This window comes from Microcoleus sp. AT3-D2, assembly GCF_036705715.1.
GTDB lineage: Bacteria > Cyanobacteriota > Cyanobacteriia > Cyanobacteriales > Microcoleaceae > Microcoleus.
The window spans coordinates 1-57,671 of the sequence record NZ_JAUBVE010000008.1 but is presented as its reverse complement, the minus strand read 5'-3'; the positions used below and the strand labels follow the sequence as shown (position 1 = coordinate 57,671).

Genomic DNA, 57,671 nt, shown 5'->3' with positions numbered 1-57,671 from the left:
TACTTCCGAGAGATGGCGAATTGTATGGTTTGTGAGAGCGTGCGATCGCGTAAGTGCGAACCGAAAGCCAAAAAAATTAGAGAAATCCGCAGCCGAGAGTTGCGTGGCTGCTTAACTCTCAGTAGAATTTATCCTGGTGGTTTTTGCCATTGACGCGACAAACTCGTGTCGAACTGCTTAAATAAGAATGTGACGTTAAGAACTTAATGTGATTTAACGTTAAAATTAAACCCAATTTCTGAGATTTGAGCTAACTTAACAATGAAAGCCCCTGTTGCACTACTCAACCCGCAACGCTTCATTGGGGGTCAGAGTCGGTCTCTAATCCAGAGTGGCCGGCTTAAAACTAAAGCTACGAGCTTTATTCAATCGCAGATTGCGTATGATTCAATTCAGGGAAACAGGGTAATGATGGGTGTATCTACACGGATTGTATTGGTTCCAATTTGGGCAACTCAAAAATTGTCTGTTAAGTGTCTGGCCAACTACGCCGCAGCCGTTCACCCAGATATACGCAGAAAACAGCGCCGTTCGATCGTGCCAAAGTTTTTGCGGGCCGTTCTCAGGATTTAGCAGAGCCGGACATGAGTTAGTATTGTCAAGCTAAGCTGACAGAGTTTTCCTAGTTCTTGACAAACAATGGAAAACAACTTCCATTTTTTGTGAGAAAGGCTACAATCGGGAAGGTCTTTGCAAGATCCAATTCTCCCCGTTTGGTGCTTCAACCCTCTGCTGTTGCATTTGAGCCAGCAGACCGATATCCAAGGTGGCGAAAATTTGCCGTGCAACTGTCATGTCTGACAACCGGAGTCAAAGCAAGGCGAATCAAAAGTTCGACACCTCCAATACAAAAGTTAGAGGGTTCCGTGCCGGAAAACTTGTAGGGGTAAAAGCTCGAAGTACCGAGTAAAAAAGCCAGTATTTTTGGAAGTGCGATCGATCGTACTTCATGGTTTGCTTCTCTGGGCAAGGTATTGCAGATGATGTGGTAACTCGCTCCGAAAGAAAAAGCCGCTAGCTCAATTTAAGGTCGCGATGTTAAAATCGGCGATCAATTGAATGCGCTGCCTGCTTCAAACCCGAACTCGAACTTTGAGTCATAAAACTGGTGCAGTTTCGGTAACAGATTCAGCTAGCAGACCGAAAATCCCACTATTTTTTCCTGCGGGAATGTCAATACTGGCTAACTTGTCTAAACTACAAACAGACACTATTCCACTGTTATTTATTCTTTAATTCAGGAGCATGAGGAAGACGGCATGATCCAGGCTAACACCGTACTCGAAACCACAATTACACCGGAAATGGAAACAATCGAGTTGCTTCGGAGCGCCGAAAGCGTTCTACCTGAGAGCGAGTTAGAACTCTTTATCGACGAAGAAGACGATCGAGAAGAATTCTTAGACTCTCAATCTGAGGACGACACTAAATCTGGCAAAGGCGCCAAAGCCCGCCGCCGGGCTCAGGCAAAGAAAAAGCATTATACTGAAGACTCTATTCGTCTTTACCTCCAAGAAATTGGTCGGATTAGATTGCTGCGAGCTGACGAAGAGATTGAACTAGCGCGCAAGATTGCAGATTTGCTGGAATTAGAGCGAGTTCGAGAACAACTGCTCGAAGAGTATAACCGCGAACCCAAAGACAGCGAATGGGCTAATGCTGTAGATATGGCACTTCCTGCCTTCCGTCACCGACTTCACGTCGGCCGTCGGGCCAAGGAAAAAATGGTGCAATCAAACCTGCGTTTGGTGGTATCGATCGCCAAAAAATACATGAATCGCGGTTTGTCTTTCCAAGATTTGATTCAGGAAGGCTCTTTGGGTCTGATCCGAGCCGCTGAAAAATTCGATCACGAAAAAGGCTACAAGTTTTCTACCTACGCAACTTGGTGGATACGTCAAGCCATTACCCGGGCAATCGCCGACCAATCCCGCACTATCCGCCTACCGGTTCACCTTTACGAAACCATTTCGCGGATCAAGAAAACTACCAAACTCCTGTCTCAGGAAATGGGTCGCAAGCCGACGGAAGAAGAAATTGCTACCCGCATGGAGATGACGATCGAGAAGTTGCGGTTCATTGCTAAGTCCGCACAGTTGCCTATATCTCTAGAAACTCCGATCGGCAAAGAGGAAGACTCGCGTCTGGGAGACTTTATTGAATCAGACGGAGAAACACCAGAAGATCAAGTCTCGAAAAACCTGCTCAGGGAAGACTTGGAAAGCGTTTTGGATACTCTCAGCCCCCGAGAACGGGATGTACTGCGGTTGCGTTACGGCTTAGATGACGGACGGATGAAGACCTTGGAGGAAATTGGTCAAATCTTTAACGTCACTCGTGAGCGGATTCGCCAAATCGAGGCTAAAGCCCTGCGGAAGTTGCGCCATCCCAACCGCAACAGCATCTTAAAGGAATATATCCGCTAGAGTAATTTGCTAGCATCACCCAAAAGAGTGATTCGCACTCTTTTTTTTGGGGGGGAGACCCCCCGCCCCGGTTTGAGTTATAGCGGTTAAATTTTGTGCTGCTAACTGCCCGGAGCAAGTGGCTATTTGCTGCCCAAATCGCGCTGTCAAAATTTAGGGAGTCCGTTACGGAACTCCCAAGCTTTGCAGTGTCACAAAATTCTTAACTAGAAAATTACATCACGCCCCAAAAGTGAAGCAGGCCTTGACCGGAAACCAATTCGATGATGACCGCGGCAGAGAAACCAATCATCGCCAAACGACCGTTCCAGTTTTCGGCTCCCTCGCTGAAGCCCCAGTTCCAAGCGTTGCGTTTTTGTTCTTGCATAGTGCGAACTCCTTTCGTTAACTTGTGTAAGGCTTATGTAAATAAATATAACATTCCTTGATAAAAATGCAAGCTTGTGATTAGTGACCTCGGTCACAAGGGTCGTGAAGCGAAGCTATCCCGGAGGGAATCGACCTTGATGATTTTGCCTAACGAGGAAAAATAGCCAACTCGGTATCAGGGTCGAACAAGTGAATCTTGTCATGGGCGATGGCCAACCAAAGCTCCTCGCCAACTCGGATCGATCGCTCAGGAGGAACCCGCACTTGCATCCGCACCGCCGGAGCATCCGTCAAACAAACCCCCAAATAAGTTTCGTGTCCCAAAGCCTCTACAATTTCCACTTGTACCGAAAGATTTTTGGTAGCCGGAGGGTTAATGCTCAGATGTTCCGGCCGAATGCCCAAAATTAGCCCTCGCCCATCATATTGTTGTAGACTTTTTGCCCAAATATCCGGTAAAGTAAAGCGAAATTGCGGGTGAGAAATCAACAGCGGAGCACTAAATTCCACCGACAAAAAATTCATCGGCGGAGAACCGATAAACTCAGCAACAAATAGATTAGCCGGCTTGTTATAAAGCTCTAGAGGTCGAGCTACTTGCTGAATCTGGCCGACCTTCATAATAGCAATCCGATCGCCCATAGTCATCGCCTCAGTTTGGTCGTGAGTCACATAAATAGTTGTAGTTCCCAACTGTCGCTGCAACTGCACAATTTGCGATCGAGTTTCCGCCCTCAATTTTGCATCCAGATTCGATAGCGGTTCGTCCATCAAAAAAACTTCAGGATTCCTAGCCATCGCCCTACCCAAAGCTACCCGCTGCTTTTGCCCTCCCGAAAGTTGTTTCGGCAAGCGATTTAAAAGAGATTCTATTTGCAATAATTCAGCTACCTCTCGGACTCGTTTTCCTACAGCCTTTTCCCGTTCCGACAAATAGCGCAAACCCGGAGGCAACTTGCGAGTCGCTCCTCCTAAAAAGTCCTCAAACAAAGGATAAATTAGATGATTTTTAAAAGAATGAGAAGGTAAATTATTAATAACCTCTTCTACCTTATTCCTGATCTTTTCTATCTTCTGGATGTTTCCTTCTTCTCCTTGTATCTTCCCTCTTCCTTCTTCCTTCTTCCCTTTTCCTTCTTCCTTCTTCCTTCTTCCTTCTTCCTTCTTCCTTCTTCCCTCTTCCTTCTCCCTTTCCGAGCGGCGCAATCCAAAGGCGAGATTATCGTAAACTGTTAAGTGAGGATAGAGAGCATAATTTTGAAATACCATAGCGATATCTCGGTCTTTAGGAGGCAAATCGTTAACCAGCCGATCGCCAACCCAAATATTGCCGGCTGTCAAAACTTCCAAACCGGCGATCGATCGCAGCAAAGTGCTTTTTCCGCAGCCAGAAGGCCCCACCAACACCATGAATTCCCCGTCTTCGACCGTTAGGTTAATGCGCCGCAAAACGCTGTTAGACGCAGGGCGCTCGGCTATAGGCGAGACACTTTCTGCGGCGGTGTTTGCTTCTTTTTCCTGTTCTCCTGGGCGGAGCGGAAAACTTTTGTAGATATTTTCTAATACAACTTGCGCCATTAAACAATTTTAGATTTTAGATTTTAGATTTTAGATTGGGGAATTGGGCATGGGGAATTGGGCATTGGGAATTGGGCATTGGTAATTGAGATATTCAAGGAAGGAGGAAGTTGGGGAACGAGCAGTGTACAGGATTTAAATGATTTAACGGATGGATGTTGAAGTCAGAAGTCAGAGGTCACAAATCTGATTAATGCCCCATGCCCCATGCCCCATGCCCCATGCCCCATGACTATTGACTGCTGATAACTTTGATAATTTTTTCACCCGGATTGAGGTCAAAAACTCGATCGCCCGCAGCATCTTTCCCCCAAAAAGCTATAGCATCAATAGTCGATCGCAGCAGGCGGCCAGAATTAGTAAAAAGTTTGACATCCGTACCCGGAACAGCCTGCAGCAAGCCAACTAAAGCATCTTTAGGTTCGGAGAAACGAAAAGCTTGAGTGCCAATTTCGCCCCGGTTAGTAAGTCTGACAGAACCTGCAGGCATTCGTTTTGCCCACCCCAACTCGGAAAACAGCACCAGACTGTCGTCCGGGTAGAGAGTGATGCAACCCACCAACTGTTCCTGCTTCCGCAACCTGGTTACTTGAGAACCCTGGGCCGCGCGGCCCATTGGCGGCAGTTGTTCATCATCAATCTCAAACCGGAGGACTCGGCCTCCTGAAGTGGCGATTGCCACTTGTTCCCCGACTTTAGCCAGACTCGCACAGCGCAGCCGATCGTCCTCCTTGAGTTTAACAACAGTAACGCCACGATTAGTCAAATCAGCAAATTCCTGCATCGCCAAGCGCTTAATTTTTCCTTGCTGAGTCAGAGTTACTAAATCCGCGGCTTCCGAATTTTCCGGCAAAATAAAGTGTGCAACTGTGATTTCCGACAAAGCGCGATCGGCACTGTCTTTAGTAGCACTCGGCGACAACAAACTAACGATCGGCGTTCCCCGGTCTTTGGCGCTACTACTAGGAATATCGGCCACTTTCAGCGGATAAGCTTTGCCGTTAGGAGTTAAGACGACCAAAGTGCGATCGGTTTTCGTCAGATTTGCCGTCACAATAAAATCTTCATTTTTTTCTAAAGCTGAAACCGATTTTTCGCGACTTTTCGAGCGTGGCTTTTCCCCAGTTGGCAACCGTCGCACGTACTGCTTGTGCGAAAATTCAACAATAGTTTCCTCTGGCTCTAGAACGGGCAATAAGTTCGGCTGAATCGTTGCCGGCGACAACTGCTTGACCCCAGAATTTTTTTTACCAGCAAATTGTGATTCGGCGTTTGCTGCGCGTGCAGTTCCATTAGCGAATTTAGTGCGGCGGGGGTCAGCGTACTTGCGTTTTAGCGAGCGAAATTCCTTCTTTAAAGCCTTCAAAAGTTCCCGTCTGTCGCTCAACAACCGCTGCAATTCTTGAATATTAGCCATCAACTCATCAAACTCAGACTGCAAATTTTGCCTTTCCAAACCAGTCAGCCTACGCATAGGCATCGCCAAAATCGCATCAGCTTGACTTTCGCTCAAATTGAGGCGAACTTGGAAAGTTTGCTTAGCAGTAGAGCCGTCAGGAGAATTTCTGAGAATGTCGATCGCTGTATCGAGATTTGTCAAAGCCAACATTAAGCCTTGGACAATATGACAGCGGCGTTCTGCAGCCTGCAACTCGTAATTGTAGCGGCGGGTAAGAGTCACTTCCCGGAAATCCAGAAATTCCTGCAACAATTGTCGGAGCGTCAACTGTCGCGGTTGACCGTTGACAATTGCCAGCAAAATCGCCCCAAAATTTGTTTGCAGGTCAGTTTGTTGGTAAAGGCGAGCGAGAACCGCTTCAGGGGTAAATTCCCGCTTGAGTTCAATCACCACTCGAATCCCTTCGCGATCGCTCTCGTCACGCAAATCAGAAATACCGTCGAGGCGGCCAGCATTGACCAACTCCGCCACCTTTTCAATCCAAGCCGCCTTATTTACCTGAAACGGAAACTCCGTCACCACGATCGCCGTTTTAGTACGCACCTTGCGATTACCTGGCACCTCTTCCACCCCGGCCACACCCCTGACCGCAATGCTGCCTCGACCCTTAGTGTAGGCGTCAACAATGCCCTCTGTAGCGACAATTTCCCCTCCGGTTGGAAAATCAGGGCCCGGAATCAGTTCTATCAACTTCTCGTCGGATAGTTCCGGGTTTTCAATCAAAGCAATTAAACCGTCTACCACCTCCCCCAAATTGTGCGGCGGGATATTAGTTGCCATCCCGACAGCAATGCCCGTACACCCGTTGAGTAACAAAAACGGCAACTGAGCAGGCAGCGCCGTCGGTTCCTGCTGGGAACTGTCAAAGTTAGCAGTAAAATCAACAGTTGCATCGCCGACTTGGGTTAGCATAGCTTCGTGGGCGATCGGTGCCAGCCTAGTTTCCGTATAGCGCATAGCAGCCGCCGGATCATTGTCCACCGAACCGAAATTGCCGTGACCCGCAAGCAAAGGATAGCGGCTCGAAAACTCCTGAACCATGCGTACCAGAGCGTCGTAAACCGATTGGTCGCCGTGGGGGTGATATTTTCCCAAAACATCTCCAACTACCCGGGCGCACTTACGGTAAGGTCGGTCTGGCGTCAGACCGAGTTCGTGCATCGCATATAAAATTCGACGGTGAACTGGTTTTAAACCGTCGCGGACATCAGGCAAAGCTCGCCCGACGATCACACTCATGGCATATTCGAGGTACGATTGCTGCATCTCGGCGTGCAGAGGCGTAGAAATTACTTGCCCGGAAAGTAGGTTGAGTTGTTTAGCCATGAGTCCTTGTGTCCGTTAATTCCTGAGTGAAAACAGCCTCTGTCAATAATGCCGAGGTTGCCTGTCTCGATTGAAAAGCCTTTGCCGCAGGCGAACCGAAAGTTCGACCCAACCGCCCTGTTGAAGAATAAAAATAAACTTAACTTGTGAAAGCAGAATCAGAGTCCCGAAGACGGGCAGCACTTGCCTCTTACTCTCCACTCTTACCCTAACCTCTATGTTGCCGACCTTTGCGCCTACCTGTCTATTTACCTTCTGCCGTGAGAAGGTTGATTCACAGGAGAACACGGAATGCCAGAAACTCAGAACGTAGTGAGGCTGTAGCTGTTCCTAGGAAAGCGTCACGAGGGACTTGAGTCCCCGTCAATCTATGATAGAATTTAATTGCAATTAGGAATAACCATCTACACGAAGAAATATTTTATTCAGGAGAAACCCCGGATTGATCTCGTCTCGGTACAGCCGTAGCGTGGATCAAGCAGCAATGGTTGACGATGATCGAGCTTATCGTATTTTGGCAAGCGTGATGGACTCCGAAAGTATTAAAAAAGAAAAGTAAGCGGAATTGGAATATCTCTGGTACTGGTACTTGTTCTGATCGTGTAGAGGCGACTGGACTATGACTGAAGTCCCAGTTCGGGGCTTATTCAACAATAGAACGTGGCGGAGACTCGCTGAGAGGGTCAAAAATGCCGATATTAATGAATTCATCAGTCAAAAGCTCTCCGGGCGATATCTCCTAGTCTGACATCCACTAGATGAACGGAAGCGTCGATATTTTAAGCCGTTTTGAGGGGTTAAAACTGAGAATTAAAAATCTCCAACAATCCCCGCTAGATTCGCTACTCCGAATACTGTGGCGACGAGAGTATGTGAATAAACATGGCTTGATTCTAGTGAGGAAGAAGGAAAATAATTATCACACATTCCCGGCTCTAATAGCAGTTCAAAAAATAATGCAACTGTAGACCCGTGATCCAAATTGATATCCAGTCAATCAGTTCCCATCTAAAATCTCAAATCTAAAATCTAAAATGGTAGAAGCCGGAGGCTTGACCGAAAGAGAGGATACTATAAGTCCAGGACGCACGGGTAGTCAGAAACCGGGTATTTTCATAGCAATAGTTCATTATAGCCCGCCGAAACGAGCAAAAACTAGGTTGCGAGGCGTCGTCCATGCGTCCTGGATTGTACTAGAAACCTGCTACCTGAGAATCTTGAGACTCTCACCAGTGCCAGGTCTAGTTATAAAAAACAACTAAACTGTCTGTGTGTAGTAGTCTAAATGATGGTAGTGGATGCTTCTAGGCATCTGTAAACCCTCTCACAGCTAGTGGCTCAAGGATATACATACGGGTTTTGCAGGGTTCCCGGCTGATGGCGCTAAAAACTCTGCATTTTTGACGGGGAATGTAGTCCCCGTCTCGTGTTCCTCTTTGGACTAAAGTCACAAAGTTTCTATACTTCCCATATTTATTTATGAAAACCGTTCTGATTGTAGAGGACGATTTGGTTAATGCTCGGGTTTTTTCCAAAATTCTGACTAAGCGGGGGGGCTTAGCCGTGAAGCACACGGAAAATGTTGAAGAGGTGATGCAGATTGCTGCCAACGGCGAAGCTGATTTGATTTTAATGGATGTGTCTCTTTCGCGCAGCGTGTACCAAGGCAAATCTGTTGACGGCATTAAGATTACTCAACTGCTCAAAGCTGACCCGCAAACGGCCTCGCTGCCGATTATTTTGGTGACTGCTCACGCGATGGCTGGTGATAAAGAAACATTTCTGGATCAAAGCGGTGCCGACGGTTACATCTCTAAACCTGTGGTAGACCATCAAGAGTTTGTTAATCAAATCAAGGCATTGCTGCCTGATTGAGTGAACCATAAATGCAGAAGGAATAAGAAGGAAGAAGTAAAAAGGAAGAAGGAAGAAAGAATTGTTTGTTTGAACTAACAAACAATTAAAACTCTAGAATTACAAAGTTTGCTTAAACTCTGAATCTTCCTTCTTCCTTCTTCCTTTGAATGTCCCGATTACACAATGCTATGAGTTCAGACTTTGAATTAGTGAGGGAAAATTTGAGATTTTTTAACTCATGAAATCGAAGTGTGCGTTGCGGCGAGGAACCAAATTATCCTCAGCGAGCGCAACGCTGTTCACTCATTCATGCAATCTCAAAACTATGATTACTCTTCGTCCTCATCGAAGTCAAAACCGATATCATCGTCATCATCGTCAACATCCGGTCCCAAGGCATCATCCTCAGTCTCAGCGACAAAATCGTCGTCATCAACCTCAACTTCCTCAAAATCCTCATCAGGCTCAAGATCAGACGGGCGCCCGATCTCAAAACCGCTCTCGATCGTATAAGCACGGCGCGCCGATCGGTCATCAAGTACCACATCCTCCTGTAAATCGTGGATGTCGTCATCAAACACAGCACCATCAAAACCCGCATCCTGAACCCCAGCATCCTCATAGGCATTGAACCCAGTACCCGCAGGAATCAGGCGACCGATAATCACATTTTCCTTGAGCCCGCGCAGCCAGTCAGACTTACCTTCGATCGCAGCCTCAGTCAACACCCGCGTAGTCTCCTGGAACGAAGCAGCAGAAATAAAGCTATCAGTATTCAGCGAAGCCTTAGTAATCCCCAGCAACACCGGAGTATAATCCGCCGGCGCTCCACCAGTAATTGACATCGCCTCATTCACCTGCTCAACCTGCCGCAATTCTACCAACTCGCCGGGGAGCATAGTAGTATCGCCGCCATCTTCCATCCTGACTTTGTTGGTCATCTGGCGGACAATCACCTCGATGTGCTTGTCAGAAATATCCACACCCTGAGACTGATAAACCGACTGCACCTCATTCACCAAAAACGTCTGCACCTGTTGGAAACTCTCCAAGGCAGCCTCAAAAGTAGACTGTCGCTCCTTGAGCACGTGGAAGAACACCTCCAGAATTTCGTGAGGGTTAGCAGGCCCGTCGGTCAAAGCTTCGGCGACGCCTACGCGCTGTCCGTCGGAAACGATCGGGTTTTGACCAGGCAACAAAGGATACTCCTCAATCCGGCCATCATCCTCAATTACCGCAAGTTCCACAACATCGTCATCCGTAACCACGCGAGCCGTCCCCGGCCGCTTGGCTAAAATACAGGCCTCCTTCGGCTTCCGCCCTTCCAGAAGTTCTTCAATCCGTGGCAAACCCTGAATAATATCCCCAGTTTTTGCCCGCTCAAACACCAGAATCACCAAATTGTCACCCCGCTGCACCAAGTCGCCGTCGTCTACGTGCAGCACCGCACCGGCCGAAACCCGGTAAGGACGAGCCACCCTGAGCAAGAGTTTCGCCGATTCTGTCTCCGACGCAGGTACAACCTTCACAACTTGGCCGGACTCTTCGAGAACAACCCCCGGAGCTATTTCGGTACCGGCTACCAGCAGTTGACCCGGACTCACATCCGGCGTACCCGCCACAGAGATCGAAATAGAATCCGCATCTCGCATCACCAACAGTCGGCGCACTGGTTCGCCATGCCCCTCACGGATGCCTCGAACGATACCCGCTTCTTTGCAGAGAATCTCGGTGCGAGCGACTACTGCCCCGGGCGCGATCGACTGCCCATCTTCGACCAACAGCCGCGTGTGAGTGCTGCCCTGAGTCGGATCAGCAGACACATCCCGCCGAATCACTAGCGATTCCAAAATGACTAGCTGCAAGCGGAAAGTCTTGGAAACTCGATCGCCCCCATCAGCCACAGCCACCGCCAACTCTTGCGACGCACTAACGTCTTCAGGCGAACCCCAAGCCGGGCCCGAACCGTCCGCCCCAAAAGCCATAGCATCATCCTCATCCGGCAGTAGCTCGATATCTGCCGCCAGTTGCGGAGCTCCCGAACCAATTTCCAAAATAAGCTGAGTCCGTAGCAGTTCCAATCCCTCGACAGACTTGACGCGCTCCCCATCCTTATAAGGGAGTCGCTGCACCGCTTTCAAAGAGATCGACTCATTCAGCGCTGTCTGAGAAGGCACCGGCGGCTTATCCGGGACTGGAAATTCCACCACAGGCCGCAGCAACAAAGCCGGGCCCTCGGGAGTTTCGATATACTCGGCATAGCCCAACTCTTCGGCAACCAAGCCTGGGAAAATTTCTTGACCGGCGTTGACGATTTGACCTTCCCCAAATGTTAGCGGCGGGCGGTCAACTACATGGAGTGTGCCCGGTTTGATCACAATTTCCCGGAGGATGTCATTTTTCTGAGTGATTTCCACTGCCCCGCTGGTTTGGCAGAAAATATCCTTAACGACTTCTGTACCGGCCTCTACGTACTGACCATCTTCCACCAGCAGCAGAGAAATATCCTTATTCACCTCGTGGCACTCTTCCGCTATCCAGAGCAGAGTCCCCCCCTTCACGACTTCGTAGCCAAGTTTAGCTTTGCCGCGCTTGTGGACTTCCACCCCGCCGTACTTGACAATGCCCCCTGTAGCTGTGCGGTAGCTGTCGTCGAGTAGTTCCGCCACCACTTCCCCGTTAATCACTTTGCTCCCAGGAGCAGTCTTCAGGGAAAACCGCTGCTTAGAAGAGGTTTCGATCGTGTAGTGGTCGCGGCCGCCTGCGCTTTCGGCCCGCACGACTGCTTGGTCGAGCAGGACTTGGGCGGTGATAATTTCAATTTCTCTGGGGTCAGCGATGCGGACTACGCCACCGTGTTCGGAGACGAGTTTAGTTTCGGCAATCACGCTTTCGGCCGGAATGCGATCGCCATTTTTCACTGCCGGTTCCGCGCCTGGGGGCAAGTTGTAGACTTCTCCTGAGAGAATCCAAATCAGCCCGCCTTTGCTGGCTGTGCGGGTTGTGTTCCCTTGGCGGTCGGTTTTTTCTTCTGGCACCAAATCAGCAAACTTCGCTTCTCCGGCTAAGTCGGAAGCCACGTCTGTAGTGACTTTTTCAGTGGTTTTGCGGGCGGCGCGACCGACGATCGGCACTTCTGCCAAAACTTGACCGGGAATGGCGCGCTGTCCGTCTTTGACCATCAGAGTAGAACCCTGGACGATCGCCAATTCGATTTTCAGTTTTTGATTTTTGGCGCCGGATTTCCCTTCTTCAAAGCCGTCGCCTTCAAATACAAGTTTGCCGTTGTTTTCTGCCACCAGTGCTTCTTCGCCGTGTCTGGTGCGGAACGAGCGAGTACGCAAGTTCTTGAATTTCACCACGCCGGGGAAGGGGGCGCGTTCTTGTTTCGCGACTTCTCCGGTGAATACGCCGCCTGTGTGGAAGGTACGCATGGTGAGCTGGGTTCCCGGTTCCCCGATCGACTGAGCTGCAATAATCCCGATCGCTTCTCCCATGTCCACCATTTTCAAGTGGGCGAGACTCCAGCCATAGCAGTGCTGACAAACCGATCGGGTAGATTCACAAGTCAGGGGCGATCGTAAATACACCTCTGCCACCCCAGCGTTACCAATTTCCGTCGCCAACTCATCGGTAATTGGCTGATTTCGGACGGCTTTTTCGTCGCCGTAGGCCACGATTTCCCCGGTTTTGGGGTGCACCGCATCTCTAGCCAACACCCGCCCTAGCAGCCTGTCCTTGAGGGGAATCAGCACTGTTGCTCCGTCCGTCATCGGCCGTACTCGAATTCCCCGCTGAGTACCGCAGTCCACTTCCCGCACAATTACGTCTTGGGACACATCCACCAAACGACGAGTCAAATAGCCAGAGTCTGCCGTCCGCAACGCTGTATCTACCAAGCCTTTGCGCGCGCCGTAGGAAGAGATGATGTATTCGGTGACGGTGAGTCCTTCGCGGAAGTTGGTTTTAATTGGCAAGTCGATGATTTCGCCTTGGGGGTCAGCCATCAATCCGCGCATTCCGACTAGCTGTCGCACTTGAGAAATGTTTCCCCGCGCCCCGGAGAATGCCATCATGTAGACCGAGTTTAGGGGGTCTGTGGCTCGGAAGTTTTTGACTACTTCGTCTTTGAGGTCTTCTGATGTGCTGTTCCAGGTATCGATTACTTTTTGGAAGCGTTCGACTTCGGTGATTTCGCCTCTGGTGTATTTTTGTTCGGTGATGCGGATTTCTTCTTCGGCTGCATCTAGGAGCGATCGTTTTGAGGGGGGAACCTGCAAATCGTCTACGCTGATCGAAACTCCCGCTCGTGTCGCAAACCGGAAACCCAAGTCTTTGAGTTTATCGGCCATTTGCGCTGTACGGGCCGTTCCGTAGTGCATAAAAGACCAAGAGATTAACTTTTTGAGCTGACCCTTGTCAACAACTCGATTGCGAAAAACAATTTCCTTATTTTCTGTCATCTTTCTGAGTAGTAGTAATTGGTAATTGGTAACGAGAGTATCTCAATGAAAGCAGCCAAGCTAGAAATTGGAGGCAGGAGGCAGAGGGCAGTAGTGCGTAGGTTGGGTTGAGGAACGAAACCCAACATTTCACCCCACCCAACATTTCGCCACAATTTTCCTTAACTGAACCGTATTGATTGGTAATTAGTAAGTAGTAATGTGTAATTTTTCTAGTTTCAATCACTATTTGTTAGCGATTACTTGTCAGTTATTACCCCTTACCCCTTACCCCTTACCTCCTACGCATTACCTCCTAATTATTAATCACCGATTCGATCGTTTGGTGATAGATAATCCTACCCGGAGTAGTGCGAATGAACTGATTGATCACCTTCCCCTCCCCATCTTCCCGAACCCGGCGGAACTTGTATTCCTTGGTCACTATACCGTCCGTAGAACGTTCCACCTTCAGCGGTTCTCCTTCAGGTTCTGTGTTTTCTATAGCACCTTGAAACCTCACCCACACATAAGAGTGCAAGTCAACCACCCCTTGTTCATAAGCTACAACCGCATCGGTGAGGTTGGAGAAATAGTGACCTGCTCCTTTTTGAGCGTCAGGATTTTCGGCTGTCAAGTAATAGCAACCGAGAACCATATCTTGAGAAGGAGTAACGATCGGTCTTCCTGTTGCCGGCGACATAATATTGTTAGAAGCCAGCATCAGCAAGCGCGCTTCCGCCTGAGATTCCAGAGACAAAGGCACGTGCACGGCCATTTGGTCGCCGTCAAAGTCAGCGTTAAAAGCCGGACAGACTAGCGGGTGAAGCTGAATTGCCCTCCCGTCCACCAAAATCGGCTCAAAGGCTTGAATCCCCAAACGGTGGAGGGTCGGCGCCCGGTTTAGCATTACCGGGTGTCCTTCAATCACCTCCTGAAGCACGTCCCAAACGCTGGGATCGTTGCGCTGGATCAGTTTTTTGGCAGCTTTGATGTTGTTGACCAATCCTTGGCGGATCAAGCGGTGGATGACGAAAGGCTGGAAAAGTTCGATCGCCATTTCCCTCGGCAAACCGCACTGATGAATTTTCAGTTTCGGCCCCACCACAATCACCGAACGCCCAGAGTAGTCAACCCGTTTCCCCAGCAAGTTTTGCCGGAAGCGACCTTGTTTCCCTTCAATAATGTCCGACAGCGACTTCAGCGGGCGGTTGTTTGCCCCCACAACTGTCCGGCCCCGGCGACCGTTGTCAATCAGCGCATCCACAGCTTCTTGCAGCATCCGCTTTTCGTTGCGGATGATAATCTCCGGCGCCAGAATTTCTTGCAGTCTCGCCAAGCGGTTGTTGCGGTTGATTACTCTCCGGTAAAGGTCGTTGAGGTCGCTCGTTGCAAAACGCCCGCCGTCTAGCTGCACCATCGGCCGCAAGTCGGGGGGAATCACCGGAATCACATTGAGCACCATCCAATCGGGTTGAGAGCCCGTAGCGATGAAGTTGTCAATTACCCGCAAGCGTTTAATTAACTTTGCCCGTTTTTGACCTTTAGCATTAGCAATATCTTCCCGCAACTTTTCCGCTTCACTTTCTAGCGGAATGTTTTGCAGCAAAACTTGCAAAGCTTCAGCACCTATGCCTACTTCTACACCTGTGAGTGTGGAATCTTCGCTGTAAAGTTCGTCTTCTATTTCCAGCCAAGCATCTTCCGTGAGCAATTGCTTGTATTGCAGCTTCTCTGCATTACCTGCATTTAGGACAACGTAGGCATTGAAATAGACGATTTGTTCGACATCTCGCAGCGGCATATCTAACAGAATTGCCATGTAACTCGGGATGCCTTTGAGATACCAAACGTGAGCTACTGGAGCTGCTAATTTGATAAAACCCATGCGATGGCGGCGGACGCGAGATTCAGTTACTTCAACACCGCATCTTTCGCAAACAATCCCTCTATGGCGAACTCGTTTGTACTTCCCACAATGACATTCCCAATCTTTTGCAGGCCCAAAAATGCGCTCGCAAAACAAGCCGTCCATTTCGGGTTTTAATGTCCGGTAATTTATTGTTTCTGGTTTTGTCACCTCGCCGGTTATCTGACCGTTGGGTAAAGTTCTCTCTCCCCACTGTCGAATTCTTTCTGGTGAAGCTAACCCTATCTTGACGTAATCAAAGCGTTGTTCTATTTTAGCCATTTTGACTCCAATTGATGATTTACAGTCGATTATTTGTGGTAATTTATCTTTTTTTTTGGCTTGTTTTGCGGCTTAAATCAATTTTATTCTCCTCTATATGTGACATTCCTTTTGATATCAGAAATGACATTTCTGGATACCCCCAATTCCTGAGCAATTTTAGCAATGGATTCTCCGGCTTGAATTCGTTCTCGGATCTCAATAGCTTGAGCAAAAGTTAGCTTGCGTTCGAGATGTCCACCCATGCGGGGAACTGGAACCTCTTGACCTTCTTCTTTCCAAGTGACGTGATATTTAATATCGTGTATGGTTTTGCGGCCGACACTGTATTCCTGTGCTACATCCTTCATCCTCTCTCCTGCTGCTAGCTTTTGTCGAATTTCTCGCACCTTTTCCCAATCTAATTTGGCATTGGAAAGAGGATGACTTTTTCCTTGAGTGCGTCCTTTCTTAGAAGCATCTAACAAATTTTGAGTGCGAGTACCAGCCCAAAGGTGTTCTGGATTGATGCAACTGGGATTGTCGCAGCTATGACAAGCATCTATTGAAGTGGGAATTTCACATCCTAATTTCTCTGCTAAAACAGCACGAGTGACTGATTTCGATTTCCCATTTTTAAAGTACCTGCCATAGCCTTGACCGTCCTTTGAGCCTTGAAAAATGATGCAGCCGTTGTCTTGAATTTCTCCTAAAAAACCTGGCGAAACTGTAGTGAAGTTATCGGGAATATTTGTTTGAAGTATCTTAGTAATAGTTTCATGTTGTACTCCATACTCTTTTGCTAGGTGGTTCTTGATGGTTCCAGATAAATATTTAGTCTGAATTTCCCGTAGTTGTGCGATCGACAATATGCCAATACCGGGAATACTTTTGCGTCTGGGAGTTTTGCGATCGCGCCCAATCATCTGCCCGGTATTCTCAGCAGCAGTACCTACTACCAGATGTGCCGGGTTGATGCAGCTTCGATTGTCGCAGGTATGGCAACCAAAATAACCGGAACCGAGGAATCCTGCTATTTTTGATTCGAGGACTAAACGGTGGACTAATACTGTTTTGCCATCGATCCACTTGCGCCCGTAACCGTTGCCAAACTTGCTCCCTTGCCAATTAATACAGCCCGTCGCCCGGTCAACTTCTCCTTGAATTCCTGGGACAACTGTTACAATATTCATGTTCAGCGTCTCTCCTGTTTAGAGCGTTGATTCGCCTCAGCAGTGTTCGTACCACTGCTGAGGCATTTTAATTTGAGATTGCCGATTAAAGATTAAAGAATTGAATGCTGTCAAAAAATCTTTAATCTTTAATCTTTAATCTTTAATGCCTAATCCTCGTCAAGTTCGTCACGAGAAAGGGATTCGTAAGTAGGCCGGGAGGGCGATCGCTTGCCTCCAGCATCCGCCATCAAATCCACCTCAACGTGTTCACTGCCCTCGTCGGACGTATTCACCTTGTGCACGGCAATATCCAAGCACAAAGATTGCAACTCCCGCATCAGCACCTTGAAAGATTCCGGCGTACCGGGGCGCGGAATAGCTTTGCCTTTGACGATCGCATTCAGCGCTTCATTCCGTCCCTGCATATCGTCGGACTTGACAGTCAGCAACTCTTGCAAAGTATAAGCTGCGCCGAACGCTTCCAGAGCCCAGACTTCCATTTCTCCGAACCGCTGACCCCCCTGCTGCGCTTTGCCGCCCAAAGGCTGCTGCGTTACCAGCGAGTAAGGGCCTGTGCTGCGGGCGTGGATCTTATCGTCTACCAAGTGAACCAGTTTCAGCATATAGGCGATGCCGACTGTGATCGGGCGATCGAACGGTTCACCAGTTCTGCCATCGTAGACAATAGTCTTGCCGGGGTGCTTTTCATTAAACACCCAAGGTTTGCCTGTTTTTTCCCGGGCTTCTTGCAGCTTGCCGTGTACGGTTTCCCGCGACTTTTCGGCGCCGTGCATTTCATCAAAAGGCACCATCTTGAACCGCATCGATAGATTTTCGCCGGCCCATCCCAGCAAGCACTCAAAAATCTGACCTACGTTCATCCGCGACGGTACGCCCAAGGGATTGAGAACTATGTCCACGGGAGTTCCGTCGGGTAAGTAGGGCATATCCTCCATCGGCAGAATCCGGGAGACGATGCCTTTATTCCCGTGGCGGCCGGCCATTTTGTCGCCGACTTGAATTTTGCGCTTTTGAGCTACGTAGACGCGGACGACCATGTTGGCGCCGGGGGGCAGTTCGTCGCCCTGTTCGCGGGTGAAAACCCGCACGTCTACCACGCGGCCTTTTTCGCCGTTGGGGACGCGGAGAGAGTTGTCGCGCACGTCGCGGGCTTTTTCGCCGAAGATTGCCCTCAGCAGTTTTTCTTCCGGCGGTTGGTCGGATTCGCCTTTGGGGGTGACTTTGCCTACCAAAATATCGCTGGCTTCTACCCAAGCACCTTTGCGGATGATGCCCTGTTCGTCTAGCTGGCGCAGCGCGTCTTCGCCGACGTTAGGAATTTCGCGGGTGATTTCTTCGGGGCCGAGTTTGGTTTGGCGGGCTTCGATTTCGTACTTCTCAATGTGGATCGAAGTGTAGACATCTTCGTACACCAAACGCTCGCTAATGAGCATGGCGTCTTCGTAGTTGTAGCCTTCCCAAGGCATATAAGCTACGAGGATGTTGTGACCCAGAGCGAGTTCTGCTCCTTCGGTGGAGGAACCGTCGGCGAGCACTTGACCTGCTACGACACGATCGCCCTCATAAATCAAAGGACGCTGATTTAAGCAAGTATCCTGGTTAGAACGCTGATATTTTTGCAGTTCGTGTTCGATGCACCCAGCATATTTTTGCTTCCAAACCGATGGCTGTTTGACTTTGAGTTCGTCGTATTCCCGAATCAGGAAATGTTCTTCGCTGGAATTAGATTCGGCATCCTCCGCCAGGGGTTTGACAATAATCCGAGTAGCGTCGATGTAAATCACCTCGCCGTTAATCCGGGAAACCACCACCATCCCGGAATCTCGCGCCGCCTGAGCTTCCAAGCCCGTACCGACGAGGGGCCGTTCTGGTTTCAGTAGCGGCACAGCTTGCCGCTGCATATTTGAACCCATCAGTGCTCGGTTGGCGTCGTCGTGTTCCAGGAATGGAATCAGGGATGTCGCGACGGAGACGATTTGCACGGGCGAAATCGCCATGTAGTCCACCTGCATGGGTGTGGTGGTGGTAAATTCTTGGCGGTAGCGGACGGCTACGGTTTCGCCTAAGAGGTTGTTGTTTTCGTCGAGGCTGATGTCTCCGGGGGCGACGCGCAAATCGTCTTCTTCATCGGCTGTCATGTAGACGGGGGCTTTGTCGCGCAGCACCTGTCCTTTTTCTACTGGATAGAAAGGGGTTTCGATGAAGCCGTAGGGGTTGACGCGGGCGTGGGTTGCTAAGGAACCGATCAGACCTGCGTTGGGGCCTTCTGGTGTTTCGATCGGGCAAATCCGGCCGTAGTGCGACGGGTGAATGTCCCGCACTGCAAACCCGGCGCGTTCCCGAGTCAGACCTCCTGGACCTAATGCCGAAAGCCGGCGCTTGTGCGTCAGTTCTGCTAGGGGGTTGGTTTGATCCATGAACTGGGATAGCTGGGAGGAACCGAAGAATTCCTTGATTGCTGCTACCAGCGGTTTGGGGTTGACCAGAGATGCGGGGCTGAGGGAGTCGGCATCGGAGACGGTCATTCTTTCGCGGATGATCCGTTCTAAGCGGTTGAGGCCGACGCGCACTTGGTTTTGCAGCAGTTCTCCGACGCTGCGGACGCGACGGTTGCCTAAGTGGTCGATGTCATCGGTGGACCCGATGTCGAATTCGAGGTTTATTAGGTAGTCGATCGCTGTCAAGATATCTTGCGATGTCAGCACCCGCGTGGTATCGGGGACTGTCAAGCGCAATTTTTTGTTGAGTTTGTAGCGGCCGACTCGGCCCAAATCGTAGCGTTTGGGGTCGAAAAAGCGCGAGTTGAGGAGCTGTTCGCCGCCGGCCACGGTGGGGGGTTCCCCTGGACGGAGTTTGCGGTAGAGCTCCATCAAAGCTTCTTCTTCGCCGAATTGTCCTTCTTTCTCGATCGTCTTTTGGAAGTATTCCGGATGCCGCAGGGAGTCGTAGATTTCGCCGTCTGTAAGTCCGAGGGCTTTGAGCAGCACCTGAGCCGATAGTTTGCGGGTTTTGTCGATTCTGACCCAGACTAAATCGTTTTTGTCTGTCTCGAACTTAAGCCACGCGCCACGGTTAGGGATGAGCGAGGCGTTATAGGAACGGCGACCGTTTTTGTCGGTTTCCGATTTGTAGTACACGCCTGGGGAACGCACGATTTGGTTAACAATCACGCGTTCGGCGCCGTTGATGATGAAAGTGCCGCGCTCGGTCATCAAGGGCAAATCCCCGATGAATACTTCTTGTTCTTTGATTTCCCCTGTTTCTTTGTTAATCAGGCGGGTTGGGACGTACATTTGCACCGAGTAGGTGCTGTCCCTGCGCTTGGCTTCGTCCACATCATATTTGGGGCGCTTGAGTTTGAAGTCTTTGCCCATGAAGTGGAGTTCCAGCTTGCCCGTGTAGTCTGTAATCGGGGAGAAGCTGTCGAGTTCTTCGATCAGCCCGGCTTCTAGAAACCAGCGAAAACTTGCCCGCTGGATTTCGATCAAATCGGGCAAGGTGAAGGCGAATTCTGTGTAATCTTTAGTGGTCATGGGGGTCCTTTTTCCGCAGTGGCTCTAGCTTTTTACATGGCGCCAAGGCTGGGCTTTTTTACCTTGTTGCGTTTTTTTGATGGATTGTGTGAGAGAATTTATATGATGTTTTCGATCGCCTGCCAACTGCTGCAACGGTTATTTTTGCTGGTGGCTCGCAGTATTTTTTTGCGGATTTTAGTTTCGATCGAGATGCTTTTAGCTCTGATCTCGTGGTATCCCGGGGTGAATTCCCTACACTTTTGACTCCTAAAATTGACTTGACAGCTATTGCCAAATTGCTGAGGTTCCAAGTTTCTTCTGATGTGTAAGTTTGAGTGTGTAAGTTTGAGGTATTGCGTGAAGTTTTGACCGAACCCGAAGGTTAGCGTACTCGCGTTGTGTTGGCAGTTCCTGGGCGACATCGCAGTCGCGGATAGTAAGCCAACGCCCGATCGGTCGGTTCTTTTTATTATAGGACGCAAATCCGATCGCAACAGGCAACGCCAAAAGAATCTCCAATAAAGGATGAATCCGGTTTTTCTGGCTGGATAGAAATGGGATTGTCCTGAGCGCTGGCTCCTAAATCGACCTGTTTTCCTCGTTTCTCTGTTCTGCTATAACTAAACTGAAAAGCCGAATAGCTGACAGGCATTTTTGGTGGTCTGCTGGGACAAAGTTAAGAGAGAAACTCCTCTCAATTTAGCAACTTGCTCGGCTACGTAGTAGACGTAGGCTGGTTCGTTGCGTTTTCCCCGCTGGGGTACGGGGGCGAGAAAAGGGCAATCTGTCTCGACTAGGATGCGATCGCTATTTACCATACAAGCTGATTCTTGTATTTGCAAGGCTTTTTTAAAGGTGACTGTTCCGCTAAAACTGATGTAGAAACCTAGGTCTAAAAACCACTGGGTTTCTTCGGGTGTGCCTCCCCAGCAGTGCATGACCCCGCGCACTGGCCCGCGTGTTTGCCAAAAGTTCCTCAGCATTTCGGCCATTGGGGCGGCGGCGTCGCGACAGTGGATAATGACTGGTTTGTCAAGTTCCTGGGCGATTTCAAGCTGTGCCTCAAACACTTTAAACTGGTGTTCTCGATCGTCAGCTTTATAAAAGTCCAGTCCGGTTTCGCCGATCGCCACTACCCTAGAGTCCGAACTTGCTAATTCCCTAATCTGGCTCGCAGTCTCGTCTTTCCACTTGTCCGCATCTAGGGGGTGGAGTCCAACCGCAAACGAGACTTCTGCAAACTGGTTGGCGATTGCTTGAATGCCGGCAAACTCTTCTGGCTCTACACAAGAATGAACCAGCCGAACCACACCAGCTTCGCGCCAGCGTTCTCGAATGGCTTCTAACTCAGATTTGTAGGTTTCAAAGTTGATATGAACGTGAGTGTCGATGAGCTGCATGGGGGAAGCAGATTAGAGGTGATACGGGAGAGTCCTGGTGGGATAGGGCGAGGGGGGAGTGAGAGAGTCTGGGAGTGGGAGTGGGAGAGAGTGTGGGGGAAAAATCTTCCGTCTTCTTTCTTCCTTCTTCCTTCTTCACCCTTGACTTGTTCATCCTTAACTTATTCCCTCAACATCCATCCCTTCAATCTTGTACACTGCTTCGTTGCCGAACTTTCTGCTTCCTTAAGACGCTACCGAGGATGTTTCGTGTGGCTTGAGGGTTCTTGCCAAGCGGGACTTTTTGCGAGCGCCATTGTTGCGGTGGAGTACACCTTTTTTGACAGCTTTGTCAATTTTGCTGTAGGCCTCAGACATTCGCTGCTGGACTTCTTGCATTAACTCCGGGCTCGGAGCTGCGGCGTACTTGTCTACGGCAGCGAAATACTTCTTCATCAAAGTTTTGACCGCTGACTTGTAAGATTTGTTGTACAAGCGGTTACGTTCGGCGATTTTGACTCGTTTGACGGCGGACTTAATATTTGCCATAGTTCTGTTGCTGGAAGTAGGTATTCATTGATACACCCTAGTCTCAAGACAGTCCCAAGACACGGGGATTTTGAAGGACAACCTTTTCGGGATCGATCCACAAAAAGCTTGATTTTTAATGGCGGAGTGAGACAGCCACTCTCCCTTAGCTCAGATTTAGCTTCAGATTTAGCTTCAGATTGAGCTTCAGATTGAGCTTCAGATTGAGCTTCAGATTGAGCTGAGTCTGTGGCTACTTTTTGGCGACGCCCGCGCAATAATTTTTTATTAACTCATTTAACTGCCTGTTTTTTACCCCTGACAATACCCAAAGGTATGACACAGGTGTTACAGAGGCGTTTTGCGGTGTTTCCACCGTCACGAGTTAAAGTCACGGTTTCTTGCGCGCAATTTTCAAGTATACAATAATTTGGCGTTTTTTTATAAAAAAATTATCAGGTGTTGGAAAAACTAATATAGCACCTATTCTACTTAAAATCCCATTCTCTGAAAAATCCAAGTTAAGCTATAACAAAGAATACGGGTTATTTGAGCTTCGGCAAGAAGCACTTACCGAAGGTAGAAGGTAAAAAGCTGAAGGTAGAAGGTAGAAGACAGCCGGATCAGAAGGTAGAAGCTAGAAGGCAGAACCAAAATTCTCCCGCTCGAACACTCTCCCTCTCGGATATTATCGGGGTCGGACACTCTCCCCCTCTGCGTTCCAACCCTCTCCCTCGGCACCTGGTTCTCTGGCGGGCAATTCCTAGAGAAGGTTGTGACTTGTCCTCAGTGTTGCCAAATCCTCGACAGAGATTTAAACGCTGCACTGAAGCCTTGGAAAATGCCGCGACTCTCGCGGTTTAAGCTTGTGGACTGGTGGTGGCTTACTTCTCTAGGAGAACCCCACAAAAATCCTCAATTGTCAAGCAAATGTTAGTGAAGTTATAGACGGCATTCCTAATCTCCATGCTGCGAATCATTACTCAGTGGGTTGAGGCACAAGCTGAACTGCGACGGATCTGCGATCGCACCCATGACGAACTTGTCGTTCACAAAGAAGCCACCGTGCGGGAGGTGCTGCAAGCTGTAAGGCGCAGAGGCGATCAGGCTGTGCTGCACTACACTGCTGAATTTGACCGCATGACCCTAGATGTGGAAGATTTACGGGTGAGCGGCGCCGAATTGGATGCTGCTTACCAGCAGGTGTCGAAAGAATTATTAAATGCCATCCGGCTGGCTTGCAAACAGGTAGAGGCGTTTCACCGACAGCGCGTCCCCAAGTCTTGGGTGCAGTTTGGTGATGACGAGATTGTTTTGGGCAAGCGCTACACGCCGGTCGATCGAGCGGGAATCTACATTCCTGGCGGTCAGGCGTCCTATCCAAGCTCGGTGATCATGAATGCGGTTCCTGCGAAGGTCGCCAAGGTGCCGAGACTGGTGATGTGTACTCCCCCCGGACAGGAAAAGAAAATGAATCCTGCGGTGCTGGTAGCGGCTCAGGAAGCGGGAGTTGATGAGATTTATCGGGTAGGCGGGGCGCAGGCGATCGCAGCTTTAGCCTACGGTACGGAAACTATTCCGAAGGTGGATTTAATTACTGGGCCGGGGAATATTTACGTCACCCTGGCTAAAAAACTGGTTTACGGGACTGTGGGGATCGATTCTCTGGCTGGCCCGTCGGAAGTGTTGATTATTGCGGATGGTTCGGCGAATCCTGTGCACGTGGCGGCGGATATGTTGGCTCAAGCCGAGCACGATTCGATGGCGTCGGCAATTTTGCTGACGGCGGATTCGGTGCTGGCTAGGAAAGTGGTGGCTGAGGTAGATAGACAGTTGGCAAATCACCCGCGCCGAACTTTAACAGAAAAGGCGATCGCCAACTATGGTTTAGTCGTAGTAGTTGAGTCGCTCAAAGCCGCGGCGGAACTCTCTAACGAGTTTGCGCCCGAACACTTGGAATTGCAAGTTGCAGATCCTTGGGCTTTGCTGGAGCAAATTCGCCACGCTGGGGCGATTTTCTTGGGCTGCTCGACGCCGGAAGCTGTAGGTGATTATTTGGCTGGCCCGAATCACACTTTGCCGACTTCTGGGGCTCCACGCTATGCGTCGCCGCTGGGTGTCGAGACTTTTATGAAACATTCGAGTTTGATTCAATATTCGCCGGCTGCACTTAAGAAGGTGAGTAGGGCGATTAATGTTTTGGCCGAAGCAGAGGGGCTTCCTTCTCATGCTGATTCGGTGCGGCTGCGGACTGAAAATGAGGGAAAGGGTGAGTTTTAGATGGTAGATTTGAGATTGGCGATCGAGATTTAAGTAGATGAGTGGCAAAATACATAGGTATTGATACTCCCGGGCCCTAAAGGGACGGGGATTCTTGAAGAGTTCGTATCTGAACTTTCACTCGTGGAAATCAAAGCGCCTCTACCCACTCAGCTTAGACAAATCCAAACTTTGCGTATACTTTTAGCTTTTGTGCTTTTAGAGTCCACCACTAATGCCAGATAGGTACGCTCAACAACCTGCCTTTTGTTTGCCCTTTAACTATTCCGAATCAAGTCGGATATGTCCGTTGCCGGGATTTCACCGTACTAGGTTGTTTCAACACGCAGATGGTTATTCTTACTTGCTGTTTGAATTATACCAAGAATTGAAGGCGGTTAAAACCGCTGCCGACTTATCCCCGTGTCTGAAGCCAGGGGCTTGCGTCTCGTTTTTCGGTCAAAAGCGAGTGAAATGCAGTGAAACGAAGCAATTCTCTTGCGATTATGGTAGCTTTACATTCTGTGACAAGCGGTCCAGTTTATTTGCACCTACCTACTTACGCACTGTGGGCTTAAGAAACCCGGTTTCTTCAAGTATCTTGCTTAAATGACGCAATTATGTTAAGAAACCGGGTTTATGGGTAGGTAATAATGATGTTAATGGGAAACGCGAAATTGTTGAAAGTAGGCGACAATCAACGAGAAATTTAAAGTCTAGTATCTGAGATTTAAAGGTGCATGGTATTAAATACTGTTTTGGTAGCGATCGACAATTCAGAGCTTGCAGAACGGGTTTTGCAAGTTGTAGGGCAATTTCGGCTAGAACCGACGGCAAAGGTGATTCTAGTTCATGTTGTGAGTTCTGGTACGTCGGATTTTGACGCGGTTGTCGATCGACCTCACGCTCATGGAGATGAGATTGCTTACCGAGAAGTGGAGAAGTTGCTGCAATCTTATCAGGAAAAGTTGTCTTGCCAGAGCGAATTGGAGATTGTTTCGGGACAACCGGCCGAAGAAATTGTCCGTTTGGCTAATATTTATAAAGCGGATTTAATTGCGATCGGCTGTCGGGGTTTGACTGGTTTAAAGCGGATTTTGGAGGGTTCGGTGAGTGCGGAGGTTGTGGCTGAGGCTCCTTGTTCGGTGTTGGTGGTGCGCGCGAAGTAAGTAGGCTGGTAAATGCGATCGACTATTGCATTTACATAAACCAATATAGCTATTAATATGATTTGTTAGTTGAATGCAAAAATTAACGACCTATGAAATATATGCTATTTTGTCAATTTACCGACCAACGAAAAAATAAAAAACTTCCAGTAAGCGATCGCTTTTAACCGCAGATTAACGGGGCTACAAAAAGGGCGATTCACGATCGGGATAGCTCCGCTTCAGGCTGCTTAGATGAATTGATATTATGATAGACAAAGAACCATTGGCTAAGGATTATCATCTATGCCTCCAACTGCGAAGTATCTAAAAATTCCTCTGCGCGGTGTTCTTGTTGTTCCATTTGTTCTACAAATCTTTACAGCAGTGAGCTTAACAGGTTGGCTTTCCTTACGCAACGGACAAAAAGCGGTTAACGATGTGGCGGCTCAACTTCGTCAGGAGTTAATAGCACGCATTGAAGGAGAACTCAAGCAATATATCAACAAACCTCATGATATCAATCGTGTGAATTCAGTCGCTTTTGCACAGGGCCACATGGACATGGTGAATGGCCGCAACGCTAAGCAATTTTTAACCCAAGTACAAATCTCTCCTTTTGTTTTTTCATCCTATTGTGGCGATGCCCAAGGATATTATCTGGGTGCGACTCGTCGAAAGTCAAAAATCGCGATGACTGCGAGTAATCAAGAAACAAACTATCATTTTTATTTTTATGAAATGGATAATTGGGGCGATCGGCAAAAATTCCTAGAACAGGTAAACTCTTCTTACGATCCTCGCCAACGCCCCTGGTATATTTCTGCTGTGAAAGCAGGGAGGCCTACTTGGAGCAAGATTTTTGTGAATATTGTCAACAATGGCAAGCCTGCAATTACTGCCAGCGAACCTGTCTATGACTCAGAAGGTAAACTTCTGGGTGTCTGTGCCACTCTTGTTGTCCTCTCAGAAAGTTTAAGGGAATTTCTGGGAAGTTTGTCTATTGGTAAAACAGGTAAGGCTTTTGTGATGGAGCGATCGGGTTCAATGATTTCTAGTTCCACAAAAGAGCCACTAATCAAAGGACAAGGTAAAGATCAGAAGATGATTGACGCCGTGGAAAGTAGCGAACCATTTGTGCGGGAGACAGCTAAATATTTGCAGAAATATTTTGGTAACTTTGACCAAATTCATAAATCAGAACAGTTAGAATTTACCCTCAACAGTGAACGGCAGTTTGTTCAGTTGCTACCGCTGAATGATGGTAGAGGCCTGGATTGGCTAATTGTAGTCGTCGTGCCTGAATCTGATTTTATGGAGCAAATAAATTATAATAGAAATACGACGATTATTCTTTGTCTGTTATCACTGGTAATCGCAACAGGATTAGCAATTATCACTTCACAATGGATAGCTAAACCTATTCGGCGATTGAGTCAAGCCAGTCAGGCGATCGCCAGTGGAAATTTCGAGCAAAATGTTCCCGACACTCTCGTAGAGGAATTGGTAACTTTATCAGTATCTTTTAATCAAATGAGTCACGAATTAAAGAACTCTTACCACACCCTTGAACAAAAAGTAGAAGAACGCACTCAAGAACTACGGGAGACTCAAGCCCAACTCATCCAAAGTGAGAAAATGTCATCTCTGGGGCAACTGGTAGCCGGGATTGCCCATGAAGTGAATAATCCCGCGAATTTTATTCACGGTAATTTATCTTATCTTAGCCAATATACCCAAGATTTACTAGAGCTAGTACAGCTTTATCAAAAGTATTATCCCCAGCCGGTATCGGAGATTCAAGCCAAGTCGGAAGATATTGAGATTGAATTTTTGAGCGAAGACTTATCAAAACTGCTCAAGTCTATGAAAGTAGGTTCTGAACGTATCCGCGATATTGTTAAATCTCTACGGAATTTTTCTCGATTGGACGAAGCAGATTTCAAAGCTGTCGATATCCATGAAGGCATTGAAAGCACCCTGATGATTCTGCAAAATCGTCTCAAGCCCAGACACACACATGCAGAGATTGAAGTGATTAAAGAGTACGGTAATCTGCCGCCGATCGAATGTTATGCAGGACAACTTAACCAGGTATTTATGAATATTCTGACAAATGCTCTGGATGCTTTAGATGAGCGAGATCGGGTGGAGAAAAAGACAATTCGGATTAGTACGAGTCTGTATAACTCAGAATTGGTGAGAATTTGTATTGCTGATAATGGGTGTGGCATCACAGAGGAAGTCAAAAAACGGCTATTTGACCCATTTTTTACAACCAAACCGATAGGAAAAGGTACGGGAATGGGGATGTCTATTAGTTATCAAATTGTGATCCAAAAGCATAAAGGGAAACTGTGGTGTACATCAGAACCCGGACAAGGAACAGAGTTTTGGATCGAAATTCCCCTAAATCAAAGTGTTATTTAGTTGAGGATATTCGCGAACTGTGGCATTATCTTGCCGAACCCCATGAATCGGGTCACTTCAAAGTTATGGAACCTTCAATTTTGATTTTTGATGGCCCGTTTTCCGATCTCACCGAACCATGCGCGCCAGATGAGCGGGAAAACCCCATAACCGCTGCAATCGGTAGAGTACATATTAACCAGATTGCTGCAATCCCTTACTGTGCAAATTCTGCTCGATGTGGTGCATTTCCTTCATATCCTCACCCGCAACTATCCCGTAAATTTCAGTGTAGATTTTCCCGTATTTAACTTTCTCTAAAGCCGACAGAATTATCAAGTCCTTGCGATCGAGTTCGGGTTTCAGCGTGACAAGAATCGATTCCAAAGTTCCATCCATTCGCCAGTCACTGGAATATTTAGCCACCTCCTTTCCCAGCCCCAGTAAGGTATGGCGCTGCACACAAAGCGGAGTCGAGCCATTAACTCGGAAATTGGCATCTATGGCATACAACTGTCCCTCAGAGTCTTCCAGCACGTCGAAGCCAATAACGCCGAAATAACCCTGTTGGTGAGCATATTTAGCAATAGCGGCAATCATCTCAAAAAACCTACTCATGTCGGTTTCGCGGTAGTGAATCAGTCCCCCTAAATAGTTGCCATCTGGGGTGACAAGTTGGCTGGTAGTGCCGATGAGCCTGATATTTCCCGTTTTGCTTACATAGAACTGCACGCAATAGTTCTGCACTTCATTCTTGACGAATTCCGAGACAATAATTGTATCCAGCAATTTAATATCCAGATATTTCCTCACTTCCTGCAAGCAGTAGTTCAGATCGCTGGTGCTTTTGATAATATAAGTGCCTTCTCCAGAAAGTCCGTGGGATGTTTTAATCAAGTAGGGGAATTGCTCTGGTAACTGAATGCTTTCGAGATTGACTTCATGTATATTGTAGGTTTGGTATTTCGGACATTGCACGCCTAATTCTGCTAGCGTTGCTTTGCTGAGTAAGTGGTAGTGGATGTCGGGATGGACGGCGTGTTTTTCGGGTTTGAGATTGTCGAAGGGAAATAGAGTGATGAGTTTGTCAAAGCGATCGCTTACGCTGAGATCTTCGAGATAAGTTGAGCAGTCTATCATCTCCATACTGCTGTAGCTGAAGCCAAAATGCTCCCGCCAATAGTCAATCAGCGAGTTCGGCGGCTGATTAATCACAATTCCTGTGATGGCATCGCCTAACACTGCCAGATTTTTCCAAGGTTCCTTCTGACCAATCTTGTCGAAAGAAGTTTTGGTGGCTTCACTGCTGCCGTCTTGAATAAAGTATTTTTCCCTGTTGGGATAAGCAGCCCAACTGGCAGTTGCAGGGTAATTTAAAATTAACGCATAACGTGCATCTGTGATATCGGGAGCAAACAAATCGGAAAGAGAATTGCCTTGAAAGTAAGGAAAGTCGTAGGTTGAGTTCATAGAAACATCCAAGTCGAGTTTGAATTCAACTGTTTTCCCGGCCACTAAATAGCTCGACATAATTAAACGTAGGGTGGGCAATGCCCGCCCTACAAATTGAAAAAAAGTTTATTGATGTCCAGCTACTTAATACCTAGGAAATAAGATATTAGTTGCGGAATTTTAACTCTCTCCAACTAGAGAGAATGCAACCTCAATAATTTCAACGATGGACGAGTTGTTTTTTCTTAGTGAACACAGCCACCTTGTCCATTTCTGAGGTTCTATAAGCACAAGCCATGTCCGTTGAATTATGCGCCCAGCCAACCCGCCCTTGAGGGTCTATGATGACGCACCCAGCTTCTCCTGCCACCTTAGATGCCAGAGTCTCAATTGCCATCTTCGCTGCTTCGTCTGGGTGCTTGCCGGAGGCTAGAATGTCGATCGCCCTCTTAGCTAGAACTACTGGCATAATGGACTCGCCATCGCCTGTTGTCGAGCAAGCGCCCTGTTCATTTTCAGCAAACAAGCCTGAGCCAATAATCGCGCTGTCGCCGACGCGACCGGCGGGCTTATTCATAGTCCCGCCTGTTGAGGTACCGGCAACTAAAGTGCCACTGCTGTCCAAAGCTACACAACCAACGGTATTGGGGCGGTCAATAACTTCTTTTTCCTCCTCCCACTCTTCCTGTTGCTCATCTGCGATTAAGTCTTCTTTTGTACACATCTCGGCTCCACTTTCTGCTGCAAAATGTTCTGCATGATCCGCTACTAAGAACATGGGTTTTTTATCCATAATCTTTCGCGCCACGGAGATGGGATGGCACACGCCTTGAACATTTGCGATCGCTCCCCAAGCTAATGAACGGCCTTCCATCATCCCTGCGTCTAGCTCTACCTCTCCCTTACTGTTGAGAACCGAGCCATACCCTGCGTTAAATGTCTGGTCAGCTTCCAGAACCCGGATAGCTGCCTCAACAGCTTCTGCTGCTGTACCCCCCCTTGTCAGCACTGCCCAACCAGCTTCTGCTGCTGCGGTACAGCCTGCATTGTTGGCTGCAACCTTCTCTTCTGAGATGGTTTTTGCTCCACCGTGAACAATAATACTCAGTACCATAAATTTCATTTTTTTATCTTAAAATCTACTTAAAAATTTATTACATCAATCAATTTTTAAGTAGTTTTTTCTACATCCTATTTTTATAGATTAGTGGTGTTTGATTTGGGGTTCTTCTATCTTCAGAGATAATTATTTTTGTCGAGCTTTGTGTTCCTTCAGACCTAGCTATTTACGAATTATTAATAGACATCTGACCAAATTTATGTCAATAGTGTGATGCAATTTGGCTTCGAGTTAGTTAGGGAAATTGAAAGATTTAGGGAGTAAAGAGGGGGTAAAATTTAAGGCGATGCACTACAGCTTAACAGGCAAAATCGGTAAATGTGAAGAAGGAGAATTTGAGAGACAATAAGTGCGATCGACCTTCACATCACTCTGAGCCTTTCTGCTGACCTGCCAAAAACCCACGCAGCAGCAGTAAACTAGCGGTTTTCCCCAGATTCAGTGGCAGCAGCGACACTTCCTCGAACCGAGACTGCACCCAACCGTCGCCCCCATACCACTCGTGAAAAATGAAAATGAGCTCCCCCTCAAAGATTGTAGCGATCGAGCTTTGGACTTGTATCATTAATGTAAATTGTGTGGCCGGTGTTTGATTTTTGTGCGATTTCTTAAAGTAGACTGACAGCGTTGCCAATAAATTTTAGAGACGCGATCGCCCTGATTCTGACGCCAACACTCGGCAAACAGCCGCCCCGCTTCAGCGAACTTGCCTTCGGAGTAAATTGCCAAAGCTTCAGCAAACAATTCCAGCGTAGCTAACTTGCCCTCTTTAATTTCTAGCCGGTCAGCATCAAACACCTCATCAAGGTCACATAACTGCCATTCCATCAATCATAGCTGACTGAATAATTTTATAAGCCTCTACCCAAGCTTTTTCAGTTTTAGGTGTCCACTCTAAACCCATCTGCGCCTTCAGGGCTTGAATGAGTGCATTGGCCACAACAGGAAAATGTTCTACTGAAACGCCATATTTGGCATGAGTTGCACCTAATCCTTTAGCAAAAACATTAATTAACTGAGGTTTCCGTAAATTTTCAATAATTATTTCTAAGCTTTGCCAAAGCTTTTCTTTTTGGTGTGCCATGTTTGTATTCATAAAAAGACTTTTAATCTGAGAAGAACTATCAAAAAGTATTTCATAAAAGTTACTTACAAATTCATCAGATCGAGGTTTAACTAATGCTAAAGTTCTCTCTAATAGCTCGATATTTAAAGTGATAGTTTTTTGTTCACACCAGTCCAAATAAATTTGAGCAACTTGATCCGAAGGGCAGAAGCTTAAACATTGAACAAAAAATTCTGTAGCTTCGATAAATTTTTGTTGGCGGTATAAGATCAAACCTCGATCAAATAAATTTTTTGTTGTTAATTTACCTCGTTTTGTTTCAGGAATATCTGCCTCAAAAACTTCATAAATTGTAGATAAGTTTACTTTTCCCTTAACACTAACTTGAGCAATCATCCGCATAGCATAGTTGCTAGGATTAGCTAATTTGTTAAAAGTCTGCTCTGTAATCAGTAAAGCAACACCATAAGTTTTTGTTAATCCTTCCACACGAGAAGCTAAATTCACCGCATCACTAATTACCGTCGTATCCATGCGATTTTGCCCGCCCACAGTCCCTAACATTAAATTCCCAGTATTAATGCCAATGCCAATCTTAATCGGGGCATAACCAGAATTCACGCGCTCTTGATTGTATACTTGAAGTTGATGCAGCATGGCAATACTGGCGTTTACTGCATTATCAGCATTGCCACTAAATAAGGCCATAATCGCATCACCAATATATTTGTCAATAAAGCCACTATTTTCAATAATCGCCGATTCCATCCGAGATAAATAAGCATTAATAAAATGAAAATTGTCCTCCGGCGTCATACTTTCCGAAAGCGTGGTGAAGTCGCGAATATCGGAAAATAGCACTGACATTTCTAACTGCACTTGGTCGCCCAATTCGACATCGACAATGCTTGATTTCTCTAAAAAATGCAGGAACTGATTGGGGACGAAGCGCTCGTAAGCTTTGTTGAGTTGAAACAGTTCATTGGTGAACCTGATCTGCTCTGTTTCGGCTTTTTTGCGATCCGTGATATCTTGAAAGGCTACAATTGCATAAGAAATATTGTCATTTTCATCATAGATGGGAGTAGCCCAAGCCTCGATCGGAATAATCTTGTTGCCTTGGTGAATTTCCATATCATCTACAGTGGCACTTTCCCCACTCAACGCCCGCGTAGTGGGCAATTGTGCAGAGGGATATTCTTGCTCTGTTCCCGCTTGATAGATTTGATAAACCTCGGGTATTTGCTCGCTGGTGACTTCAGGAATAACTCCTTTACCTACTAATTGAATAGCTGCGCGATTACTATAGTAAGGTTTACCAGAAGCATCCAGCACTGTCACTCCTACTGGAATTGCTTCTAAAAATTGAGTCAGTCTGTTCTCACTTTCGCGGACTTCTGTATAAAGTTTAGAATTTTGAATCGAGATAGCCGCTTGTCCAGATAACACTTTTAAGAGTTCCACTCTTTCTGGCGTAAAAGCTCCGGCTGTCAGATTGTTTTCTAGGTAAACAATACTGACGATTTGAGATTGATTAATCAGCGGCACGCATAAAATTGATTTGGGCTGATTTTTTCGGATGTAGGGGTCGTTGGTAAATTGTCCCTCTCGGACAGCATCATCTAGTACCACGCTTTCTTGAGTGCGGGCGACATAATTAACAATTGCGGAGGAAAGTTCTTGACAATCTTCAACTGGGATTGACTGCAACACGGTGACTTGTTGGGAATTTATTATCCCTTCAGCTTCAATTAACAGCTTTTCCGGGCTTGATAAAATTAGATATCCTCTTTGCGCCCCTGCACTTTCGATCAAAATTTTCATCAAGCTAGACAGTAGCTTATCTAGCATTATTTGACCTGAAATTGCGCTCGTTGCCTTGATGACTGTGGTGATATCTAAGTTAGATTCCGAACCTGTTGTCGTCACTATTGCCGTAGTTTTAGTGTTTTTATTTTTCCGTTGTATTGGTTTTAAAAACTGTGGATATCGCGTTTCTAAATCCGTTACCTTAGCAGTGGCTCCCCATTGGATATAACAATAATACGCCTCAATCATGTAGAGTTGGGCAAATTTTTCTTTATCCCATTCTATGTAAAATTTGGCTGCTAGTTCATTAGCTAATGCTTCTTCGTTGAGGAATTTATTTTCTTTGGCTCCAGAAATGGCGCGATCGTACAAGTCTATTGCATCTGCTTTATGGCCTAAAACCCGTTGCTTTTCTGCCTCAACTAAATACCATTTATGCAGATAATTCATCGGAGCATTTTGAGCCCATTGTTGCAGCATGGTTTGATGGGTTTCCACAGAGCCAAGAATTTCAGTTTGCTCAATTGCTGGCTGTGCAGGAAAAAGTGCCAGGTGGGTGAGGGCTGCATAGAAATGGAAAATGGGAACAAAAACCGCTCCCGATACTGCCATTAAATACGGCTTGGCTTGGGCAATGTGGTCTAGGGCAGCCGTGTTATTGCCAAACGAGTAGGCAAGAAGGAGTTTGTAGATATAGGTAATGGCGATCGCCGAGAGTTCATTATCCTGATGGTGCTTAGGAAGCATCACCGTTTCATCGTAGGCAGTTCCTATTAAACAATCCGACAGAATACGGGCTTCCCTCAAGTTCCACACCATCTGCTGCTTCATATCCAAAGAATCCTGAGCAAAATATTGCTTCACCTGAGCCAAGGCAGCACTGTAACTTACTATTTCCGTTTCCCAAGTGTCTAGCTCTACGCCGCCAAAAAAGTTTGCATCAAAGTAAATACTTATGCAGCAGCCAGCGTCTATAAAGTGGCCTGTTTCCATGCCAGCCGTATAGCCATCTTTCAGCGTCGGTATCGTTGCCCTTAGAGATTCTTGGTGATGCTGAATCAAAGCCCCAAACAGAAGTAGAATTACAGGCTTGAATTCCCGCGCCTTGAACCGATCCAGCAATGAGAGTGCCAATCGCCCAAAGGCATAGCCTTTTTCTACCTCTCCCAAAAAACCACACAATGCCATCCCGTGAATTGCATACCCCACGCTTGATGCGGGTGCATTCCCAAAGGAGAGCGATAAACTCACCATAGTGGAGCTAAGGAGTGGTAGTAAACCGGGCTTTCCTAGGAAAATCGATCCAGGTAACATTCCTAACATTTGCATGGTTGCCTGACTCTGGAGATTGTTCATCACTGGTAGATCGACCAATTCCTCAATTATTCGGCTCTGAAGTTGGCGGGCAAGAGTTTGTAGCGCTTTGCCAATCAAGGCTTCGTTGGGTTCAGTGGGGAGTTCAACCCCCAGTTCCAAGAGTGCATTTCTGCCGACTGCGATCGCTTCTAACATCTTGTTTTGAGATGTCCGGGCGGCCATTTGAATTTCGTAAATTTTAATTTTGTCTAAAATCGTCTGAGCATTCTGCAATACCTGTGCTGCCATCTGTTCCATAACTTCAAGGTCAGCATTCAAATAGGCGGCTTCGGTAGCAGCAACATAAAGATTCAGGGTCAACTGATACTGACTTTGCCAGCAGTTGACTGTCAGTAGCTCAATTCCTGTTTGCAGATAGATATTTGCCGCAGCGTAGGCGGTAGAACTTCTTGCCTTACCTCCGGCTTCTAAGTTGAGTTGGGCTAAGGCTTCTCGTTCGCTTAATTGATTGATTAACTCAATTGCTTGATTCAAATGCCCCACAATATCAAAGAGTTTTTCTTCTCTTTCAATATCCGAGGATTTTTGTAGCAGTAACTGTCCAATTTTGAGATGAGTGGCTTGTTTTTGGTCGTTGGGAATCAATGAATAAGCCGCTTGCTGAACGCGATCGTGCAGGAACTTATAAATTGGATTAGCCACAGACTCAGGAGGGGATTGAGCATCTGTTTGAATTAAATCATAGCCTTCTGCAATCAGTAAAATAAGCCCTTCTTGCAAGGCTTTCCACAGCGCTGATGCCGTTGGTTCAGGTAATTCTTCGTTGACTATTGCCAATGTCTCTAAATCAAACTCTGCCCCAATGCAAGCCGCCAGTTTGAGAACCTCCTGAGTTTTAGCAGGCAACTTCTGTAATTGTGCCCCCATAAACTCCACCACATCCGAGGCATCGGCAAATGTAACTTGATCAATATCGCATTGCCAATGCCATACATTCCAGTCAAAAATAATTTGCTCATCTTCATACAACGCCTTGAGGAATTGAGTGGAGAAAAAGGGATTACCTTTGGTTTTTTGATAAACCAATTCTGTCAAGGGCCCGGCTAAGGATAAATCGCAAATCAGCGTATCTGCCACTAACTGATTAATATCTGCTAAACTCAACGGTTGCAGCGTCATAGTGTTCACCACTGCGCCAGACTTAACAATCTCATCCACCGTCAGCATAAATGGATGAGCAGCGGATACCTCATTATCTCGATAAGCACCCAATACTAACAGATGCCCCGTATCCTCCATCAATACTTGTAGCAACTTCAGAGATGCCGAGTCCACCCACTGCAAATCGTCCAAAAATATCACTAAGGGATGTTCGGCGTGGGTAAATACTTGCACAAATTTCTGCATCAACAGATTAAAGCGATTTTGTGCTGCACTCCCCGACAGTTCTAGTACAGCCGGTTGAGCGCCAATGATGCGTTCTAACTCAGGAATCACCTCAATCAGCACTTGCCCACTCTCGCCTACTGCGATCAGAATCTTGGTTTTCCAGGTTTGTAACTGAGCATCGGATTCTGATAATAATTGCCCCATCAATTCCCGAAATGCTTGCACAAATGCACTGAAGGGAATATTGCGCTGGAATTGGTCGTATTTGCCTTTGATAAAATAGCCCCGCTGTCGGGCGATCGGCTTATGGACTTCGTTCACGACTGCGGTTTTACCAATTCCCGATAAGCCAGCTACCAACATCATTTCGGCGCTACCTGTACTGACTCGCTCAAAGGCTGCTAATAGATTAGAAACTTCAGTTTCTCTGCCGTAGAGTTTTTCGGGAATCAGGAAACGGTCTGTAATATCCCGCGTTCCCAAGGCAAACTGCTCAATGTTACCCGTTGCTTGTAATTGAAACAGACAAGTTTCTAAATCCTGCTTTAATCCTAATGCAGTTTGATAGCGGTTTTCCGCATTCTTCGCCATCAGTTTACTGACAATTTCCGAGACAATTAGGGGAACTTCTGGCTCAATTTCGTGCGGAGGAACTGGGTGTCTAGCAATGTGGCAGTGAACTAGCTCTAAAGCATCGTCTGTCTCAAAAGGCAGTTTTCCTGTCAGCAATTCGTAGAAGGTGACACCGAGAGAGTAAAAGTCAGTGCGGTAATCGAGACTGCGATTCATTCTCCCCGTTTGTTCTGGTGAAATATACGCTAATGTGCCTTCTAAAATATTCGGGTTTTTTATGGTTGGCGTTTCTCTGCTTAGCTGAGTGGAAATGCCAAAGTCGATAATTTTTAATTGTTCTGTTTCCGCGTTGTAAACAATATTCGAGGGGTTAATATCTTTGTGGATGATGTTGGCGCTGTGAATTTGCCCTAATATCTCTGTGGTGGCGATCGCAATTTGCAGAAACTCCTCCACAGTAAACTTTCGCTGCTGCATCCAAATTGTTAAGGATTCGCCGCCAAAGTCCTCCACAAACATCACGAGGCTGTTTTGGTATTTTTGCAAGTCATAAACCTGTATGACTCCCGCCTCCTTCAGCTCTTGGGTGATGCGGTATTCGGTGCGGTAGCGCACCAATTCTTGAGGTGTGGGGTAGCTTTCTTTGAGAAGTTTGAGGATAATCGGCCCTTTATCCGCTTCCCGAATCGCCCGGTAAACCAGAGAGTTGACACTTTCGTAAAGAACCGCCACAATGGCAACGCCTGGAATAGAGAGCATATTGGTTTTTTTGCTAAAAATTAAAGCTAACTCAAAACGCACCAGCTTTGTGTATAGAATAGCACGTTAGAAAAAAATTTTTGTTTTTGTAACAAATGTTGAGTTGTTTGGGTAGCAACCTGCAAATACTTTGTGGTAGCCCCGATTTCGATCGCCTAATTTGTAGGGTGCACCAACAGTCGATCGCACTTTTGCTGTGATTTTCAGGTATAGCAACCGCTTAATGTAAATTGTGTAGCCTGTCTTTGATTTTTGTGCGAGTCACCAATGCAGACTCACAGCGTTCCCAGTACATTTTAGCAACGCGATCGCCCGGATTCTGACGCCAACACTCTTCAAAAAGCCGCGCCGCTTCAAATAACTTCCCTCCCGAGTAAAGTGCCCTAGCTTCTGCAAACAATTCCAGCGTAGCTAACTTGGCCTGTTTAATTTCTGGCGGATCTGCATCAAACACCTCATAAATCGTCACAGCTTCGGATTTTCCCTTGACTTTTACCGTATCTAGAGTGCGGATTGTGTACTGAGATGGATTTTTCAGACGCCCATAAGTTGGCTGAGTAATTAACAGCGAAACCCCGTAATTTTTTGTCAAACTTTCCACACGAGAAGCTAAATTCACCGCATCGCTGATGACTGTCCCGTCCATGCGATTTGGTCCTCCCACAGTTCCTAGCATCAAAGAACCCGTATTAATCCCAATCCCAATCTGAATTGGCGCACAGCCAGCGTTAGCGCAGTATTCATTGTATTCAGCGAGACGGTGCAGCATCGCAATTCCCGCTTTCACCGCATTATCCGCCTCACCGCTAAATAGCGCCATAATCGCATCGCCAATATATTTGTCAATAAACCCCTTATTTTCATTAATGACGGGTTCCATGCGAGAAAGATAAGAATTGATAAATTTGAAATTATCCTCCGGCGTCATAGTTTCCGAAAGCGTGGTAAAATTGCGAATATCGGAAAACAGCACCGACATTTCTAACTGCACTTGGTCGCCCAATTCCACATCAATAATGCTTGATTTATCTAAAAACTGGAGGAATTGATGGGGGATGAAGCGCTCGTAAGCTTTGTTTAGTTGAGCCAGCCTGCTTTCATTTTCGCGTACTTCTGTATAAAGCTTAGAATTTTGAATTGAGATGGCCGCTTGTCCCGATAAAACTTTTAATATTTCCACTCTTTCTGGGGTAAAAGCTCCGGCTGTCAAATTGTTTTCTAAGTAAACAATACTAATGATTTGAGATTGATTAATCAGCGGCACACATAAAATTGATTTGGGCTGATACTTTCGGATGTGGCGGTCGTGGGTAAATTGTCCCGATCGCGCAGCATCATCTAGTACCACGCTTTCTTGAGTGCGACTCACATAATTGACAATTGCGGAGGAAAGTTCTTGGCAGGTTTCAACGGGAATTGACTGCAACACGGTGACGAGTTCGTCATTTATTGTCCCTTCAGCTTCAATCAACAGTTGTCCCTGGCTTAACAAAATCAGATAGCCTCGTTGCGCCCCGGCATTTTCTATCAAAATTTTCATCAAGCTAGACAGTAGCTTATCTAGCATAATTTCTCCAGAAATCGCCTGAGAAGCCTTCATAACTGCGGTGATATCTAGGTGATTACCCGAACCAGTCGTTGTCATTGCTACGGTAGTTTGAGTATTTTTCCTTCCCGGTTGAGTTACCGCGAATAATTGGGGATATCGCGTTTCTAAATCCGTTACCTTAGCAGTGGCTCCCCATTCAACATAACAATAATACGCCTCAAATATGTAGGCTTGAGCAACTTTTATTTTGCCCCATTCCCCGTAGAATTTGGCTGCTAGTTCGTTGGCCAGGGCTTCGTCATTAACATATTTGTTTTCTTTGGCTCCTTCAATTGCGCGATCGTACATTTCAATCGCCTCGGCTTTATTGCCCAACACCCGTTGCCGTTCTGCTTCCACTAAATACCATTTATGCAGATAATTCATCGGAGCATTTTGCGCCCACTGTTGCAGCGTGCTTTGATGGGTTTCCACTAAGCCAAGAATTTCAGTTTGCTCAATTGCTGGCTGTGCCCGAAAAAGTCCCAGGTGCGTCAGGGCGGCATAAAAATGAAAAATTGGAACAAAAGCCGATCCAGATACTCCCATCAAATACTGTTTGACTTGGGTAATGTGGTCTAGGGCAGCCGTGTAATTGCCATAGCAGTAAGCAAGCAGCAGTTTGAAGATGCAGGCACAGGCGATCGCCGTAAATTCATTATCCTGATAGTGCTTGGGAATCATCACCGTTTCATCGTAGGCAGAGCCTATTAACAAATCCGGCCGAGTATGGGTTTCCCTCAAGTTTTGCACCGTCTGCTGAATCATATCCAAATAAACCCGAGCAGAATATTGTTCCAACTGCGCCATAACAGCCCTGTAATTTGCTATTTCTGGTTCCCAAGTGTCTAGTTCTACCCCAGCGAATAAATAAGTATAAAAACAAATATATATGTTGTAGCCAGCGTTTACAAAGTCGCCGGTTTCCATGCCCAACCTATAGCCCTCTTTCAGCGTCGGTATCGTTGCCAAAAGAGATTCTTGGCGATGCTGAATCCAGCCACCAAACAAAAGTAGAACTGTGGATTTAAATTCCGGTACATTCAACCGATCGAGCAATGAAAGTGCCAATTGCCCAAAGCCATAGCCCGTTTCCACCTCTTGGAAAAAGGCACAGAAAACCATCCCGTGCATCGCATAACCCACCGTCGATGCGGGTGCATTCCCAAAGGAGAGCGATAAACTCACCATCGTTGAGCTCAGCAGGGGCAGCAAACCGGGCATTCCCTGGAAAATGGGTGGAAACAACATACCAGACAGTTGCATAGCTGCCTGAGTCTGTGGATTTGTCATCACAGGTAGGTCAACCAATTCCTCAATCTTTCTGTCGCCGAGGAGGGCGGCAAGGGCTTGTAGCGCTTTGCCAATCTTGGCTTCATCAGGTTCGGCAGGGAGTTCAATCCCCAATTGTAAGAGTGCTTCTCTTGCTACTGCGATCGTTTCTAATACCTTGCTCTGGGCTGTCTGAGCGGCAATTTTAATTTCGTAAATTTTAACTCGATCTAAAATTGTTTGGGCTTCTTGCAAAACCAGTGCTGCCATCTGTTCCATACCATCAAAGTCACCATTCAAATAGGCAATTTCAGCAGCAGCAACATAAAGATTTAGCGCCAATTCATATTGAGTTTGCCAGCATTGAGGTGTCAGTAACTCAATTCCCGTTTGTAGATAGATATTTGCCGCAGCGTAGGCGGTAGAATTTCTAGCCTTACGTCCAGCTTCTAAGTTTAGTTGGGCTAAGGCTGATCGTTCACTTAATTGATCGATTAACTCAATTCCTTGATTTAAATGCCCCACAATATCAAATATTTTTTCTTCTGTTTCTATCTCGGAAGAACTTTGTAGCAGTAACTGTCCTATTTTCAGATGAGTGGCTTGTTTTTGGTCGTCAGGAATCAATGAATAAGCCGCTTGCTGGACGCGATCGTGCAGGAACTTATAAGTGGGATTAGCAACAGACTGATTCGGGGATTGAGCATCTGCTTGAATGAAGTTATAGCCTTCTGAAATTACTAAAATCAGTCCTTCTTGCAAGGCTTTCCACAGCGCTGATTCCGTTTCTTCTGGTAATTCTTCGCTGACTATTGCCAATGTCTCTAAATCAAACTGCGCCCCAATACACGCGGCAAGTTTGAGGGCATCCTGAGTTTCGGCAGGCAACTTTTGCAATTGCGCCGCCATAAACTCCACCACATCCGAGGCGTCGGCAAATTTAACTTGATTAATATCGCACTGCCACCCCCCTTTGCTGCCCCCCTTACTAAGAGGAGATTGAGGGGGGTTAAAAATAATTTGACCATCTTCATGTAACGCCTTGAGGAATTGAGCCGAGAAAAAGGGATTACCTTGGGTTTTTTGATAAACCAATTCTGTCAGGGGGGCGGCTAAAGATAAATCGCAAATCAGCGTATCTGCTACCAACTGATTGAGATCAGCTAAACTCAACGGTTGCAGGGTAAGCGTATTCACCACTGCCCCTGACTTCACAATCTCATCCACAGTCAACATAAACGGATGAGCCGGTGATACCTCATTATCCCGATAAGCACCCAATACCAACAGATGCCCCGTATCTTCCATCAATAGTTGTAATAACTTCAAAGATGCTGAATCTGCCCACTGCAAATCGTCCAAAAACATCACTAAGGGATGTTCTGCTTGGGTAAATACTTGCACAAATTTCTGCATTAGCAGATTGAAGCGATTTTGGGCGGCACTACCCGACAATTCTAGTGCAGGACGTTGAGCGCCAATGATGTGTTCTAATTCAGGAATTACGTCAATCAAGACTTGCCCACTCTCGCCTACTGCTGTGAGGATCAGGGTTTTCCATCTGTGTAACTGAGCGTCACTTTCTGATAATAATTGTCCCATCAATTCCCGAAATGCTTGCACAAATGCCGAAAATGGAATATTGCGTTGAAATTGATCGTATTTGCCTTTGATAAAATAGCCACGCTGTCGCGCGATCGGCTTGTGGACTTCGTTCACGACTGCGGTTTTACCAATGCCCGATAAGCCAGCTACTAGCATCATTTCGGCACTAGCATTACGAACTCTTTCAAAAGCTTTTAATAGATTATCAACTTCAGTTTCTCTGCCGTATAACTTTTCGGGAATCAGGAACTGGTCTGTAAGATCCAGCGTTCCCAAGTCAAATTCTTCTATGCTATCGGTTTCTTGTAATTGAACCAGACAGATTTCTAAATCCTGCTTGATACCCAATGCAGTTTGATAGCGATTTTCCGCATTTTTTGCCATCAATTTACTGACAATTTGAGACACAATCACGGGAATTTCTGGCTTGATTTCGTGCGGCGGAACTGCTTGTCTGGCAATGTGGCAGTGAACTAGCTCTAAAGCGTCTTCTGTCTCAAAAGGCAGTTTTCCTGTCAGCAATTCGTAGAAGGTGACGCCGAGGGAGTAAAAGTCAGTGCGGTAATCGATAGAGCGATTCATCCTACCAGTTTGTTCCGGCGAGATGTAAGCGAGGGTTCCTTCTAAAACGTTGGGATTTTTCAGGGTTGGCATTTCTCGCGTTAGCTGAGTGGAAATGCCAAAGTCGATAATTTTGAGCTGTCCCGTTTCCGGGTTATAAACAATATTTGAGGTGTTAATATCTTTGTGGATAATATTGGCGCTATGAATTTGCCCTAAAGTTTCAGTGGCAGCGATCGCCAGGATCAGAAATTCCTTGAGGCTGAACTTTCGCTGCTGCATCCATATTTTCAAGGATTCCCCGCCAAAGTCCTCCACAAAAATCACGAGGCTGTTTTGGTATTTTTGCAAGTCATAAACTTGCACGACTCCCGCCTCTTTCAGCTCTCTGGTGATGCGGTATTCGGTGCGGTAGCGTAGCAATTCTTGAGGTGTGGGGTAGCTTTCTTTGAGCAGTTTGAGGATGAGCGGTTGGCGATCCGCTTCCCGAAGAGCCCGGTAAACCAGAGAGTTGGCACTTTCGTAAAGCAGCTTCTGGACGGCAATACCTGGAATGGAGAGCATATTTATTTTTCTGGTAAGAATTAACGCGCAGTCGAAACACACCGGGTTCGTTGTGTCGAGAATAGCGCTTTAGAAAGGAACAAATTATGTTTTTATAACACACTCTTAGTTTTTCGGCAGCGAAGTGGCTTTCAGGTGGTCTGGCATAGTAAGGGTAAGGAGTTATTATGCGACGTACCTAAGCCTTGTTAATTCTCAACTCCATGAATTGTCACCGTTTCTGTTATCCAAACATCGTTAAAAATTATCCCACCCCCAGCGCTAAGCAAAATTTTGAATGTAGAGATTGTCACAGGCAGTTTTTTCACAACCAGAGACATCAACCGATTGGAGAAGAAACCAAATAATTGAGCGATCGGCTTTTATTAGAAAAAATATCTTGAGTCGCAATTGTCAAAGTCACGAGGGTGTCCCCCCGTTATTTCCAATACTATGTGTTTTTCAACAATTAGCATCAGTCGCCCGGAAAATTCAAGTAAAGTCAAAAAAACCAGGCAAGCTAACGATCCAACGTGATGAAATGTAGTCGTTTGTAGGCAATAAGGGGAACAAGCAGTGGAAAGAGCGGTCAATTGATGGCTTAACCAAAGAAATTCTAGCGATTTATAGCAATCCTACATGAGTCGTAAATTTTTTACCCCACCCCAACCCTCCCCTTGGTAAGGGGAGGGAGTAAGAAATTCACAAATGATGCGAGGATTGCTATATATAGGAAGTCGAGTTGAAATGGGTGCTAAAGGTTTTTGGGATTCCCTCCCAGTAGTTGACAGACAATGTGCCGTCTATTATACAGATTTTTGGGCAGGCTCAAAAAAAAATCCTTCCCCAGCGACACAAATCTCTGGGGAAAGATACTAGCAAAACTTCTGATATCGAAAGATTCAATAACACCCTTCAGCAAAGGATATCTCGTTTGATAAGAAAGACTTTGTTCTTATCTATCTCTAAATATCTCCAATTATGTTGGTGCATTCTGGTATTTTATCCATGATTACAAGGCTTCTTTACCCCTAAAAATGTTTAGGATTTTTCGTTGCTATGCAGGACTACCAGACTTTGTTCTCATGATTTTGGAGAGTCATTTATCTACTTCCCCTTACCCTTCCGGGCTACAAACTCCCGCAGCCGGAGTAAACTAGCGGTTTGCCCCAAATTCAGCGGCAGCAGCGACACTCCCTCCAACCGAGACTGCACCCAACCATCGCCCCAATACCACTCGTGAAATCCGTCAATTCCCTGACTCAACAACAGCCGCAGACAATTGTGTTCAACAATATCAACGTGATGCTGAACTGCCACGGGGCCTAGCCAACTTGTAAAGGTCAAACCTTGAGCAAATTCTTCCGGCAAACCGCTAGACAACTGCTGCGGCCACAGCCACTGTTGCAATTGACTCGGACGCAACAAGCTGTCTCTAATCGCTGTTTCGGAAGCTTCAAGCTCAATCCGCAGGTTGCTTTGTTGAAAATTACCGAGCATAAGAATTTTAGATATAACTGCAAGTAACTTTAATGTAACTTATTGGACTGGTTCTAAGTAAAATGTTGCACCATTCGTGTGAAGTAGGGGCGGGTTCACCAACCATCTCTAACTCTCACCAACAATTAAAATAAACCCGCCCCACCTAAAAACCCCCAATTGACATTGGTGCAACATCTCAGTTTTCACCGAGTATCCCGATCGAACATCATATCAAGTCCGGTTGATTAACCGCGATCGGCGAGGTCGGGGCGGGTTTACGAGATTATTAGTTTTAGGCACTGATGGTTGGCGAACCCACCCCTACAGTGGTTTGACGGAGGGTGCGATACGTGCGATCGCACATCACCGCCCATCCACCTTCATCTACACTAAAAAATTTAAGATATTTGATCGCACGTATCGCCCGAAACCCGATTTTCGTATCGAACTGTTAAGCTCTGTTTCATTTCATTGAAATCTTCCCTGCTTCACGCCACCGCATCCAAAGTCCGTGATACCATCACACCTGAGTAATGCCTATAGAAAAAAACTGGAGAGAAAAGCTTTGACACTAAGGGTTGCAGTAGTAGGTTCAGGCCCTGCGGGTTCTTCCGCCGCCGAAACATTGGTAAAAGCAGGCATCGAAACATACCTATTCGAGCGTAAATTAGACAACGCCAAACCCTGCGGTGGGGCGATTCCCCTGTGCATGGTCAGCGAATTTGACTTGCCGCAAAGTATTATTGACCGCCAAGTCAGAAAAATGAAAATGATCTCCCCCTCCAACGTCGAGGTGGACATCAATATTGAAAACGCACACGAATACATCGGTATGTGCCGTCGCGAAGTGCTCGACGGCTTCATGCGCGATCGGGCCGCTTCGTTGGGTGCAAAACTGATTAACGGCACCGTTCACAAATTAGAGATTCCCGGCAACAATACAGACCCCTACACTCTCCACTATGCCGACCACTCCGACGGCAGCGCAATGGGAATTCAGAAAACTCTGAAGGTGGATTTGGTAATTGGGGCTGACGGCGCTAACTCTCGCGTAGCAAAGGCGATCGACGCTGGTGATTACAATTATGCGATCGCCTTCCAAGAGCGCATCCGCCTGCCAGAAGATAAAATGGCTTACTACCACGACTTAGCCGAAATGTACGTCGGCGATGACGTATCTACCGACTTCTACGCTTGGGTGTTCCCCAAATACGACCACGTAGCCGTCGGCACCGGCACGATGAAAGTCAATCAAGCCAGTATCAAAAAGCTGCAAGCAGGCATCCGCGCCCGCGCTGCCAAAAAATTGATGGGCGGTGAGATTATTAAAGTGGAAGCTCACCCCATCCCGGAACATCCGCGTCCCCGCCGGGTCGTCGGCCGAGTTGCTCTCGTAGGCGATGCTGCAGGTTACGTTACCAAGTCTTCTGGCGAAGGTATCTATTTTGCCGCCAAGTCTGGCCGGATGTGCGCCGAAACTATTGTGGAGATTTCCAATAAAGGCGCGCGCATTCCGACTGAAGAGGAAATTAAGATTTACCTGAAGCGGTGGGATAAAGCCTACGGCATTACTTACAAAGTTCTCGACATTTTGCAGCGCGTTTTCTACCGTTCCGATGCTACTCGCGAAGCTTTTGTGGAAATGTGTGCCGATCGCGATGTGCAGAAACTCACATTCGATAGCTACTTGTATAAAACCGTAGTACCGGCTAATCCCTTCATTCAGATGAAGATTACCGCCAAAACCATTGGTAGCTTGTTGCGTGGTAATGCTTTAGCGCCTTAATTCCCGGCGGGTAAGCGCACTTTGTATAAAAAAAGCGGGCAGTCACAAAACTGCTCGCTTTTTTTAGATCTAAGATAACGAACCGCGAAGGCGCTAAGGGCGCGTTCGGCGAAGCCGTTCCCGTTCCCCGCAGGGGTTCCCGAAGGGTAGGGTAGGAAGAGGAAGAAGAAGAATTGTTAGTTCAAGTTCAACTGCACTAAGGTATCGGGGGCGAGGAAGTGGGAAATGTGATAAGCCCGTTCCTCGGTTTTTAGCAGGATTTTTTCGTAGAGGTAGCGGGTAGCTCGATCGCCCAAACTTTCTGCTTGTCCTGCTTGACGCCGCAGCAAACCGATAATAGCTTGTTCCGCTGTCAAATCGTGTTCTAGCATTTGGCGGCAGGAATACACGCCGTCGGCTTCAGGCTCAAAACAGCACAACTCGGCTAACTTGCTAAAGCTAGCTGCTGGTATGCCGCCCAACCCGTTTAACCGTTCGCCCAACTCGTGGACGCTATCTTGAGCTTCTCCGTAGCTTTCTTCAAAGAATTTGTGCAAGGAGTAAAATTCTGCCCCTTCCACCACAAAATGATGTTTTTGATATTGCAGGTATAGAGCCTGAAAACTGGCCAGCAGCGCGTTCATCCCTTCACAAATCGGTGCTGTGACTGAATGTTCCAGTAGAACTGGGTTTTCGGCTATGTGGCCAAATGGTCTCAATGCACTCTGAGTCTCAGCCATGTGTGTTCTCCTCTCAATAGGCACTTTTGTTGCCAATAGAGTCAGTCTAGCACCCTAGATTTACCCGTCAAGCAGCGTCTGCCTCGATAGTAGAAGATTTTGTAGAGTAGGAAATTTTTTTTCTAAACCTATTGAGAATTATTAGCAGTTGGGTTATGCTTGAACAAGATCCTCGTTCTGAACGCTTCCTGAAAGTGGGGCGAACCTTCTGAAGGCAGAAGGCAGAAGGCAAAAGGCAGAATTTTTCAGGAAGGGCTTTTGATCATCTTTGATGTTCTGCTGAAATCTGGCTTTTAACTTCTACCCGCTACCAGTCAGGGTAAAAATTAATGCAAATTATTACTGTTGTTAAAAAATGAATCCAGCAGATCCAGAATTAGAAGTTTGTGACATTGTGCAAGTTAGTTGGCTAGATAGGTGGCAAGTTTACAAACGCTTGCAAGAACTAGAAATTCCCTGCTGGTGTGCGGTTGACCAACCTTTGCGGGCAAAAGTCAACACTGTCAAACAAGCGGCTCAGTTAATGAGCGTGTTGAGGCAAGTCAGTGCCCCTCGATGCGAACTGGTGCAGTGGCTGGAATACTGCTGGCAAAGGGGCTAAAGGTAGAAGGAAGTTCGGCAACGAGCAGTGTAGAAGATGTAACGGATGTAACGGATTTAAAGGAGTCATAAAAATGTATAAATCTGGCAAGCAAGTTTCCGAATTCAGTTTAGAGGGAGAAATCCTCGCCCTGATGGTTGAAGATGGCTGCAAACTTAAATATTTGCGAATTAGCAGCGATCGGGGAGTAGAATATCTTGTTAAACTTTGCAAGGAATTACGGGCATTTCTGTTACCTGTTTTGACACCGGGGTTGAGAGTTCAAGTTGTAGGTGAGAAAGAACTCAATTTGAAAAACGGTAAAATAAAACTTAAAGCTCGCAGCCTCAAGCTGGCTCAAGGTCAAAATGATCGATCGCACGAACTGCTTGACTCCACCAATGGGCCTGTTGCGGTATTGACATCGGACGATCGCGCGATCGGCAAAACCGAAGTCAGCTCTCCCACAGCAGCTCAAACTGTAAAATCTCCGGCAAAAACCCAAACCAAAATATTAGTATGTCAAAAATCAGACTGCCTGAAGCGGGGCGCTGGAGGAGTTTGTAAAGCTTTAGAAAATGCTTTGAATGCGCGCGGTTTAGAAGACAAAGTGACAGTACAGGGAACCGGATGTCTCAAACAGTGCAAAGCCGGCCCAAATATAGTTGTGATGCCGGACAAAACTCGCTACAGCCGCATTGCACCGGCAGAAGTTCCAGCAATCATTGACAAACATTGTGCAGTTGTTAAAGCTTAGGCGATCGCCCGGATGCCGAAACAGTGCGTTAGAGATCGGGAAAAATTATTTTAATAGGACTCTGGGCGAAAAACTCACAGGCCCATCTTACGCCTTAATTTGAGTTCGGGTTGTAGTTCGATCGCGCCACTCGATTTAGAGGCTATTGTCCGAAAAAACAGAAAAAATGACAACAACTATCACTTAGGGGCTTCCTTCGGGAGAATATCTAAGGATAGACTGTATCTGAGACCCTGTGAGTATTGGGATAAAAAGCCATGTCAGAAGCTGATCTTCGAGCCCATCAGCACCAATCGCACCCTGCTGTTCCATCCGATACCGAACCATTGCAGTCAGATTTTGCTGCTACTGGGGGTTTTGAGCCGATCGCCCCCGATGCGACAGACACTCCCGCAACGGTTCCCCAACAGCCAGAAGAAGACTGGCAAACAGTAGATTTTCCCAACGCCATCAGCGTAGATGCAATTCCCACAAAACCTGAAACAAAAAATTCGCAATCTCCGACACAGCCGGCGGAGGCGGGCTCGCCCCCGATTTCAGACAATCTAAAAAATATGCTTGGGAATGCCGAACAGGCCAAGGGCAAAGGATCGACCCCAGTCACCCTTATGCAAGCGCTGCACGAATGCAACCGCGACCTTTTACAGCGCATCGCGCAGCTAGAAACAGCTCTCGAAGAGTCCCAAAAAACATTGCAGAATCGCGAAACTTTGCTAGAACAGCGGACTGCAGAACTCGAAAATACTCAAGAACAATTGACGCGGCTGTTTGGCAAAGTGGAAGTTTCCCATCAAACCCTCCAAAGTCAAGAAATTTTAGTCGAAAGTTTAAGAAGTCAGTTGGCAACCAGCCAAGTCAGGCTAGCGACTGTTGAGCGAGAATGTGCGTCTACTGTGCAGCGCTACAACGAACAGTTACACCAGTTAGTAGCCACAGAAAATATTTGCAGGGAATTGCGAGCCCGCTTGCACCGCCAGCAGCGCCATACTCTGCAATTCAAAGCTGCCTTGGAAAGAAGTTTGGATAGGCCCCAGGTAAAGTCGCCGAGGATCGAGCCGCCTGACAATAATCTGGACACCGCCAGCGCACAATTAGAATCTTTGCTCGCGGCGGTCAAAAGCTCTCAAGTTCCGCTGCCGCCAGCCTTCAACGCTTCCCCTGTCCAACCTTGGTCGGAACCAGAAGAGCTTCCAGAGGTAGCCGCTGCTGCCGAGGCGATCGAGCCTGAATCCCCAGCCCCTCTAGAACTCAACAAATTAGCCGAGGTATCCGGCATTCAATTGCAGAAGAGCGAAACCTACCAGCCTGATGAGCCGGCCACTGACTCGGCCGAACCGGTGGCGGAACCTGAACTGCCGATGGCTGAGTCTGAACCCGAAACTGCTACCAAAGTGGACGCCCAAGAATTGGCTAGGGCTTTTCAAATTTTGAACTCTGTTGAAACCTTTGGCATTCAAGAAGTGCGATCGAGTGTGGCAAAACCTAGAGCAGTCGCCCAACCAGACTGGCTGAGCTTGATTGCCAGTCCGCTGCGGGCTTCTAAAAAACGTCGATCGCTAGCTGAAATTGAATTGCCGAGTTTTCGATAGCGAACTGATATCATTTCCGGTAACACCGGAATGATGTTGACGGTTGACGGTTGACGGTTGACGGTTGACAGTCAACAGTGAACAGTCAACAGTGAACTCGAATTTACTATTCCGATGCTTACGGATTGGATATGAGAGTTGCTAGTTTTGAGTTAAAACTCAAAACTCAACACTCTTTTCTCCCCTTTCCCATGCCGTAGGTGAGAGCATAGCTGGTAGCCAACAGCCACAGCCAAACAGCCGGATACCGGGGCTCCAACCAAGGCTGTACCCTGCGGGCGAAGCTGGGAAGCCATCCGAACAGCAAACTGGCCAAAGCCAGCAGAGTAAAATTCAAGTAACTTCCCAGCCAGCGCCAAATATCCCCCAAGGTGACAAAATCTAAAATCCACAAAAGGAGAGAAGGGTTTTTTCCGGCTGCTTCGATCGCCAGTCGATTGAAAGTTAGCCAGTCAGTTCTGTCTTTAATAAAAGTTTCGGCTACGGCGAGTTTTTGTGCTGCCAAAATACCGAAAAAGGTATTGAGAATTGAATTAATTCTTTGAGGTGGCAAACTGCTCCCGGTAGGAACCATCATCCCTTTAGAAAATAGCCAAGTTACTGAAACATTGCTCTGGTAGGCGCGAATTTGGTTTAAGTGATTTGCCGTTAACAAATTGTGCTTTAAAGCAGTATCCAACAGGTCTGTTAAGCGAAAAAGATTGCGGACGAGGGAGCCGAAGCCGGTGAAAACGAGGGGAGATTGCAAGGATGCTGCGTCGCCGATCGAGATTAGGCGATTGATCGCCACGGAGCGATCGCTGCTGTTGCTGCTAAAATGCCCCGGAATATAACCAAATGTCGGTTTTTTCCACACCAATTTATCGACATCGCAGCGGCGGTATTCCGGCAAAATTGCGAAAAAATCTTCGTACATTTCCAGCAAAGAACCGGGATTATCGGGATGTACTTGGTGGTAGTGAAATAGATAAACTGTCAATTCTGTGCCGGCGCCGGGAAACAACTCCCAAATGAGCTGGCGCCCTCGGGAAATGTCCCCGTGAGTGTAGAGCACATCCCCGTAATCGGAATCCCATACTCCCGGCTCAAATCCTCCGTCGATCACTGCTCCCACTGTCGGACAAACGCTGTCAAAAGTCCGCCCTTCGTTCAATTGCCAAGCGATCGGAGAAGCCGAACCCATTGCATCCACCAGCAGCCGTCCTAATGCAGTGCGATCGGCTTTTGTCGGCAAGTGGCGACCCTGAACTACTACTTTTTCCGCTTCAACATCGGCTCTGATAAAATCAGTTTCGTCCCAGATTTCCCCGCCAGCTTCTGTTAGCTTCAATCCCGCTAAATTCAGCAATTTCTCTCCGTCCAAAGCTACATTTAGTACCTTCGGTGTGTGCAGAACTGGCGCTTTAGCCACGAGCGGATTGTTAGCATCAAAAAACTTGTTGTAGCCATCTTTGTATTCTCTGGCAATCAAAGTTTCGATTTCTGCAGCAGTAAATAAACCCAAATCAATTAAGCTTTGAATTTCGTCCCGCGAAATATTCCACTCGCGATTCATCCGCCCGAAAGGCATTCGCTCAACTAGCAGCACCCGGTAGCCCAATCTCGCCATGACTGCGGCGTGAATCACTCCTAATGCCCCGCCAATATAAATTAAGTCATAAAAATTATCGCCAGAATCAGACACCGAAATTGTGCCTTCTGCCTTCTTCCCTGTTCCCTCTTCCTTCTTCCCTCTTCCTTCTTCCTTCTTCCCTGTTCCCTCTTCCTTCAAAAACACTACTTGTTTTGGCGTTTGAGGATTGCGAGTGCCTTCGCGCCAACGCTGTTCCCACCAGTAGACGCGCTTGAGGTCGTATTCGCCTTGAGGCATTTTTTGGAAGTATTTGACGGTGAGGGGGTAATAGGGGGCAAGAGCCTCAAAAATTGACTGTTTGGAGAGGTCTATGACAGGGGGTTCTCGGTAGCGATCGGGAAACTTGTTTCTCACAGCAAGATTCAGAGCTTCCAGGAACTTTTTTTCTCCCGCAGGCGCCTCTTCTATACGAAAGACTTTTAAATAAGTGGTGCGTTGCAGTGACCAGACAAAGGTAGAAAGTTCTGTCGATCGCCAATTTTGGTTTCCTGAATTGGTGTCAGCCAAGGTGGGTTTTGGATTGGCATTTTGAGTTTCAGGCTTCTGAACGTCGGCTGTTGTGTCTGGTGAAAGTAGGCGAAAGCCGTCAGCAGTAATAATTTTTTCTCCGATTCCGGGATCGAATTCGTGCTGCAACCAAGTGCAGACGGCTGCTGTATCCGGTGTCGGGACTTCTAGATAAAGAATTTCTTGCATGATTAGGCTCTCAATTCTGAATAAATTAATAAAGATGGGGGAGTTGACAAGGGAGCAAAGTAGGCTATACTCCCGAATACTTATTGAGTTTTAAATAAGTTTACAATGTTCTCAGATTTTTAGGTTTTTGATCGCTCTTGCTCTGGGTTGGCCCGCAGTGGCTGAATATCTACTCCTTTCGGTATGCACTTCTATGAATTATCCCATTCCTACGAATCCTCAAGAAATGATTGCTTTGCGACAGCAGCCGCTGAATGAAGAATTGGTGGCGTCGGCGATCGCGGGTGTGATTCAAATAGCTCGATCGCGATCTCAGTCTTTGGATGAATTAAAGGCTGAGGTGCTCGCGGACGACAATCTGCTCGATTTTGCTCAGAGGCTATGGCTGAGTGATATTGTGGCTCAAGCTTGGAACAATTTGCCTTAAATTTTCCCCATCCAAACCACCCTCCCGAACGATCGCGTTCGACGGGGAAGGGTGAGCGATCGAGCCGGCGACAACAAGCTGATGAAAGCTACATTGTCCCGGAGAATTTGTGACCTTGTAAAAATTATGGTTAAGTCATTGTTAAATTTATCAATATTGAGCAAATTTCATAAATTGGCTCCCAGTTTCATAGGTTAGCTGCATCGATCAAATATTTTAATATGCCAATAATTTTACTAATATTATCAATAAAATAATCATTTAAATCAACTTCCATAATTTGATTACTAAGCCGTAAAAATTTCCAATTAGTCCCTGTTGTGACCACTCCATATATTTCGGAAATATTATTATTTCTTTTTTCATTAAATATTTGAGCGGCAATCATTTCTGCCATACATTGTGGAAGCCCAGCTTGGATATTATCATTTTTAGCTTCTACTAAGGCGACAACAGGGGCTTTGATTAGCAGTTGTTCGGGAGAACGACTAATCATAAAATCACAGAAACCCGTTAAGCCTTTTTCTAAATCTACATTAAACTCTTTTCCTGAAAAAAAGCTAATTTGATACTTAAACTGCTTCCTAATTTCTACTAAAATAGGTGTGACAATTAATTCGGAGCGAGCTTTTTCCGTATTAATTGCTAAAGCCAAAGAAATATTTTCTTGCAGAGTTTGGCTGAGAAGCTCGCTATACTCGGCGTCGGGTAAATCGGCAAAAATACCAACTTTGTCAGCAATGGTTATGCCAAAGTTGGTTTCAATCATTTCTAGGTTGGTGAATTGGCTGTATGACATTTTTATTGCGAGTCCAGGAAAACTTGACCATCAAAAATGAAAAAATATTGTTGTCATTTTAACATATTTGATGCTCGTTTTAAAGTAATTTGGTATGAGTAACTTGGCGACTAACGCAACTCAACTTCTCGCTTGACTTCTGTCAAAACTCGATCGCCCCGCGTCAACCGATATTCGGCCCGCCAAACTCCGGGAGTCAGAGGAGAATTTGTACTGTTTCTTTTGCCCACATAACCCAACCAAGTGCGGCTGGGGGCTTTAATTTCATTGGTATGATCGGCGATGGTTGTGCCGTTGGGTGCAAATAATTTGTATTGTTCGCGATCGCCCTTGAGCACTCCGTAACTTTGCACCCAAAACAACAAAGCTGGACTGTTTGCAGGGAGTTGAGTCTCTGAAAATTGTCCTTCCCAGACAGCGTTAATATCGGGCGGCTTATTGGCAAAACCGGCCCTAATTAAACCTGTGGAAATATAGTCTAGAGGCTTGTCCCAAATTGGATTGCGGGCGATGTTGCAGCCTGCCTTCGCGTCGGGCCCGACAAAGGGATCTACGGGTTTGCCTTGATAGCGAAAAGTTACGTGTACGTGGGGGAAAGATGCCATCCCAGAGTTTCCCACCATGCCCAAAACAGTGCCTTTTTGTACCTGCGTATCTGGTTTGACGGCAACGCTGCCTTTGCGGAGGTGGCAGTATTGGGCTTCCCAACCACCGCCGTGGTCGATTACCATGCCGTTGCCACATTCTGTGCCTGCGATGTTGGCTTTTTCTGTATCGTTTTGTAAACGCCGATCGACCACACCATCTCGTGCTCGCAAAACTTTGCCTGCAGCGGAGGCGATAACTGGAACTCCTTTTGCCATTGCTTTGGCGTCGGGAATCGCAAAATCTGTGCCGTCGTGGCCGTCGTAGGTTTGACGCCCGCAGCCAAAATCGACGGCGGTGGGGCCGGGTTCTCGATCGAAATACAGCAATACAAAACAGTCTTTGCCTAGGGTACAGTCGATCGGCTGGCCGAATTGCGGGTTGTTGGGCTTTTGGGCGACTGCGGTCGAGACGAGACGCTGGGCGATCGTGTTGGCTTCGGCGATCGGGGCATTGACTCCGGTTGTGCTAGCACAGCTAGACAGACTTGTCAACCCCAAGGTCAACAAAATTGCAGAAATGTGTTTTGTGGATAGTATAGTCATTCGCCGATTGGATGTAAAAGCTGAGGTGGGTAGTGAAAAATCAATTAATGGTTCAGAATATAGTTGCTTAAGAATCTAGACGATTGGTAAGACGTTTTCGTTTCCGATACTTGTGGTATTATTTTCAGTTGGAAATTTTCAAATTTTAATTACTTAGAAAATGCGTTCTAAAATTCGATCGCTCATTTCGATAATTCGGCTGGCCGGGCTTGCTGTTGCGGCTTTGGCGATGTGGGGATTTGCCACTATTGCCGAAGAGGTGTTAGAAAAAGAAAGTTACGCTTTCGATACCTTTATTTTACTAGCTCTGAGGCAATTGCACACTCCGCTGCGCGATCAAATAATGCTGGGCTTTACCTTTTTGGGAGAGCCTAATTTGCTGGTAGTGATTTGTCTGAGCTTGGGTATTGTTTTGTTAGCGCGCAATCACCGATCGGAAGCCGCAACTATTGCGCTCGCCGGTGGGGGGGCGATCGGTTTAAACTTACTATTAAAAAGACTTTTTGCCCGCGCTCGACCTCAACTTTGGGAGCGCGTTGTTGACGTTCGCTTTTACAGTTTTCCTAGCGGGCACGCAATGATTTCAATGGTTATTTACGGTTTGTTAGGATATTTCTTGGGTGCACGCTTTCCCAAGCAGCGCTGGTCGATTTACATCTTGACAGTTGTATTAATTGCTGCTATTGGTCTGAGCCGACTTTACCTAGGAGTTCACTGGCCTACCGATGTTATTGCTGGTTATACGGCTGGTTTGGTGTGGCTAATTACCTGTATTATTACTTTGGAAATATGGAAGGAATTGCGTTCTTTGACTACGGCTGCTAAAGAGGAGTTTTTGTCACAGGGCAATTCTCGAGAATAATTTTGAAATTTTTACTCAATACTGACTATTTGCTTTTGGGTAAAACACATTGCAATTCCTTTTTCGTAGTAAGCAGCCTCGTTAATGAAAATGGGATAAACGGTTGATTTACCTTCATAGAATACCGACTCACCATCCAAGGTCAAAAACATCGGATCGCCGGGATTTAGGGCTTGATAATCTCTGGATTGCAGATGGGGATGAATCATTGCCTGAATTTCTCTGTTCTCGTTTCTGGGATAGTCGATCGCCCCAATGGTGTGATAAATAGTCAGGGGATTCTTTGCAGCAGGCATTGTGCCTTGATTGTAGGCTTCTACGCCGTCTAAGATTCGGCAGACAACTTGCTCAGTTTGCTGAAATAAAGACGCATCTAATACGCCTTGCGGCACTGCACCAACTTCCAGCGTACCACCTAATTCGGAAAGCGATCGCAGCAAAGGACTATCATGATTCTTGGTTGTTGTAGAAGCGAGTACCTTGAGGTGGGGATACACAGAGGTTAAATAAGCTGCTAGTTGCAGGTTAAATGGATGATGGCTGGCGAGAATAAATGTTAGCCCCATGTTGGATGTGGTGCTGTGCAAATCGATAATTACGTTGGGCAGATGTGTGTTTTTTGAGCTAAATATGCGGTAAATTTCTTTCGCCCGCTGCGCTTCATAGCTGGAGAGATGGGGATTTTCTAAATCTTCCTGTCGAAAGCAGCGGTTGAGGTCGATATCGACGTAGCGTGTCACGATTTCGCAAGCTTTGGGATTGGCTAGCAGGGTGATTGTTTCAAAAGTCGATCGCCCAATTAACTCTGGCGCGCGATCGAATTTCTTCACGAGGTAAATTCCTGTGAGTTCGTTTCCGTGGGTTCCTCCCACTATGGCAACACGTTTAATTTGGTTCATAAACAAATAACTTCCTATCCCAACTGCCGCAATATCTCTCGAAGTCTGTTGACTTGAGATTAATAACGTCTTACTATCCAGATTAGCTAAGGTTGTAGTATATGTCCAATATTTAATTAAGTAGTAAGCTATATTTAAAAGATATAGTAGTGGCTAATTAATGGAACTTCGACATTTGCGGTATTTTATTGCAGTAGCAGAAGAGTTAAACTTCACTCGCGCTGCAGAACGTTTACACATGGCGCAACCTCCTCTCAGCCAGCAAATTCGGGCGCTGGAAGACGAGATTGAGGTGCAGTTGTTCGATCGTACCAAGCAACCTATTCAATTAACTTGGGCGGGACAGGTTTTTTTAGAAGAAACTCGTTTGATCCTCGCGCAGGTGGACAATGCTGTCAAAACCGCAAAACGCGCCAGTCGGGGAGAAATCGGGCGTTTGATTGTCGGTTTTAACAGTTCGATGGCAAACTGTTTGTTGCCTGATATTTTGCGAGTTTATTGCGATCGATTTCCGAAAGTGGAACTGATTTGGCGGGAGTTAGCAACATCGCTGCAATTGCAAGCACTGCGCGATCGGCATTTGGATGTGGGGTTTTTCCATTTAATGTCATCAATGGTTCAAGAATCAGATTTATGTTCAGTGACGATTTGGCAAGAACCTTTGATTGCGGCACTACCAGAAAATCATCGGTTAGTTAATAAAATTCAAGTTTCTTTAAAAGAACTTGCACAGGAAGCTTTTATTCTTCCTTCTCGTCAATTTGCACCCGGTTTGTCAGAACAAATAGAACATTTGTGCCAACAATTCGGTTTTTCTCCTAATGTTATTCAAGAAGGAACAATGATGCTGACCATACTCGGCTTAGTCGCGGGGGACGTGGGAATTGCTTTGCTGCCGGCAAATGCTCAAAATATTCAACGGAAGGGCGTTATTTATAAAAGTATTGCAGAATCTACGCCAACTGTGCCGATGGCAGCGGTATGGAGGGCAAACGATAATTCGCCGATTTTGCGGGAGTTTTTGGAAGTGACAAGGGCGATGGCCAAATAGGTGGGATACCAGGGTAAGCTCATCTAATTTGGTATAAATTGTACTTGACTTTAAGGGCAAGATATGAATGAGTATCCAGTCAATAG

Annotated in this window: 36 protein-coding genes and 1 pseudogene; 15 read left to right on the top strand and 22 right to left on the bottom strand. The window is 46.8% G+C overall.

All coding sequences use genetic code 11. From position 1 onward, the window contains the following. Positions 1-408 precede the first annotated feature (408 nt). Positions 409-573 (top strand): hypothetical protein, encoded by a 165-nt coding sequence (locus QUB44_RS05525; protein WP_333364127.1) that lies wholly within the window; start codon positions 409-411, stop codon positions 571-573. Between the two features lie 148 nt (positions 574-721). On the opposite strand, the gene QUB44_RS05520 is transcribed toward QUB44_RS05525, so the two are convergent. Continuing rightward, a complete protein-coding gene (locus tag QUB44_RS05520; RefSeq protein ID WP_333167619.1) occupies positions 722-970 on the bottom strand; it encodes a hypothetical protein in 249 nt (82 codons plus the stop codon). A gap of 289 nt (positions 971-1,259) precedes the next feature. Between QUB44_RS05520 and rpoD the strand changes: the two genes are divergently transcribed. Beyond that, positions 1,260-2,426 carry an RNA polymerase sigma factor RpoD gene (gene rpoD, locus QUB44_RS05515; RefSeq protein ID WP_333165178.1) on the top strand — a complete coding sequence of 389 codons (1,167 nt, stop codon included), beginning with the start codon at positions 1,260-1,262 and terminating at the stop codon, positions 2,424-2,426. Between the two features lie 214 nt (positions 2,427-2,640). Here the strand turns inward: rpoD and QUB44_RS05510 are convergent, their stop codons facing one another. The 3 genes from QUB44_RS05510 to QUB44_RS05500 form a co-directional block, all read right to left on the bottom strand. Then, a complete protein-coding gene (locus tag QUB44_RS05510; RefSeq protein WP_015179166.1) occupies positions 2,641-2,793 on the bottom strand; it encodes a high light inducible protein in 153 nt (50 codons plus the stop codon). Between the two features lie 149 nt (positions 2,794-2,942). After that, entirely contained in the window at positions 2,943-4,373 is a 1,431-nt protein-coding gene (locus QUB44_RS05505) for an ABC transporter ATP-binding protein (RefSeq protein WP_333364124.1), read from the bottom strand. A gap of 232 nt (positions 4,374-4,605) precedes the next feature. Beyond that, positions 4,606-7,158 (bottom strand): DNA topoisomerase (ATP-hydrolyzing), encoded by a 2,553-nt coding sequence (locus tag QUB44_RS05500; RefSeq protein WP_333364121.1) that lies wholly within the window; start codon positions 7,156-7,158, stop codon positions 4,606-4,608. A gap of 1,479 nt (positions 7,159-8,637) precedes the next feature. Between QUB44_RS05500 and QUB44_RS05495 the strand changes: the two genes are divergently transcribed. Beyond that, complete coding sequence (locus QUB44_RS05495) at positions 8,638-9,033, top strand: response regulator (RefSeq protein ID WP_006632892.1); 396 nt, start codon at positions 8,638-8,640, stop codon at positions 9,031-9,033. A gap of 311 nt (positions 9,034-9,344) precedes the next feature. Here the strand turns inward: QUB44_RS05495 and QUB44_RS05490 are convergent, their stop codons facing one another. The 4 genes from QUB44_RS05490 to rpoB form a co-directional block, all read right to left on the bottom strand. Continuing rightward, positions 9,345-13,478: a DNA-directed RNA polymerase subunit beta'' gene (locus tag QUB44_RS05490; protein WP_333364118.1), complete on the bottom strand. Its 4,134-nt coding sequence runs from the start codon at positions 13,476-13,478 to the stop codon at positions 9,345-9,347. A 295-nt stretch (positions 13,479-13,773) separates the two neighbouring features. Then, positions 13,774-15,648, bottom strand: coding sequence for a DNA-directed RNA polymerase subunit gamma (locus tag QUB44_RS05485; protein WP_333142354.1), 1,875 nt, complete (start codon positions 15,646-15,648; stop codon positions 13,774-13,776). Positions 15,649-15,731: 83 nt separating this feature from the next. Then, a complete protein-coding gene (locus tag QUB44_RS05480) occupies positions 15,732-16,820 on the bottom strand; it encodes an HNH endonuclease (RefSeq protein ID WP_333364116.1) in 1,089 nt (362 codons plus the stop codon). Positions 16,821-16,969: 149 nt separating this feature from the next. Continuing rightward, positions 16,970-20,356, bottom strand: coding sequence for a DNA-directed RNA polymerase subunit beta (gene rpoB / locus QUB44_RS05475; RefSeq protein ID WP_333364112.1), 3,387 nt, complete (start codon positions 20,354-20,356; stop codon positions 16,970-16,972). 102 nt (positions 20,357-20,458) lie between these two features. Between rpoB and QUB44_RS05470 the strand changes: the two genes are divergently transcribed. Then, a complete protein-coding gene (locus QUB44_RS05470; protein WP_333364110.1) occupies positions 20,459-20,602 on the top strand; it encodes a hypothetical protein in 144 nt (47 codons plus the stop codon). Between the two features lie 356 nt (positions 20,603-20,958). Here QUB44_RS05470 and QUB44_RS05465 read toward each other — a convergent pair whose 3' ends face one another. After that, positions 20,959-21,738, bottom strand: a complete 780-nt coding sequence (locus tag QUB44_RS05465) for a TatD family hydrolase (protein WP_333178772.1) — start codon at positions 21,736-21,738, stop codon at positions 20,959-20,961. 225 nt (positions 21,739-21,963) lie between these two features. Then, the gene (rpsT, locus tag QUB44_RS05460) at positions 21,964-22,266 is read right to left on the bottom strand and encodes a 30S ribosomal protein S20 (RefSeq protein WP_333066838.1); all 303 of its coding nucleotides are present in this window, start codon (positions 22,264-22,266) and stop codon (positions 21,964-21,966) included. Between the two features lie 945 nt (positions 22,267-23,211). Between rpsT and hisD the strand changes: the two genes are divergently transcribed. From hisD to QUB44_RS05445, 3 genes are all read left to right on the top strand, one after another. Further along, complete coding sequence (gene hisD / locus QUB44_RS05455; protein WP_333364106.1) at positions 23,212-24,525, top strand: histidinol dehydrogenase; 1,314 nt, start codon at positions 23,212-23,214, stop codon at positions 24,523-24,525. Positions 24,526-25,244: 719 nt separating this feature from the next. Then, positions 25,245-25,673, top strand: a complete 429-nt coding sequence (locus tag QUB44_RS05450) for a universal stress protein (protein ID WP_333364104.1) — start codon at positions 25,245-25,247, stop codon at positions 25,671-25,673. Between the two features lie 285 nt (positions 25,674-25,958). After that, positions 25,959-28,082 (top strand): ATP-binding protein, encoded by a 2,124-nt coding sequence (locus QUB44_RS05445; RefSeq protein ID WP_333364102.1) that lies wholly within the window; start codon positions 25,959-25,961, stop codon positions 28,080-28,082. Between the two features lie 174 nt (positions 28,083-28,256). Here QUB44_RS05445 and QUB44_RS05440 read toward each other — a convergent pair whose 3' ends face one another. From QUB44_RS05440 to QUB44_RS05415, 6 genes are all read right to left on the bottom strand, one after another. Next, positions 28,257-29,531 (bottom strand): carbamoylphosphate synthase large subunit, encoded by a 1,275-nt coding sequence (locus QUB44_RS05440; protein WP_333364099.1) that lies wholly within the window; start codon positions 29,529-29,531, stop codon positions 28,257-28,259. Positions 29,532-29,733: 202 nt separating this feature from the next. Beyond that, entirely contained in the window at positions 29,734-30,627 is an 894-nt protein-coding gene (locus tag QUB44_RS05435) for an isoaspartyl peptidase/L-asparaginase family protein (protein WP_333364096.1), read from the bottom strand. 373 nt (positions 30,628-31,000) lie between these two features. Then, on the bottom strand, positions 31,001-31,198 hold the full coding sequence (locus tag QUB44_RS05430; RefSeq protein WP_333364271.1) for a hypothetical protein: 198 nt from the start codon (positions 31,196-31,198) through the stop codon (positions 31,001-31,003). Beyond that, positions 31,198-31,461, bottom strand: a complete 264-nt coding sequence (locus QUB44_RS05425) for a hypothetical protein (protein WP_333364094.1) — start codon at positions 31,459-31,461, stop codon at positions 31,198-31,200. The genes QUB44_RS05430 and QUB44_RS05425 overlap by 1 nt, the downstream gene beginning before the upstream one ends. Further along, the gene (locus QUB44_RS05420; RefSeq protein WP_333364091.1) at positions 31,442-37,546 is read right to left on the bottom strand and encodes an AAA family ATPase; all 6,105 of its coding nucleotides are present in this window, start codon (positions 37,544-37,546) and stop codon (positions 31,442-31,444) included. The genes QUB44_RS05425 and QUB44_RS05420 overlap by 20 nt, the downstream gene beginning before the upstream one ends. Positions 37,547-37,766: 220 nt before the next feature. Continuing rightward, positions 37,767-43,136: an AAA family ATPase gene (locus tag QUB44_RS05415; RefSeq protein ID WP_333364089.1), complete on the bottom strand. Its 5,370-nt coding sequence runs from the start codon at positions 43,134-43,136 to the stop codon at positions 37,767-37,769. Positions 43,137-43,620: 484 nt separating this feature from the next. Between QUB44_RS05415 and QUB44_RS31085 the strand changes: the two are divergent. Further along, a pseudogene (locus QUB44_RS31085) lies at positions 43,621-44,131 on the top strand (IS1 family transposase); the annotation flags it as partial. A gap of 91 nt (positions 44,132-44,222) precedes the next feature. On the opposite strand, the gene QUB44_RS05410 reads toward QUB44_RS31085, so the two are convergent. Then, the gene (locus QUB44_RS05410; RefSeq protein ID WP_333156169.1) at positions 44,223-44,615 is read right to left on the bottom strand and encodes a hypothetical protein; all 393 of its coding nucleotides are present in this window, start codon (positions 44,613-44,615) and stop codon (positions 44,223-44,225) included. Between the two features lie 547 nt (positions 44,616-45,162). On the opposite strand from QUB44_RS05410, the gene chlP reads away from it, so the two are divergent. Continuing rightward, positions 45,163-46,383: a geranylgeranyl reductase gene (gene chlP, locus QUB44_RS05405; RefSeq protein WP_172186475.1), complete on the top strand. Its 1,221-nt coding sequence runs from the start codon at positions 45,163-45,165 to the stop codon at positions 46,381-46,383. Between the two features lie 176 nt (positions 46,384-46,559). On the opposite strand, the gene QUB44_RS05400 is transcribed toward chlP, so the two are convergent. After that, positions 46,560-47,102, bottom strand: coding sequence for a Dps family protein (locus tag QUB44_RS05400; RefSeq protein ID WP_333066854.1), 543 nt, complete (start codon positions 47,100-47,102; stop codon positions 46,560-46,562). 355 nt (positions 47,103-47,457) lie between these two features. Here QUB44_RS05400 and QUB44_RS05395 point away from each other — a divergent pair, with 355 nt between their 5' ends. The 3 genes from QUB44_RS05395 to QUB44_RS05385 all read left to right on the top strand — a co-directional run bounded on the left by QUB44_RS05395 (position 47,458) and on the right by QUB44_RS05385 (position 50,028). After that, the gene (locus QUB44_RS05395; protein WP_333085491.1) at positions 47,458-47,703 is read left to right on the top strand and encodes an Asr1405/Asl0597 family protein; all 246 of its coding nucleotides are present in this window, start codon (positions 47,458-47,460) and stop codon (positions 47,701-47,703) included. Between the two features lie 73 nt (positions 47,704-47,776). Continuing rightward, a complete protein-coding gene (locus QUB44_RS05390) occupies positions 47,777-48,439 on the top strand; it encodes a (2Fe-2S) ferredoxin domain-containing protein (protein ID WP_333364086.1) in 663 nt (220 codons plus the stop codon). Between the two features lie 257 nt (positions 48,440-48,696). After that, on the top strand, positions 48,697-50,028 hold the full coding sequence (locus QUB44_RS05385) for a hypothetical protein (RefSeq protein ID WP_333364085.1): 1,332 nt from the start codon (positions 48,697-48,699) through the stop codon (positions 50,026-50,028). A gap of 166 nt (positions 50,029-50,194) precedes the next feature. Here the strand turns inward: QUB44_RS05385 and QUB44_RS05380 are convergent, their stop codons facing one another. Beyond that, complete coding sequence (locus QUB44_RS05380) at positions 50,195-52,357, bottom strand: flavin-dependent dehydrogenase (RefSeq protein WP_333364082.1); 2,163 nt, start codon at positions 52,355-52,357, stop codon at positions 50,195-50,197. Positions 52,358-52,550: 193 nt separating this feature from the next. Here QUB44_RS05380 and QUB44_RS05375 point away from each other — a divergent pair, with 193 nt between their 5' ends. Beyond that, the gene (locus QUB44_RS05375) at positions 52,551-52,784 is read left to right on the top strand and encodes a hypothetical protein (RefSeq protein WP_190662685.1); all 234 of its coding nucleotides are present in this window, start codon (positions 52,551-52,553) and stop codon (positions 52,782-52,784) included. Between the two features lie 187 nt (positions 52,785-52,971). Here the strand turns inward: QUB44_RS05375 and QUB44_RS05370 are convergent, their stop codons facing one another. Next, positions 52,972-53,583: a hypothetical protein gene (locus tag QUB44_RS05370; RefSeq protein ID WP_333364080.1), complete on the bottom strand. Its 612-nt coding sequence runs from the start codon at positions 53,581-53,583 to the stop codon at positions 52,972-52,974. A gap of 110 nt (positions 53,584-53,693) precedes the next feature. Next, positions 53,694-54,773 carry a M23 family metallopeptidase gene (locus QUB44_RS05365; protein ID WP_333364079.1) on the bottom strand — a complete coding sequence of 360 codons (1,080 nt, stop codon included), beginning with the start codon at positions 54,771-54,773 and terminating at the stop codon, positions 53,694-53,696. Positions 54,774-54,933: 160 nt separating this feature from the next. Here QUB44_RS05365 and QUB44_RS05360 point away from each other — a divergent pair, with 160 nt between their 5' ends. Continuing rightward, on the top strand, positions 54,934-55,635 hold the full coding sequence (locus tag QUB44_RS05360; RefSeq protein ID WP_333364076.1) for a phosphatase PAP2 family protein: 702 nt from the start codon (positions 54,934-54,936) through the stop codon (positions 55,633-55,635). Between the two features lie 11 nt (positions 55,636-55,646). On the opposite strand, the gene QUB44_RS05355 is transcribed toward QUB44_RS05360, so the two are convergent. Next, on the bottom strand, positions 55,647-56,534 hold the full coding sequence (locus QUB44_RS05355) for an aspartoacylase (protein ID WP_333364074.1): 888 nt from the start codon (positions 56,532-56,534) through the stop codon (positions 55,647-55,649). Positions 56,535-56,694: 160 nt separating this feature from the next. Here QUB44_RS05355 and QUB44_RS05350 point away from each other — a divergent pair, with 160 nt between their 5' ends. Continuing rightward, positions 56,695-57,585 (top strand): LysR substrate-binding domain-containing protein, encoded by an 891-nt coding sequence (locus QUB44_RS05350; RefSeq protein WP_333364070.1) that lies wholly within the window; start codon positions 56,695-56,697, stop codon positions 57,583-57,585. Positions 57,586-57,671 lie beyond the last annotated feature (86 nt).

Excerpts from the sequence above, each read along its gene's own strand:
- QUB44_RS05365 (WP_333364079.1), bottom strand. The coding sequence starts at position 54,773 with ATGACTATACTATCCACAAAACACATTTCTGCAATTTTGTTGACCTTG.
- QUB44_RS05360 (WP_333364076.1), top strand. The coding sequence starts at position 54,934 with ATGCGTTCTAAAATTCGATCGCTCATTTCGATAATTCGGCTGGCCGGG.
- QUB44_RS05495 (WP_006632892.1), top strand. The coding sequence starts at position 8,638 with ATGAAAACCGTTCTGATTGTAGAGGACGATTTGGTTAATGCTCGGGTT.
- QUB44_RS05450 (WP_333364104.1), top strand. The coding sequence starts at position 25,245 with ATGGTATTAAATACTGTTTTGGTAGCGATCGACAATTCAGAGCTTGCA.
- QUB44_RS05385 (WP_333364085.1), top strand. The coding sequence starts at position 48,697 with ATGTCAGAAGCTGATCTTCGAGCCCATCAGCACCAATCGCACCCTGCT.
- QUB44_RS05380 (WP_333364082.1), bottom strand. The coding sequence starts at position 52,357 with ATGCAAGAAATTCTTTATCTAGAAGTCCCGACACCGGATACAGCAGCC.
- QUB44_RS05485 (WP_333142354.1), bottom strand. The coding sequence starts at position 15,648 with ATGGCTAAAATAGAACAACGCTTTGATTACGTCAAGATAGGGTTAGCT.
- QUB44_RS05425 (WP_333364094.1), bottom strand. The coding sequence starts at position 31,461 with ATGGAATGGCAGTTATGTGACCTTGATGAGGTGTTTGATGCTGACCGG.
- QUB44_RS05370 (WP_333364080.1), bottom strand. The coding sequence starts at position 53,583 with ATGTCATACAGCCAATTCACCAACCTAGAAATGATTGAAACCAACTTT.
- QUB44_RS05420 (WP_333364091.1), bottom strand. The coding sequence starts at position 37,546 with ATGCTCTCTATTCCAGGCGTTGCCATTGTGGCGGTTCTTTACGAAAGT.
- QUB44_RS05500 (WP_333364121.1), bottom strand. The coding sequence starts at position 7,158 with ATGGCTAAACAACTCAACCTACTTTCCGGGCAAGTAATTTCTACGCCT.
- QUB44_RS05375 (WP_190662685.1), top strand. The coding sequence starts at position 52,551 with ATGAATTATCCCATTCCTACGAATCCTCAAGAAATGATTGCTTTGCGA.
- QUB44_RS05470 (WP_333364110.1), top strand. The coding sequence starts at position 20,459 with ATGATGTTTTCGATCGCCTGCCAACTGCTGCAACGGTTATTTTTGCTG.
- QUB44_RS05400 (WP_333066854.1), bottom strand. The coding sequence starts at position 47,102 with ATGGCTGAGACTCAGAGTGCATTGAGACCATTTGGCCACATAGCCGAA.
- rpoD (WP_333165178.1), top strand. The coding sequence starts at position 1,260 with ATGATCCAGGCTAACACCGTACTCGAAACCACAATTACACCGGAAATG.
- QUB44_RS05390 (WP_333364086.1), top strand. The coding sequence starts at position 47,777 with ATGTATAAATCTGGCAAGCAAGTTTCCGAATTCAGTTTAGAGGGAGAA.
- QUB44_RS05440 (WP_333364099.1), bottom strand. The coding sequence starts at position 29,531 with ATGAACTCAACCTACGACTTTCCTTACTTTCAAGGCAATTCTCTTTCC.
- QUB44_RS05465 (WP_333178772.1), bottom strand. The coding sequence starts at position 21,738 with ATGCAGCTCATCGACACTCACGTTCATATCAACTTTGAAACCTACAAA.
- QUB44_RS05430 (WP_333364271.1), bottom strand. The coding sequence starts at position 31,198 with ATGATACAAGTCCAAAGCTCGATCGCTACAATCTTTGAGGGGGAGCTC.
- QUB44_RS05525 (WP_333364127.1), top strand. The coding sequence starts at position 409 with ATGATGGGTGTATCTACACGGATTGTATTGGTTCCAATTTGGGCAACT.
- QUB44_RS05415 (WP_333364089.1), bottom strand. The coding sequence starts at position 43,136 with ATGCTCTCCATTCCAGGTATTGCCGTCCAGAAGCTGCTTTACGAAAGT.
- QUB44_RS05410 (WP_333156169.1), bottom strand. The coding sequence starts at position 44,615 with ATGCTCGGTAATTTTCAACAAAGCAACCTGCGGATTGAGCTTGAAGCT.
- hisD (WP_333364106.1), top strand. The coding sequence starts at position 23,212 with ATGCTGCGAATCATTACTCAGTGGGTTGAGGCACAAGCTGAACTGCGA.
- QUB44_RS05355 (WP_333364074.1), bottom strand. The coding sequence starts at position 56,534 with ATGAACCAAATTAAACGTGTTGCCATAGTGGGAGGAACCCACGGAAAC.
- QUB44_RS05445 (WP_333364102.1), top strand. The coding sequence starts at position 25,959 with ATGCCTCCAACTGCGAAGTATCTAAAAATTCCTCTGCGCGGTGTTCTT.
- rpsT (WP_333066838.1), bottom strand. The coding sequence starts at position 22,266 with ATGGCAAATATTAAGTCCGCCGTCAAACGAGTCAAAATCGCCGAACGT.
- QUB44_RS05480 (WP_333364116.1), bottom strand. The coding sequence starts at position 16,820 with ATGAATATTGTAACAGTTGTCCCAGGAATTCAAGGAGAAGTTGACCGG.
- QUB44_RS05395 (WP_333085491.1), top strand. The coding sequence starts at position 47,458 with ATGAATCCAGCAGATCCAGAATTAGAAGTTTGTGACATTGTGCAAGTT.
- QUB44_RS05510 (WP_015179166.1), bottom strand. The coding sequence starts at position 2,793 with ATGCAAGAACAAAAACGCAACGCTTGGAACTGGGGCTTCAGCGAGGGA.
- QUB44_RS05505 (WP_333364124.1), bottom strand. The coding sequence starts at position 4,373 with ATGGCGCAAGTTGTATTAGAAAATATCTACAAAAGTTTTCCGCTCCGC.
- QUB44_RS05350 (WP_333364070.1), top strand. The coding sequence starts at position 56,695 with ATGGAACTTCGACATTTGCGGTATTTTATTGCAGTAGCAGAAGAGTTA.
- rpoB (WP_333364112.1), bottom strand. The coding sequence starts at position 20,356 with ATGACCACTAAAGATTACACAGAATTCGCCTTCACCTTGCCCGATTTG.
- QUB44_RS05490 (WP_333364118.1), bottom strand. The coding sequence starts at position 13,478 with ATGACAGAAAATAAGGAAATTGTTTTTCGCAATCGAGTTGTTGACAAG.
- QUB44_RS05435 (WP_333364096.1), bottom strand. The coding sequence starts at position 30,627 with ATGGTACTGAGTATTATTGTTCACGGTGGAGCAAAAACCATCTCAGAA.